The organism is Olsenella sp. Marseille-QA0557, assembly GCF_965119725.1.
Taxonomy (GTDB): Bacteria; Actinomycetota; Coriobacteriia; order Coriobacteriales; family Atopobiaceae; genus Coprovicinus; species Coprovicinus avistercoris.
The window spans coordinates 115344-173014 of sequence record NZ_CBCPMI010000001.1; the positions used below are offsets into that span (position 1 = coordinate 115344).

Sequence of the window (57671 nt, forward strand, 5' to 3'; positions counted from 1 at the left end):
ACGCTCCTTGAGCTTATCAACCGCAACAAACCACTGCTCAGAAAGCCAGGGCTCAAGCGCTGTATCGCAGCGATAACAATGCATGACCGAATGGTCAAGCTCTTCTATCTTCTCGAGTAGACCATGTTCCTCAAACCATGCGACAACAGCTTCACGACATTCATCGCGATTCATGCCGGAGAATTCGCCATAGCCAGGAACCACAACGGCATGCTCGTCGAATATATTGATTTGCTCAAGATTGTGAGCTTGCCCCATGGCGTAGTCGTTAGGATCGTGGGCCGGCGTAACCTTCACAAAGCCCGTTCCGAAGCCTGCATCAACATGCCAATCGGAGAAAATAGGAATCTCACGGTTAACAATAGGAAGCATGACCTTTGCGCCCACTAACGCAGCCTTTTCCGGATCGCTCGGAGAAACTGCCACGCCAGTATCGCCCAACATGGTCTCGGGGCGAGTGGTAGCAACTGTTATGTATTCGATTCCATTTACTGGCTCAACAAGCGGGTACCGCAGATACCAGAGATGACCCTTCTCATCTTTATATTCTGCTTCATCATCTGAAATAGCGGTGCAGCAGGAAGGGCACCAGTTAACAATGCGCTTACCACGATAGATCAAGCCATCGTGATACCAGTCACAAAAGACCTTACGCACAGCCCGGCTAAATTCGGGTGACATGGTGAATTTTTCATCTTCGAAATCGATTGAGCAGCCCATGCGCTTGATCTGCTCAACAATGATTCCACCGTATTCTTTACGCCAATCCCAGCAAGCATCAAGAAAACGCTCGCGTCCGATTTCTAGCCGCGAGATACCCTGTTCTTTAAGCTGCTTATCAACCTTGGTTTGCGTGGCAATACCGGCATGGTCGGTTCCTAGAATCCAGCGAGTAGAACGACCACGCATACGGTTATATCGAATAAAGGTATCCTGAATGGTGTCATCCATTGCATGACCCATGTGGAGTACACCGGTAACGTTTGGAGGTGGAATAACGACGGTGCAATCTTCTGAGCCTGCACTCCGGCGATAGCACCCCGCATCCATCCATTTTTGTACAAGTTCAGGTTCTGAAGTCTTAGGATCGTAAGTCTTGGGTATCTCTTTCACGAAAGTCCAACCTTCCAATGACTTTTGCGGACTTGCTTAAAACAAGCTGCCGGCATTGTATCTCACGAGCATAGCACGCCGGTTGCATCTACGACTCTCTATGGCAGAATCGTGAAACTGCATTTTACAGCGCGACGAGTAACAGGAGGAAAGCATGTTTACAGCACTTGCGTCGCTGCTCATACTTTTTGTACTGATTCGTCTCGCTATAAGTGCATGGCGATACTTTACCGCATGGCTTGGCCGTGGAAAACTCTTGCGGTGGGCAACAGATGAAATAGAAGAGCAATACGCCCTTGGCATTCGCACTTACATTTCAAATATGGAAGCATGGCGTGCAGAAGCCGACCATTTTTGGCAGCGCTCCAAACGACCGCGTCTCACGCGAGATCAGCGTGATGCTATCCATGATGCCATTTCGCAGGCTCGTTCACGCTACCTCGATCTTCTCAAGCTTTCTTGGTACCAGATTGTCATTATTTTTCTTATTGCCAGTGTTATTGGATTGGTTATTGAACAGATTTGGATGCTTATAACTGCCGGTTTACTTGAATCACGTCCAGGGCTTGTATGGGGGCCGTTCTCCCCTCTCTATGGTCTAGGAGCAGTACTCCTCACCGTTATTTGTTGGGAGTTACGCAAACATCACGTAGGAGACATGACCATCTTTTTAGTATCTGCGGTAGTTGGTGGGCTGCTTGAACAATTTGCCGGCTGGACGATGGAGACGCTATTTAACGCTCAATCATGGACCTATATATACCTACCCGACCACATTACCCAATGGGTTGCGTGGCGTTTTCTCTTTTTCTGGGGTCTTATTGGTCTTGTCTGGGCTCGTTATGTTATGCTTGAGCTGCTCTATCGCATTGGCATGCCAACCACAAATAGACAGGTCATATTTGTTGGACTTTTAACTGTCTATCTTGTAGTGGATATCTTTATGACCTTTGCTTGTTTTACACGAAAAACTGCTCGCGATGAAGGCATTCCTCCATCAACTCCCTTTGAAGAGTGGGTGGATGAAAACTTTACTGACAGTTTTATAGCTGGACGTTTTCAAAATCTTGCTGTAGGAGAAGAACAACAAGAGGCGCGTGGCTACAATGGGAAAAACTGATCCTCATACTGCTCAAGAAAATCGTTTTACACGACTTATTCCTCTTATTGGAGAAGATGGACTTAAACGGCTTACACAAGCACGCGTCATGGTGCTTGGCCTTGGCGGCGTTGGATCAAGTTGCTGTGAAGCACTCGCACGGGGTGGCGTAGGCAAACTCACACTCGTCGATGGAGACGTCGTGGCGCCTTCAAATCTCAATCGCCAGGTCATTGCCTATGAGTCCACACTGGGACAACCCAAAACAGAAGTTGCTTCACATATGGTGCGTGCAATCAATCCCGCTTGCAACGTAACAGTTCTTCAGGCTTTTCTTGAGCGCGGCAGCCTTGAAGAGCAACTGAATGCATTACCACGTCCCGACTATGTTATCGATGCCATTGACACCGTTTCCCAGAAGCTCGCCATCGCACAATGGGCACAATCTCACAACATCCCTTTATTGGCAAGCATGGGAGGAGCAGGCAAGCTTTACCCGCAGCTTCTACGATTTTCTGACATCTCAGAAACGTATGGAGATGCGCTTGCACGAGTCATACGCAAAGAATGTCGCAAGCGCCACATTACTAAACTTGAAGTTCTTTGGTCGCCTGAAGCGGCACACGCCTCACACACAACCAATGAGCAAGGTCAAGCAATACTTGCCACCTCATCATATTTGCCACCCATAATGGGTCTTATGCTTGCAGGAAGAGTACTTTGTGAGCTCTCTGGTTTGGGATGGGAATTGGACCAATGAAAACACCAGATTTTAAAGATTCCTATCCCCTTCTTGATGCCCACTGCCATCTAGATCTCATGCCTAATGGCGAAGAAGTCGCCCGCAGCTGCGCGGATCTTAATACATCTTTTCTCGCAACCACAGTTACTCCTCAAGGCTACCAGCAAGCGTGTGAACGATTTTCTTCATACCAAAATGTACGCGTGGCGCTTGGTGCGCATCCCTGGTGGATCGCAGATGGACGCCTTTCCTCTCAGGACATTCATCTCTTTTGTGAGCTTGCTGAACATGAGCGTTACTTAGGAGAGGTCGGCATAGATTTGTCGCCTCATCATGTAGATCCGCTCTCTCAAAAGGTTCAGAGTGAAGCTTTTGGAATTATTGCTCAAGCTGCAGCGCGCCTTACGCAACAGACAGGTCTCGTGCGTATATTGTCCATTCATTCCGTGCGTTCAAGCGAGATTATTCTTGATATTTTGGAGAGAACTGGCTGTGTGGTTTCTAGTCCCTCATCGAGCAAAGGCACTCGTGATGCCGGGCTTTGTCGTTGCATTTTTCATTGGTTCACGGGAAGTTGTGAGGAGCTCTGGCGGGCTATTCGTTCAGGATGCCGTTTTTCCATAAATGAGCGTATGCTCGCAACCAAACGTGGACGGGAATATTGCCGTCTTATACCTGATGATCGCCTTCTTTTAGAAACGGATCTTCCTGAAACATATGAAGCACCAACTGATCCCAAAGCTCTTATCACCTCGCTTTACCGCACGCTCGAAGGTCTTGCGCAGATACGAAATTGCCCTACTGATGAGCTGGCTTGTCGTATAGATAACAACGTGCAAAGTCTCTTTGTGTAATAAGAATATGTGCAGTCTATTTCTACAAAACGAAAAGGTTTGCACCGTATGAGCTAAAGACTATGCTTGTGTGAACCTTGACCGGTAAAGGCATTCCTACAACATGAGTTGAGGAAGGATTGGTATGACAAACATGGAAGAAACCCCTCTTTACAAGCGAGAGGGCGACTATATCCCTCGCGTAGCCGCCGTGCATGACCTCTGCGGATACGGTAAATGCTCTCTTGGTATCGCAATTCCAGTGCTCTCTGCAGCCGGCATTGACGTGTGCCCCGTGCCTACATCTCTTTTTTCTGCTCACACAAAGTTCCCCACGTTTTACATGCACGACACGACTTCAATGCTGACTGACTACCTCAATGCATGGCGTGAAGAGGGTATCGATCTCGACGGTATCTATTCTGGCTTCCTGGGTTCTGCCGAGCAGGTTGGAGCAATTCTTCGCCTCTATGAAGAGTATCCAAAAGCCCTGCGTATAGTTGATCCTGTCATGGGCGACGGTGGATCAAAATATCCTACCTACACCGATGAGATGTGCGAAGCAACACGAGGATTGGTCGACGGTGCCGATGTTTTGCTTCCCAACCTCACCGAGGCTTCCATTCTTACGGGCATTCCATATGAAGGACAAGATGTCGACATGGCATTTGTCAGCCGTATGTGTGACGCACTGCTCTCCATGGGTGCAAAAGCTGTCGTACTCAAGGGCGTTGTGCATGAGGGAGAGCCGATCATTCGCAACTATGTGGCTTATGCCAACAATGCAGATAAACCCCTCGAAATTGCTGGTGAACTCCTCCCCTACATGCTCCATGGCACCGGCGATCTGTTTGCAAGCGGCGTAGTTGCAGCATTGTATACAGGACGTACACTCTGTGAATCAGTAGATTTTGCAAGCCGTCTTGTACGCGATGCCATGCGTGTTACCCCTGCTCAGCCCGACTTTGAAACACGTGGCGTGAGCTTTGAGCCTGTTTTGGGCGATGTAACCGCTCTTCTTGCATAAACTAATTAATTTATAGAATCTTTTGCAATAACTTCTGGGATAATGGTTTGGCAGTAATCTAAAAAGAGCGTCGCAGCTGGGCCTAATTCCTCAGAAGGCCAGAGCAATGCAATTTCACGATAAATGGGCTCTTCTAAAGGAATGGCAATAACTGAAGTGCCTTTCCTAAGGGAGAGCTCAAGTTCTGGAATAAGACTAAGTCCCATCCCTGCCTCTACCATATCAATTGCAGTCCAATTATCTACTGCTGAAAAACTTGAGTGAACCTCAACTTGTGCATCTCTTAAAGCTCGCAGAGTTGTACTCATTGAACCGAGAATAAAATTATAGTTCGAAAACTCTTCTATAGGAAAACGCTGAAGGCATGCAAGCTGATGATTCGGTGGCACGACCGCTAGATATGGATCGTTTTTTAAAACCTGTTTTTGTAGTTTTGTCCTAGGAGACGGCACAAAAATACCCAAATCAATTCTTCTATCAAGTAACATGCGTTCCATCTCATCGCTTGTTCCATCAACAAGTCGAATCTCTATATTTGGATATTGCTCATGAAATTCCCGAACAACCGGCAAAATCCATGTTGATGCAACACTTTGAAAAGCTGCAATCCTAACAGATCCAATTTGAATTCCAGACACATTTGCAACACTTTGTCTAAGAGAATCGCTGGCTTCAACAAGAGCGCGTATCCTAGGCATAATCTCTATGCCCTCCCGGGTAAGAGTCACACCTTTCTTACTTCTTATAAATAATTTGAAGCCAAACTCTTCCTCAATATCTTTAACCATATGGCTAATCCCAGACTGCGTGTAATTTAATTCAAGAGCAGCTTGGGTCATATTGCCCAGATCAACAACTCTTAATAAGACTTCATATTTATTCAGATCCATTTTTACCCTTGCAGCTAATGTAACAAAGCTATCATGAGATTTTCTCATCTTTATAATAGATATTATTCGCTTTTCCTCATGATAAACGTCTCGTATCTTTGTAGTTGAAGGTTATCGGCTCGAGCGATAAGTCTCCTCTGTCATCCATTGCGTCATGTTAAGGAGGCATTATGAAACCCAATGACCCTCGCCCTATGTTTGAAGAAATTTGCCAACAGGCAGAAATAATTCGAGAATTAATCTCAAACCGCAAAGCAATAACTCAAGATTTTGTTTCACTGATGAAGCAGAAAGATATCCGCAAAATATATCTCACTGGAGCTGGATCACCATTATATGCTGCTGAAGTTATGAGAATTGCAGCGATAAAATTACTGAATGTCGATGCAACAGCGTATCCTCCTTCGCTTTTTAATTCACACATAGGATTTGATACAAGGCATTTATCTCCAGATCAAATGCTTCTTATTTGTCCAGCCGAATCAGGCCATTCAAAAGGTCAGGTAGATGCGGCAAGAGCTGCTCACCAATTAAATATTCCCGTAGTATGTACAACTTTAAATCCAACAGGAGTTCTTGCTCGCGAATGTGACGTGGTCTTAGCCAAGCCAGGCGGACATGAAAAAGCTTATGTCACAACAAAAGGCCAGACCATTGCACTCTTACTTGTATTGATGTGTTTGATTGATGCTGCATTAGCACTTAATCAGATAACGGAAAAGGAATATTCAAAGTACTTATCTGCTCTTAATGCACTGCCAGATAACATTGAACAGACAATAAATAATGCCCTCTCTTGGTTTTATCAGCATGAAGAGATGGTCATGTCGGCGGACACATATAGATTCATTGGATACGGCGCCAACTTTGGAACTGTCAATGAGTGTGCTTTAAAGATTGCAGAATCGGTTCGTAAACCTTCATTCTGTTATGAACTTGAAGAAACACTTCATGGACCTATGATTTCCATGAGTGAAAAGGATCTGCTATTTCTTCTTGCTACAGAACCCGGCTATGAACGAGATAGAACAATTAAGTTGGCCCAGATACTAGCTGAAATAACTTCAAATGTTGTAGTTATCCAAAGCTCCAATAAGAAGACTTTTAACAACAATGATCTTTTAATTCAGACCGGTGATATTGAGTTTATTGATGCCATTGAGTACATGATCCCGGCTCAAGTTATTGCATTTAAAGTCTCAGACAATCTTGGGATTGATACAACTATTGATCCCTATGACGATCTTCACAAAGCAATGGAAACTAAGTATTCGGATTAAAACCCGACCTGACATCTTTTTGTAAGCCTCACAAACGCTGTCCAACAAAATCATCAAAAGGAGGGCGACATGTCGGTGAGCTATAAATGCAAAAATGATGACTCATGCATCATTCTTGCAATTGATGTTGGTGGATCAAAATTTGTAATTGGATATGTTGAAACCAACGGCACGATTTTATGCCAAAAAAGATATACATGGGAGTCCGATTCAAGGACGCCAACAATTGTTGTTGAGGAAATTTGCAGTCGCATAGATCAACTAAAGGCAATCTATCCTGAATGGGCTTCTCGCACTATTGCTGCAGGTATGACACTTCCTGGCTTCGTAAATACTAATGATGGCATTTGGGTTGAATCAGATTTTATGGGTGCTCATAATTATCCAATCTCCGAACAAATGTCAAAACGTATTGGCATCCCTGTATATGCTGATAATGACTGCAAAGCATGCGCTCTGGCAGAACGTCTTTATGGCGCAGGCGGCGCTAGCGATGATTTTCTTTATATGACGGTAAGCAACGGTATCGGTGGAAGTATTTACATTGATGGACTGCCCTATGGAGGGGCTTTCGGCCATGCTGGCGAACTTGGTCTCTTTGTAATGCAAGAAAATGGAAGGGATTCTGAAACAGATTGTTCTGGAGTCTTGGAAACATATGCTTCTGGCAGAGGTTTTCATCAAACATATGTCGAAGCAGGAGGTAATGAAACTGATTCAGAAGGTAATATCACCGGTGGTCTCTATATATCGGAAAAAGCAGCAGCAGGAGAACAAGCAGCATTAACGACCTTTTCTAAACAAGGATACTGGCTTGGTAGAGGTTTAGCTTCAGCATTAAGCCTACTTGATCCTGGACGAGTAATTGTTGGCGGCGGATTATCAATGGTATTCGAAAGGTATCGATATCAATTACTCACTACATTACGTCGCTGTAATCCGTTGTACGCAATAGATCCAATCCCCATAGAGCCAACTATGTTAGGTTACTTAGGAGCATTTCTGGGTGCTGCCGCACTTGCTCTTCGAGGTTTAGGTTTATGCGATCCTGCTCCTAACCCACAAATAGAAAAAAATGATGAACTTGTAGTAAGCATAAATTCTACTGTTAGTTCTTTTCTCACAATCAGAGGGCAAAAACACCATGGAATCCATGGGCATGGAGGAGATCTAGCAGGACTTATAGTGGACGATTCTTCCACTCTTACACTCGGTGAAGCAATTTCAACTCGTGGAATGATTAGACACTGGAAAGAAACAGGCGGAACCTCCGTTTCCGCAAATTCAACGCTATCAGATCTAATAGCTGCCGCAGATAGTAATGATGAGAAAGCTCAGGCAACATTAGCTAAGGCGGGACATTATCTTGGAAAAGCTGTAGCTATTGAATGCGTTCTTATGGATCCTCAGCGCGTCAGAATTCAAGGCGAGTTTGTTAGAGCTCGTCACTGGTTCGAATCATCATTTATGCAAACACTGCAAACGGAAACCTACTATCGCGGAAAACTACCTTTCTCAATTTTATTTGAATAAATGTCACCTCATTTTGCTATGAGCACCTGTCATGCAATTAAACTTATGAACTGATATGGGTGATTCAGCTATGACTAATAACAAACCCTCTATTAAGAAAGTTGTAAAAGCGCTTTTAAAGCTTCAAGACATAGGAGAATCAGGGACTTTACTAGGCATAGGCCCGATGTCATCAAATCTTCTTCAAGCCTCTTTTGAGCTAGGCCGTGACCTAGATTTTCCTCTTATGTTTATAGCTTCACGCAATCAAGTTGACTTAGATGAACTCGGTGGTGGCTATGTAAATAATTGGAATCAGCAGCAATTTGCACAAGATATTTGTCAAATAGCAACATCTACCGGATTTAACGGAATTTATTATCTTTGTCGCGATCATGGTGGCCCTTGGCAAAGAGATGCAGAGAGAAACATGCATCTATCAGAAGATGAGGCTATGGCGTTAGCTCGTCAATCATATCTTGCCGATATGATTGCGGGCTTTGATTTACTTATGATTGACCCAACAAAAGATCCTTATCAGGTTGGAAAAGAAATTCCTTTAGATATTGTCCTTCACAGAACGGTCGATTTAATCGAGTGGTGCGAAACAGAACGTAGAAAACGTGGATTACCTGAAATTGGCTATGAGGTGGGAACTGAAGAAACAAATGGAGGATTAACTTCACCTGAGAAGTATCAAACTTTTATTGATCAACTTGCTATTGAGTTGGATAGACGTCAACTACCTATGCCAACATTTATTGTTGGACAAACAGGAACACTCATTCGTCAGGCAAAACAAGTAGGACACTTTGATTTTAAGGCTGCTTCAGAGCTGTCAAAATTAGCGCGTCAATATGGAGTGGGACTAAAAGAACATAACGGAGACTATCTTGACGATATAGTATTAATGGAGCATATACCTTCACATGTTCTAGCTTCAAATGTAGCCCCAATGTATGGAACTGAAGAAACCAAAGCCTATATTTCTCTATGCAAATTTGAAGAAAAGCTCATCAAAGACCAGCTAATTGCTCCAACCGAAAAAAGTAATTTAATCCATACACTCCTTATTAAAGCTCTTGAAACTGGGCGTTGGCGCAAATGGACAATAGGAAATGATTCGTTATTAACCAATGAAGAAGTATTAGCTAACAAACAGTTGTCAAAGCAAGTTTTAGCAACTTCGGGACATTACGTCTTTAATGACGATGAAGTAAGAAGAGAGATAACACGCCTATATTCAAATTTAAGTAAGGTTGGCATCAACGGAAAACGTTTTGTTATAAATCGTATTAAACGATCTTTGCAACAGTATGTTGAAGCATACTGCCTCGAAGGTATTACTACCCGTATCAATAATGTAATCAATTGACAGAACTGCTAGTACTCAATTCATTTTTATAAGAAATCTGTCTTTCAAACTCTCATACATAAGCGCCTGCCACACAAGTGACAGGCGCTTTTCTTACCAATGCTATCTACGCAATGTTTATCGTCTGTGCGCTGCATGACGAGGCTTTGACCCAATAATTCGTTGGGGCTCCTCTTCGCCATCTACAGCCGCAGGAGTAACTATCACGCGCGTAACAGCGTCATCACTCGGCAGATCAAACATCGTATCCTGAAGCGTTGCTTCGCAAATAGCACGCAAACCACGCGCACCAGTTCCGCGCTTCAAAGCCAGGCGTGCAATCTCTACCAGCGCATCTGGCTCGAATTCGAGATCAACATCTTCAAGCTCAAACATACGACGATACTGCTTCACAATAGCGTTCTTTGGCTGTGTAAGAATCTGAACGAGGTCATCTTCTCTCAGCTCACGCGTAGAGCAAATAACTGGAATACGGCCGACAAATTCGGGAATCATGCCAAACTTGTGCAGATCCATCGGCGTAACCGCAGCCATCAGCTCATCGGTAGAATCCTCAACGCGCTCTGCGAGCTCTGCGTTAAAGCCTACCCCCTTCTTACCAATACGCTCTGCGATAATCTTATCCAGTCCGACAAAAGCGCCGCCGCAGATGAACAAGATATTCGTTGTATTGATATGGATAAGCTCCTGTTGCGGATGTTTACGGCCACCCTGAGGTGGAACGCTTGCCTCAGTTCCTTCCAGAATCTTGAGAAGTGCCTGCTGTACACCTTCGCCAGATACATCACGAGTTATCGAAAGATTCTCCGCCTTGCGCGCAATCTTATCGATCTCGTCGATATAAACAATTCCTACCTCAGCACGGCGCACATCACCATCAGCAGCGGTAATAAGCTTAAGCAGGATATTCTCAACATCCTCGCCTACATAACCAGCCTCGGTAAGGGTTGTAGCATCGGCAATCGCAAAAGGAACTTCCAGGAAGCGAGCGAGTGTCTGTGCAAGCAATGTCTTACCCGTGCCCGTAGGACCTAAGAGCAAAATATTGCTTTTAGCAAGCTCCACCTCTTCATCTTCAGAATCGGATGAAGTCTCGTCAGCACCAGCAAGCACACGACGATAGTGGTTATAAACCGCCACACTCATGGCGCGCTTTGCATCCTCTTGACCCATAACATATTGAGAAAGCTCGTCATATATCTCATGGGGCGTAGGAAGATATTTAATGGGTGGCTCTTGTTCTTGAGCAACCTCTTCGAGAGCTGCTTCAGGCTGCTCGTCGAGCATGGGGCCAAAGATAATATCGTTGCATGCCCGCACACATTCATCACAGATAAAAACGCCATCAGGCCCTTGTACCAGCTTGCTTACCTGATCGCGACTTTTCCCGCAGAACGAGCATCGCACCTCATCGTCATGTCCGTTGGAGCCATAGTCGGCCATGTAGTCCTCCTACTCTATTCAGAGACGACGTCTTCGGTACGAGAGGTGATCACACGATCGACCAGACCGTAATCACGTGCTTCTAAGGCACGCATATAGTGATCGCGCTCGGTATCCGCATTGATCTGCTCAACGCTCTGTCCTGTGCAGTCAGCAAGAATCTCGTTCAGATGCTGACGAATCCACTTGGTCTCATCGGCCACAATTTGGATATCGGTCTGCTGACCCTGTGCTCCACTAGAAGGCTGATGAATAAGAATCATGGAGTTCGGCAACGCAAGGCGCTTACCCTTTGCACCAGCAGCAAGCAGTACTGCCGCCATAGAAGCAGCCATACCAACACAAATGGTAGAAACATCCGGCTTAATAAAATTCATCGTATCGAGAATACCCAAGCCGGCATACACGTCACCACCGGGAGAGTCGATGTAAAGCGAGATGTCTTTATCAGGATCTTGACTCTCGAGATGCAGCAACTGAGCAATTACCAGGTTAGCCGAATCACGTGTAACTTCTTCACCGAGAAAAACAATGCGATCGTTAAGCAGACGAGAATAAATGTCATAGCTACGCTCTCCACGTGGTGTTTGTTCAACCACGTACGGAATAAGCGGAATGTTTGTTGGGTTATGCATATAAGCTCCCTTGTTGTTTATACAGCGCCCGGGCTCCCGCATGACGGGGCCCGGGCCATCTATCCAGCAGTACTACTTCATAACAGAGAAGCTTGGCATAAAAGGTGTTGTTCCACCTTCTTTATTCGCCGGACTCCTCCGTAGATTCAGAAGCCTCTTCGCGCTCAGCACGACGACGAGCAACCTCATCAACCTCGGTTACAGCGGCATTGTCAACAAGCCAGTTCAGTGCCTTGGTGCGCTTTACCGACTCACGGACGGCAGGAAGACGACCAGCATCACGCCACTGCTTCATCAAATCCTCTGGATTCTCTGCACCGGACTTCTCGAACTCAGCCTTGACGTCATCCTCGGTTGCCTCAAAGCCCAGGTGCTCGGCAAGAGCATCGAGTGCCAGAGACTGACGGGCACGCTCAGCGGACTGCTCGCGGAGATCGTTAATGAAGTCCTGCGGCTGAATGCCACGCATCTGCAGGAAGGTATCAAGGGTCAGGCCCTGAGCCTGCAGCTGGGACAGGAAGTTCTGAGCAGTCTCATTAAAGACCTGCTCAACATAGTTCTCGGGAACCTCTTCAAGCGTGAGGTGCTCAGCAAGAGCAGTTACCAGACGATCTTCCTTGAGACCTGGGAGCGAAGTGCGCTTATCGTTTTCAATCTCGTTCTTCATGGCCTCGCGAAGCTCATCAACCGTATCGTAGCCAAAGCTCTCTTTTGCTACCTCATCAGTAAGCTCGGGAGTAACAGCCTGCTTAATAGCATTCAGGGTTACCTTGACAGTAATGTTGGTGGCGTTGTCGCCTTCACCGGAGGTCCAGCTTACATCCTTGGTCTCACCCTTGGACATGCCCACGACAGCCTCTTCAAAGTCTTTAGGAAGGCCATGTCCATCAAGTGAAAGGAGACGATTCTTGCCGGCAAGGCCCTCGCCGCCCTCAATGCTCTCAACATCTACAGAGACAATATCTCCGGCAGCGGCAGGACGATCCTCTTCAATGTCTTCATAGGTGGTGCGATAGCTCATGAGCTGATCGAGCTGCTCAGCAATTTCAGCCTCGGTAGCCTCTGCAGGAGGCATTTCAATGGCAGGAGCATCGTAAGAATCAAGCTCGCAAGCCGGACGGACCGGAAGGGTAACTTCGGTCTCATAATCAGAGCCCTCAACAACGAGTGCAGGCTCGTCGCCAAAGCTCACCTCTCCAACCGGAACAATATCGAGCTCTTCAAGCAGAAGCGGCTCAGCATCGTTAAGAAGCTCATTGGTAGCCTGTGCCAACACAGCGTCGCGACCCATAACTGCATCAATCATGGGACGAGGAGCATGACCCTTACGGAAGCCCTGGAAGCGATACTTCTGAGCAATGTCAGAGTAGGCATGCTTAATAGCGCGATCTACATCGGCGCTATCAACGGTGAGCTTCGCAACAAGCTGGTTGTCCTGAGGCTTATCGGCGGTGACGGTGATCTTCAACGTTCCTCCAGTGTGTTCTCGTGCTCGGCGCAGCAAGGATTGCTACGCGTATACGTTTGTGCCTTGTGCGCATGGTGCGGGCGAAAGGATTTGAACCTTCACGGGGAGTACCCACTGGAACCTAAATCCAGCGCGTCTACCAATTCCGCCACGCCCGCGTTTAGCGCATGCAGAGCCTTCTTATAGTAGCAAACACTGAGAGTATACCCGCGTGAAACTCTAGCAATTCACGCGCTCGGCATGAGGAATGGGCTTTTCGTCCAATCCAAACTCCACAATTGCCTAGTCTAAATCTTGTAAGGCTACTGGAGCAAGCTCTGCGCCAGCTTTTAAAGCAGCGAGTGCTTGCACGAGCGCTGTTGTTGCCGAAAGTGCTGTTACCAGGCAAATTCCTCGGTTCACCGCCTCATTGCGCATAATAAAACCATCTCCGCGTGACGAATGACCGTGCGGCGTATTTATGATGAATGCCACATTCCCAGCTTCCATTTCATCAACGACATTGGGATGCCCCGATGAAATAGGCTGAATAACACGACAAGAAATTCCGGCGGCGCGCAGCGTTTTTGCCGTACCTTTTGTTGCCATGATGTCGTATCCCAAAGCTGAGAGCATCAGGCCAACAGGACCAACCGAGCGTTTATCGCGATCACACACTGAAATAAAGACACTGCCCGATCCTGGCATTTCATATTCAATAGCCTGACGCGTTTTTGCATATGCCTCTGGGAAATTTGGCGCAATGCCCATCACTTCACCCGTCGACTTCATTTCAGGACCCAACACATTGTCGGCCCCCGGGAATCGGGCCCAGGGCATAACTGCTTCTTTAACGGCATAATACCCACGCCACACGCATTCTTCAGGCAAATTCAAATCGTCAAGCATCTCGCCTACCATAAGGCGCGCAGCCATTTTTGCCAAGGAAATACCGGTAGCCTTTGACGAGAACGGAACCGTACGACTTGCTCGGGGATTCATTTCAATAACAAAGATCTGCTCATCCTTAACGGCATATTGAATATTGAGAAGACCCACCACACCCACTGCGAGTGCAAGCTTGTGGGTAAGCTCACGCACCTTTTCTACCAATGCATCTGAAAGTGAGAAAGGCGGATAGCAACAAGCTGAGTCGCCCGAATGAATGCCGCACTCCTCAATATGCTCCAAGACTGAAGCAACGTAGCATCGCTTTCCATCGCAGAGTGCGTCCACATCAAGCTCTATTGCGTCTTCCAAAAAAGCATCCAAATACACAGGGCGCTCAGGAGAAACACGTGTTGCAGCCGACATATAACGATCAAGATCCGAATCGTTATATACAATAGCCATGCCGCGTCCACCCAATACGTAGCTCGGTCTCACCAGAAGCGGATAGCCCACCTTACGCGCTGCTTCATGAGATTCATCCAGCGTTTTTGCAACGGCTGAAGGCGGGTAGACTATATTCAGCGTATCGAGAAGCTCGGCAAAGCTATCACGGTCTTCCGCAAGATCAATCGCATCAGGCTGCGTTCCCATGAGAGGAACACCCGCCTCAGCAAGTCTCCGCGCTAGGTTAATAGGGGTTTGACCGCCCAGCGTCACAATAACGCCTACCGGGCGCTCAAGTGCCACAACATCTAACACGTCTTCAAAGGTAAGCGGCTGGAAATAGAGACGGTCGCTCGTATCATAATCGGTCGAGACGGTTTCTGGATTGCAGTTCACCATAACCGTTTCAAAGCCACGCTCTTTTAGTGCATAGGCAGCATGAACACAGCAATAGTCGAATTCGATACCCTGTCCTATGCGGTTTGGACCTGCTGAGAGAATCATGACACGCGGGCGAGACGCTTCCTTCTGCTCGCTTGCTGCTTGTGGCACATAAGAGAGATAGTAGTAACTCGTCGTAGCACTAAACTCACCCGCACAGGTATCCACCGTCCTCACGCAGGGCCGTACGCCAAGTATTTCTCGGACAGCTCGAACAACATCTTCTGTGCGACCGGTTAAGCGAGCGATTTGAGCATCTGAAAAACCAAGCTGTTTTGCCGCCAACATGTGCTCACTTTTCAGGCCCACCAAACCAAGTCCTGCAATAGCACCCTCAGCTGTCACAATATCGGCAATGCGATGCAAAAACCAAGGATCGATGTGAGTAAGCTCGTACAGCTGCTCAACAGTCCAACCACGCCTTAGCGCTTCAGCGACATAGAAGATTCTTTCTGGTGTAGGAGTAGCCACGCGACGTGTAAACGTTTCTATATCGAGTTCGGCCATGCAAAACTTATCGCCAGCATATCCAAGACCATCAAAGCCCTCCTCAAGTGAGCGCAGAGCTTTCTGGAGTGCTTCTTCAAAGGTGGCACCAATGGCCATAACCTCGCCGACAGACTTCATGCGCGTTGTGAGGGTTTCATCCGCGCCCTGGAATTTCTCAAAAGCAAATCGAGGGATCTTTACGACGCAATAATCCAGCGAAGGTTCAAAACAGGCAGGAGTTTCTCCCGTAATGTCATTTTCAATCTCATCAAGGGTGTAGCCCACCGCAAGTAAGGCAGCGATCTTAGCAATCGGAAAGCCCGTTGCTTTAGAAGCAAGTGCAGAAGAACGGCTCACACGCGGGTTCATTTCGATAACTATGACGCGCCCATCCTGTGGATTAACCGCAAATTGAACGTTTGAGCCTCCACAGGCAACACCAACCCGCTCAAGAATGGCAAGCGAGTAGTTGCGAAGGCGCTGGAGCTCGGTATCTGTAAGGGTTTGCACGGGTGCCACCGTAATGGAATCGCCCGTATGAACACCCATGGGATCGAGATTTTCGATGGAGCACACCACAACACCGTTACCAGCGCTGTCGCGCATTACCTCCATCTCAATCTCTTTCCAGCCCTCCAAGCTTTGCTCGACAAGAACTTCTGAGACGGGTGAAAGAGCCAACCCTTGCTCGGCGATGGCGATAAGCTCTTCGTGTGTGCGTGCAATACCTCCACCGGATCCACCAAGGGTAAAAGCAGGCCGCAGCACAACGGGATAGCCAATCTCAGAAGCCACGCACTCACACTCGTCAATAGTATGCGCAACACGGGAGCGAGCTACCTCAAGACCAATATCGCGCATGGCATTGGCTGAGAGCTAATTTGGAGGCGCACCCCAGTTCGGAACAACGGGTAACAGAATGCAACATTCTCGCAGGTAGTTATAGGTGTCGTATTGAAGTCCGAATAACACTCCGCAACGGCTTGAAACGCTTCGAGCGGGTTTATTCGTACCGCAATTCGTACCACCCCAGATAAGGGGAAAACTCACTACATGAGAGAAATGGAGCACAGATATGACCGACTGGAAGGCACTCGAGGAAGCCGAGGACCACGCCTACTTCATGGCGGAGCTCATGGACATCTCGCCCGAGAGCTTCACCCTCGAGGAGAAAAAGCAGATCCTGCGCGACATGATCGAGAGCTCCACCGCCATCGAGAACGCGATGCGCGACGAGTTCGCGGAGCTCGACGAGGTCATCCAGGCCCGCCTGATCGACGACCTCGCGGCGGACGGCCCGAGGAGCAGGGAGTGGTGGTACGAGGTGCTCGTGGACGGCCCCAGGCACCGAGACTTCCCGACGCTCTCCGACGGCCCGCACCGGAGGCAGTAGCGACGGAGGCCCTCGCCCCGACGAAGGGACGAGGGCCTCTCCTTGTGTACTCCTTAGTGAAGCGACGGAACGCTACGGATCGAGCCTCCCGGCCACCCAGAGCAGCGGAACGAAGGGCAGCACACCCAGGCACAGCAGCACGGCGAGCGCCGTGGCCACGCCCCAGGCAGCGTCCTCGCGCGTCACGACAGGATCTCGTTCACGCGCGCCTGCACGGCGCCGTAGAGCGACCCCAGGCGGCGCTTGCGCTCGGCCCCGATGCCGTAGTCGCCGCGGATGACGCGCCGCGCGAGCTCCGCGACCGTTCCCTCCGGGGCGCCTGCAGTCGTCCCGCCGGACGCCCCTCCGCCCGTGATCGCCGCCTTCAGCGCCGCCCACTTGGACGCCGCCACGTAGGGCGCGGGGCAGAGCTTGCCCGTCACGTCGTAGTGGCGGATGACCCCGGAGGCGCCGATGCCGTACTTGGCCATGAGCTTCCTCACGAGCCAGCCCAGCTTCTCGACCTCGGTCGCGCTGAAGTCCTCGCCGGCCGACACGACCTCGATGCCGATCGCGCGGCAGTTCATCTGCCAGTCGCCGGCGTGCCAGGCGGTGTCGCCCTCGGCCACGCTCTGGTAGATCTCGGGCGTGATGTCGTCGACGAAGTAGTGCGCGCTCGCGCCCTGGCCCTCGTTCCGGGCGAAGTACGTCGCGTTGTTGCGCGCGGAGGCGAGCGTCGCCGTGAAGTGGACCACGATGCGGTCGATCGCGCGGGAGCGCCCGCGCGTCATGTGGTCAGAGCCGCACTGCTTGAAGAGGATGCTACACGCCATCGGGCACCTCCTCGAAGCCGCCGTCCTCGCCCTCGCCGGGCTCCCAGCCGTCCGGCGCGGCCGCCTCGACGCCCTCGCCGCGCAGCGCCTCCCAGCGCTCCTCCTCGCTCGCGAACTCGCGCTCGTCACTCATCGCAACCACCGCCCGACGGCAGCGCCGCGCCGAGCTCCGCCATCACGGGCGACAGCACGGCCATCACGAGCGCCACCACGATCGCTCGCCACTCGGGCTCCAGCACCGCGCAGCCCACGAGCATGTCCACATTCGCCACGACCACGCCGAGCACGCCCTGCACGATGGTTCGCGCCAGGCGCCACGGCCACTCGTTGGATGTCAGGAAAGCCTCCATCATTGCCCCTTCCTCAGGTTGTCGATCTCCGCCTTCACGACGGCGACGTCCTGCTCCAGGGCGTAGGTGCGCTCGATGAGGCAGTTGTGCCTCTCGACCTGCCGCGTCAGGTTGTCGATCTTGACCTCCATGACCGCGCGGCTGCGCGAGTTGGACACGAGCACCCCGGCGAGGGTGAGCACCCCCGTCACGAGCGCCGCGACGACCGACTCCATGCGCGCCTCCTCCCCGGACGGGGACGCCCCGCCCTCTGGGAGAAGTGTCCGATGCGGTCACAAACGGGCATGTCTAGCTGCGGATATGTTGCGAAGCGTCACCTTCCGTCGCTTCACAGAACAACTCACAAGATTTGGCTCAACAAAGGAGAGCAATCCATGAAATAAAATATGCCTTGTAGATCGGAGGCAAAATGGACGCGATGATAAGAGATGCCATCCGGAAGCTCCCCGCATCCCCGACGGCTCTATCGGAAAAGAACGTCAAGAAGGTAAGGAAGAAGATTCCTGTCCCCAATGACTTCACGATTCTATGGGCATCCATTGAGCGTTTCGGAGCGGATCCGAAGGGCGTCGTTATCACCGAGGAAGCTCTGATCGTTAAGGGCGGGATTGAGGATTGCCACCAGAAGCAGGAGGAAGAAGGCAAAAAGGGCCGTCTCAAAAGAGAGAAGCCGATTGCTCCCTACTACATCATCCCCTGGGAGCTCTACACTCCCGACCTCATCAAATTCGATAAGGCTGATAGCGAAAAAGACGCGAAAGACTGCGTCTTCGTATCATCCGGAGAGGTTGTGGCGCATTTCGACGTCCCAGAGCTCTACGAGGCATTCAAGGGAATCGAGCTCGCGGAGGACGCCCTCCGCGCCGCAGTAGATAGTCTCGTAGAGCAGTCGAGCTTCGGCGCGTTCGGCACCTATGGTGTGGAGCCGGTGATGTTCAACGCGGCATACGGAGCCGACCAGACCAAAACCGGCCACGGAATCTATGCGGAGGAGGGCGGCGCCCTCCTAGACAGGATCAACGGCGAGCGCTCCACCGTCGTGGGCAGGGACAACGCGAAAAACGGGCCTGACAAGATCGTCAATGCCAAGCCCGTTCAGTGCAAGTATTACTCCGATGCCTCCCACTCGATTTCCGCCTGCTTCGAAACCAATCCCTCAACGGGGGCCAGGGAGTTCAGATACCTCGACCTGAATGGCAAACCCATGAAGATAGAGGTCCCCTTCGACCAGTACGCCGACGCGCTGAAGAGCATGGAGAGGCACATCGAGAGGGGCGAGGTCCCAGGGGTTACGAATCCCAAGGACGCCGGCAAGATTGTCCGACAGGGAAGGTACACGTATCAGCAAGTCAGGAACCTTGCGCGTGCGGGAAACATAGACTCGCTCACGTTCGACCTCACAACGGGAGCGATTACCTTCCTTCCCGGGATAGGAATCACCTCAGCGATTGCCTTCGCCCAGGCGATGTGGAGAGGAGAGGACGCGAGAGATGCGGCGCTTGAGGCGCTTGGGGCGGGGGTCCGGGTCTACGGCATATCCGTCCTTGGCAACGTCGCGGCGTCCCAGATTGCGCGCACTGGAATAGCCAACGTGTTCTCGGGTGCGGCAGAAACGATTGGGAAAAGGCTGGGGCCAAAGGCAACCCAGGGATTCGTGAACTCAATGAGGGCCCTCGCTGGAAAGAGGGCGATATACGGAAGCGCGGCGCAGAAGAGCTTCGCTAAGTTCGTGGGCACGAATGTCATCGTAGAAGGGGTGATGTTCGTAGCGTTCTCTATACCGGACACGTATAGGCTCGCGAGGGGGCGTGTTTCCGGAGCGCAATACGCCCTGAACCTCACGACCCAGTTTGCATCGGTGCTGGGCACAATCGGAGGCAGCGCAGCGGCGGGCGCGGCGTTAGGAAAGATCGGCGGAGAGAAGATTGACAAGAAGGTTGGTGCGGCAGTCGGAATGGTCGGAGGTCTGATTGGGGGTACCGCGGCGGGGTTGGTGGTATCCACGGTCGGAAAGAAGCTCAGGGAAGACGACGGAACGATTGCGCTTCGCATGTTCAACGCTGTCGTAGCAAACTGCGCGATGGAAAACCTCCTGAACGAGAGAGAAACCGAGGACCTGATAGGCCTTCTGAACAAAGACGAAGAAGGCATAAAAAAGCTGCTCCAAGGCCTAATGGGAAGCACGGATCAATCACGTTGCATTGGCGAGTACCTCGAAGTAAAGGCAGAGGCGATAACGAAAAAGAGAAGAAAGATCTCCAAAAGCGACGAAAGAAAGATCGCAGAAGAAGCGGTAAGGATTCTGGAGGAAGTGACAGAAGATGATGAGGTGTGACTGCTGCGGAAAAAGAAGGGGCCCGTTCCAGTCTTTCGCGGCAATAGAGACCAAATCGGGCCAGATCAACCTATGCTCCGATTGCAACGACTTGGCATACAAGATGAGGGACGCCATAAGGTATGGGGAAGAGGACGCATATAGGGAGAGCGGAGAAGCCCTCGCCAGAAGAGAAAAGAACCCAACCGAACACTATCTTGAATGGAAAGCCGAGTTTGTGAGCTCGCTCGAAAAGAAGCTAGCTGCAAACCCCGATAATGAGGCTCCCGAGGACTGAGTAACGTCCCGCCCCTCGCGCCGCCCGCACGTCGGGCCCGTCCCGAGCTCCCTCCGGCGGCGCGCCCACCCCTCCGGCACATGCGGCGCAGGCGCCGCACGCGCCGGAGGGGTGCCCTTTATGAGCCCTTCGCCGTGAGATACCCGGCACCGCCCACGCCGTCGATGCGCATGTACTGGTAGCCCGCGCGCGAACTTGCGTAGGTCGTTCCCGCCCCTCCTACGAGCGAGGTGCACTGGTAGAACGTCTGGAAGCCGGAGACGCCGGACGTCGGCAGCGCCCAGTCGGCGTCCGCCCAGATCGTAACGAGCGACCCGCACCCGCCGAAGGTGTAGGCGAGATCCTCGAGCGAGGACGGGTCGAGCCCCGAGAGGTCGATCTCCGTGAGTCCCGTGCAGCTGTTGAAGGTGTGCTGCATCTCGCGCACGCCGCGGAGGTTTCCCATGCCGCTCACCTCGGTGATGGCCTGGTGCCCGTAGAGCCAGTAGTTCGTGTTCACGTGGTCGTAAGCGGCCATGTCGGCGGCGATCGTCACCGTCTCCACGTCGTGCCGGTGGTCGTACCAGGGCTGGTAGCCGACGGAGTTGTAGCGCGCGTTCGCGCACAGGTGCCCGGAGGACACGAGCCCCCGCCCCGCCTCGGGCTCGGTGGCCGCCGTCAGCACGAGCTCCCCGTCGTCGTAGAGGAAGCATCGGAACCACTCGCGGTTGTCGTAGCCAGGGGCGGTCAGCACGCCGGACTCGCCGAAGTTCAGCTCGTCGTGGTCGTCCATCTGCTCGGGCACGTACCCCTCGCCCCCGACGAGCCTCCTGCAGCCGCTGAACATGAGGGAGCCGGAGGTCACGCTCCCCATGAACACGTCCGCCCAGATCGTCTCCAGCGAGGCGCAGCTCACGAACATCTGGTTCATGTTGGTCACGTCGGACAGCTCCTCGAAGCCCTCCACCTCCACGAGGTTCTCGAAGCCGTGGAAGAAGTAGGCCGCGCTCGAGAGCCCGCCCTCGGAGAAATCGCTGTCGAACACTGCCCGCGTGACGGAGAGCTTGTCGTCATCCCACGGTCTCGCGCCCGCCGAGGGGTAGCCCGCCGGGTCGACCTCCCACGCCTTGAGGATGGCGGCCCCCGGCATATCGGATGAGCGCCCGTCGCGGTAGTTGAACTCGAGCGTGCCGTCCGCGAGCAGGAGCGCCCGGATCTTCACGCCTGCGTCCCACGTGAGCGCCAGGATCGCCGGCGCCATCTCCGCCGGCCTGTAGGTCTCCGTGAGCCCGTTCTGCGCGCGGATCGCGTCGGCGATGCCGTCGAAGACGGAGCCCGAGATCACGCCCGCGCCCGACGTCGCGGGCGCCTGGTAGGGCGCCCCCGCCCTCGTGCCGTCGAGCGCCAGCACAGCCGCCGCCATCTCGGAGGGAAGGTAGGTCTCCGTGCTCCCGTTCTGGGCGCGGATCGCGTTGGCGATGTCGGTGAGCACGCCCTTCTGTATCGTCCCCACAGCCATCAGAACTCCACCTCGCTCAGGTCGTCGAGCGCGGCGATCTGCTGCGCCACGTACTCCTTGGTCGCGTATGCCGAGAGGTCGGGCGTCGACCCGGGCGCGCCGTCGTCGCCCGGGTCGCCCTTCTCGCCCTTGAGGCCGGAGAAGTGGAAGTCGAGCCTGCGCTCGAGGAGCGTGCCGCCTAGAACCACGGAGACCGAGGGCGTGCCCTGGGTGCCGTCTACCGTGGCGCCCGCGCTTGCCACGTAGCCGCTCAGGCCGTTCTCACCGCCTGCGCCCGGAGGCCCCTGGACGCCCTGGGGCCCGCGCAGGGCCTCGAGCTGCTCGGCCGAGAAGTCCGCGTAGGTGAAGGGGTCTCCCTTCTCGCCCCGCTCGCCCCTGAGGTCGGCCGAGCTCGTGCCGCTCGCGCTCGTCACGGTGAGCACCGTGCCCGCCCACGAGTGCGTGACGCTCACGCCGTCTGCCCCGTCCTCTCCCGGATCGCCCTTCGCACCCTTGAGGGAGGCCAGCTGCTCGGGGGTGAAGTCGGTGTAGAGGAAGGGGTCTCCCTTGTCGCCCTTCTCTCCGCGCAGGGACTCGACCTCCTCATCGGTGAGGTCGTCGAGCGTCATCTTGTCTCCCTTGGGGCCGCGCAGCGCCTCGAGCTGTTCGGCGGTGAAGTCCTCGTAGGCGAACGCCTCGCCGGGGTCGCCCTGCGGGCCGGGCGGGCCCTGGACGCCCTGCGGCCCCCTCAGCGCCTCCAGCTGGTCGGGCGTGAAGTCCGAATACAGGAACGGGTCGCCCCTGTCTCCTTTCTCGCCGTCGTCCCCCTTGTCGCCCTTGGGCCCGTACGTAAGCGTCGCCGTGGTGGTGCCAGCGGCGTCCGTGATGGTCACCACCGCTCCCGCCCCGGTCTGATCGACCCTCGCCGTGGGGCTCACGCCGTCCTCGCCGTCCCTGCCGGGCGCGCCGTCGGTGCCGTCCCGACCGTCCGCGCCGGGGGCGCCGTCCTCGCCGTCGGCCCCGGGGAGCCCGTCCGCACCGTCGAAGTCCCCTCGCTCGGCCGCCGCCAGCAGCTCGTCCTTCGCCTGATTCGCTGCGGCAGCGGCGGCGTTCGCGGCGGCGACCGCGCCGGAGGCGCCCTGGGCAGCCTCGACCGCCTGCTCGGCCGTGGCCACAGCGCCCTGGGCTGTCGCCACCGCCTCCTGCGCCTTGGACACCGCCTCGGAGATGAGGGCGTCGGCGTTCTCGTACTTCTCGATTGCCTCGAGGAACATCGAGTAGCCGTCGGAGCCGCCGCCCTCGCCGCCGCCGAGCGCCGCGACGACGCGCACGGTGAACGGCAGCGAGGAGATCGCCTCGCCGTCGCGCGAGACCATCACCTGCGCGTCGACCGTGCCCTCGGCGCACGCCATGGCGGCGGGCCAGAACACCCGGAAGCGTCCGGTCGATGCGTCCAGCGCCTCGAAGGGCTCGCAGCCGCGCACGCGCCGCTCGCGGTGCCGCCACAGCAGGTAGACGCCCGCGCCGGTGAGGTTGACCGCCTCGCCGCCGCGCGTCACCGTGAGCGCGATCCCGCGCCCCTCGGCGTCGGCGGGCGACGCCAGGAAGCAGCCCCCGAGCGGCGCGTCGCACTTGTCCCACGTCACCGCCCGCAGGCCGTCGCCCGCGAGCGCGAAGGTGTCGTCAGCCATGTCAGAACTCCTCGCTCCCCAGGTCCTCGTAGGACGCCACCGTGTCGGATGCGGTCGCCGCCGTCTCCTCGACCGCCGTCACGCGCGCGGCCACGTCGGCAGAGGCCGCCCACGTCGTTCGCTCGACCGTCCCCAGCGTGAGCCGCACCGAGGGCGCGCCCTCGCCGAGCTCGCGCACGCGCCGCACGCAGCGCGCCCGCAGGTGCCACTCGGGCGTCCGTGACGAGTCGATGACCGCAACGTCGTCGCCCAGCCGCACGCCCGAGCCGCCCTTGACGGCGGCGACGTCCACCTCGTAGGAGACGCGCGGCTCGCGCGCCGAGGCGAGCGCCGCGCGCGTGAGGTTGCGCAGCTCGTAGGGGTCCTCGCACTCGGGGAACACCACGTGCCCGAAGCGGTGGGCCTTGCCGCCGGACCCGTCCGGCCGCCCCCACGTCAGGCGCGCGGACTCGTCGCCCACCCAGTTAGCACCGCCGTTGATCGAGCCGAACGTGAGCCGCCTCGTGTAGCCGCCCGTGGCCACACCCTGCTCGTCGTAGATGGGGAGGCCCTTCCCGTAGCCGTAGAGCGCCGTGAAGACCTCGTCCTCGAGCACCGTGCGCGTGCACGCCGCGAGCGTCTTGCCATAGCTGAAGCGCGCCCCGCGCCACGCTCCGCGCCGCGCGGGCAGCCTCACCGTCCGCGCGGTCACGCGGCCGCCCGCCACGGAGATCACGGTCTCGGCCTCACCGCCCCAGACCTCCTCGACGCGCCGGAGCGCCGCAAGCGCGTTCACGTGGTAGAGCAGGCAGCCGCGCTCGGCGTCGCCCACGCCCACGTCGCCCACGGCCCAGCGCGTGGGCGCGAGCGCCGCCGCCAGCGCCTCGGCGCCGGTCTTGGCAACGAGCTGCGCCTCCTCCACGAAGTCGCCCAGGAGCTCGCAGAGCGAGGACTCGGCGTACACGTGCGCCGGAGAACCCATCGGCTCGTCGGTGCGCACCACCACGTGCTCGCGCCAGACGCCGTCCGTCGGGTCGCGCCACAGCAGCCGCTCGCCCTTCTCGGGCGCGGCCAGGCAGTCGAACTTGATCGTGTCCTCGCCGCCCAGCTCCTCGGTGTGCGTCACCGCGCCCACGGCGGGAAGGATCCCCAGACGCCCGTCGAACCGGTCGAAGAGGTAGAGCGTCGGCACCATCAGAGCCACCTCTCCGTCCACGCCACCGTGTGCGCGGAACAGCCCGTGAACGTCAGCGTGTGCTCCCCGGGAACAAGCGAGAAGAACGTGCTCTCCACGGCCACGTCGGCGGAGGCGTCCTCTCCCTCCACCGTCACGGCCTCGCGCCGGAAGTCGAGAAGGACCTCGTCCCCGGCGGCGAACTCGCGCTCCACGAGCACGTAGCGCCCCAGACCGTCGGCCACCCTCACCGAGGGACCCGCGAGCGCCGTCAGCGTCACGACCGGCCACGTCGCCCACGTGCCGCCGACCGTCAGCGTGCCCGCCGCGCTCGACCTCCCCTCCCCGTAAGGCCACCGGGTCGAAGCACGTGAACGCCAGCTCGCAGCTGCCGTCCTCGAAGAGCGAGTCCCAGTCGGAGGCGTCCGTCACCACCGCGTCGCGCCAGGAGAGCCCCGGCTCCCCGGGCAGCTCGAGCTCGGCGCCCGAGGGCGCCACGAGCCACCCGTACAGCGCGTGCCGGACCTCGGAGCGCTCCTCGGGCGTCATCGACGCGCCCGCGTCGAGGAACAGCCGCACCCTAAGCACCCTCGGCGGCAGCTCGCAGCCCAGCAGCGCCGCGCCCGGCCGCCCCGGCACCGCGAGCGACCGCGGCGAGCAGAACACGTTCGCGTACCCCAGCGCCCTCAGCAGCGTGGCCACGACGTCGGCGACCCCGCCGCCCTCGGAGTCCCAGTCGCCCGGCACGTACGCGCCGAGCGGGTCGAAGAGGGACATCAGACCACCTCCAGCTCCCAGTGGTGCACCTGGCCGCGCACCACGCAGCACCGCCTGCACGCCCTGACCAGCATCGATGGCCCGGCGCCCACGAGCACGCGCGAGCCGGCGGGCACCTCGAAGGCGCCCTCGCTGTTTACCGCATCCACGTAGACGGTGCCGTGCCCCGCGTCGGCCGAGCGGTGCGCGTCCGCGACGACCTCCTCGGCGCGCTCGAACCTCACGTGCCGCACGAGCCGGCTCTCTCCGCGTCCGCCGCCCTCGCCCTCGAGATGCACGATCATGTCGTCGGGCAGAAGGCGCTTCGGGATGGGCCTCAGGTAGCGCACCTACCTCACCCCCGAGAAGCAGAGGCCCGTCCCCGCGAGCTCGGCGAGCGCGGCCCCCCGCGCCACCTCCGAGCCGGTCGTGCCCTCGTCGCGGTAGTTCGTCACCGAGAAGGACCCTATCGAGAAGCCGCCCACGCGCCCCTCGCCGTACTCGGCGAATGCGTCGGCAGCGGCGCACACCGCACGCCGCCACGCGTCGGCGACGCCCCCGCCCCACTCCTCGCGGGCCTCGCGCGCCCCCGTGAGCGCGCCCACGCACCGCATCGCCGCCGGCAGCGCCTCCGCGAACGCCTCGGCGGCGAGCGCCCCGCCGTAGCCGTCCTGGTAGAACTCATAGGAGACGGGCGCGGGGCCGCAGCCGGCCGCGCCCGTCAGCCCCTCGCTCACGCCAGCGGCGCGCAGGAGACGTGCACGCCGTCCAGCTTGTTGTCCAGCAGCTCCACGATGCCGTACTTGCGGTACTTCATCATGTAGCTGTCCAGGTTCTCCAGCTCGTCCGGGCTGAACACGCGGCTCGCCACGTGCTTGTCGAACTTGATCACCGCCGAGCGCTCCACCACCATGAAGTTGATCGGCGCGCCCGCGCCCACGAGCTCGTAGTAGCTCGAGAGGCTGCCCGAGGCCGGGCTCGAGACGGGCGTGTACTGCTCGCCGCTCTTCGTGTAGTAGGTCTTGCCCGAGACCACGGAGGTGTCCTCGGTGAGCTGGTAGGTCCCCGCGGCGCGCGCGTACCCGAACTGGTCGGCGTCGCCCGAGTTCAGCGCGATCGCGCTGTAGAAGCGCGTCTGCGGCACCTCAACGACGCGGCTGAAGCGCTCGAGCACGCGGTTGCTTCGCGCTGGGTTCGCGAGCGAGAAGTCGTCCAGCACGCCCTTCAAGGTCGGCGTGATGAAGAGGATGCGCGAGCCCGTCGTCACCTCCGCCTCGTCCATCGCGTTCGTCGCGGCGCGCAGACTCGCCAGCACGTCCTCGGCCTCGGCGTCCGCGAAGTCCTCCGTCTGGGGCGTCACGCCCGCGTGCCCCGCGATCTCGGAGAAGGTGAAGGCGTCGGCCTCCGGCGCCACCTGCGTGCGCTGCAGCTCGGAGCCCGCCGCCACGAAGCAGTCGAGCACGCCCGCCTCCTCCACGTCCATGACGTCCGCGAGCAGCTTGATGCCCCGGTCGTAGTTGAACGTCTTGGTCTCGAACTCGTAGGTGATCGACCCCGTCTTGTACCCCACGTTGCGCGTGTAGTCGCCGAGCCCCGTCACCTCGATCTTCGGGACCATGATCTCCTTGGCGTTGCGCCCCGCGCGCGCCATGCGGCGCGGCGAGTTCAGGCACGTCGAGCACGCGGCCCTCTTGTAGACCTCGTCCAGGATGCTCGTGTAGTTCTTGGTGGATGCGATGGAGTTCGCCATGTCCTATTCCTCCTCGTCGTCGATGCCGGCGATCTTGCGCCAGCGCCTCATCTGCGCGCCCTCGTCGGTGGCCGCGCCCGCGTTCGGCAGCCCCGTCGCGCCCGCCTGCGCAGAGGCGGCAGCCCCCGCGCCGAAGAGCCACGGCTCCGCCGCCTTGAGCTTGTCGATGTCGTTCTCGTAGTCGGGGAGTAATGCCCGCGCCGCCTTGACGTTGCGCGCGCCCGCGAGCTGGAGCTCGAAGCCGACGCGCTCCTCGTCGCCCTTCCGGCGCAGCTCGTCCATCTCGGTGCGCAGCTTCTCTGCGCCCTCTGCGGTCTTGGCCGCCTCGGCGATCTCGCCCTCGAGCTCCGCGATGAGCGCGTCGCGCTCCTTCAGGGCGGCCTCGTAGTCCGCGCGAGCTCTCTCGGCCACGTCACCGCCGTCGCCAACACCGCCAGCGCCCTGGAGCCCGGCCGTCACCGTCGCCTGCGCCGTCTGGTCGACCTGCGCCTGCGGCTCACCCGTGACCTGCGCCTGCGCGGCCGCGCCATCGTTCCCGTCACCCATGAAAAGGCCCGCCTTTCTCCTCGGGCGGGCAAAGAAAAAGCCCGCACCCTAACGTCTCGGTCAGGGTACGGGTGTGTCACAACAATGACTTAAAAGCCTGCTAGGAGGAGAATCCGTACTTCTTCCTGCGCTGCTCGAGTGCCTCTCTTCCACCTTCGAGAGTTCTACAGATGTGGTCCTGTATGCTGAAGCGGCTGAGATAGGGCTCTGAAGCGGCGTCATCCGACCTGTTTACCACATTGTTCTCTATTGACCCCGAGCGATATTCGAACTTTCTGCTGCGGTTTCTCGCCTCGGCACCATTTTGGTTGGCGACGATGACCTCCTCGGCGTCAGCTCCCAGTACGATGTTCGCGTTGTGGGTCACAACGATAATCTGCCGTCGCTTCTTGCTGTCCTTAATGAACTTTCTGAGCTCTGAGTATATGGAGCGATTGTCCAGGTCATCTTCGGGCTGGTCAATCAGGATGGGGCAATTCCCCCTCTCCAGTTCGATTATGAGCTCAAGGAGAACGAGCCCCTTCTTCCCGGGGGACATGTGCGCAAGCTGATCGCCGTCGCTTGTCACGATGTAATGGACGTTGTACCAGTCGGAGAATAGGCTCCTGACGAAATCCTCTTCGGAGATGCCCGACTTCAGTTGAAGGACGGAACCGTCATTCGCCATACTTTCGAGGCCGAGCCAGATGTCGGAAAGGAGCTCGTCGGTATAGTCTCCGTACGAAAGATCCGAAAGGTTATGCCCGTAAACTCGATCAAACTGGCTAAATCTTCTGCTGTTTAGGTTGTTCAGCACGCTCCCAGCAAAGTCACTGAACCGCCAAGCCGGCTCAGCAGAAAAGGAGAGGTTTGTGGAGAACGAGCCGGACAAATCCCCAATGGACTTGCAATAGGTCAAATAGGCATCGTGGTATTGCGATCTCGAAGAGAGAATGATGCCCCTCAGCCGATTAAGCTCGGACTGAAGTTTCCGAAGCCCCTCCTCGCGTTCCTTTGCCTCAAGAAGAAGGCGCCTTTCGTCGGACAGCCTTGCCATTATCTTTGCCAGCTGGACGCTCTGCTCCACTTTTGGCTTAAGTGCACAGAGATCATTCTCGATGCTTTGCAGTTCCTCAACAAGCTTCTCTCTTTGAGCGGATAGGTCTTCCACGAGACGACGGGCCTCATTCTCCCAGAGACCGGAGAGCGCTGTTTCAAGCGAATTCATGACTTTTCGCAGGGCGTCGGCAGTTGCTGGCGCGAGGGTGAGGGAGAGGTCCATTCCCCGAAGCTGAGGTTCAGAAAGTGTCGGGGAAGTCGAGGAAGCAATCGCCGATGAATCGTTTTCGAGTTCGACAATCTTTGCTTCGATCTCCGTCTTTCGCTCCGTCAGGTGCCCGTACTTCTCAAGTTCCTCTTTCGTGGCGCTGGCAGATTCCGCAAGCCTGCTGCTTTCGTTCTCCAGCTCCTGTATTACGCTCTCGAATAGTTCGTGCCCGCCGTTCTCGATGATGATTCGGCGCAGGCCATCAAAATCGCGTCTTGTCCGAAAGTAGTCTTCGATACGGGCGTTCGTCTGAGTCCTTATGCGATTGCGCTCGGATTCCAGGACCTGAAAGGATTCCAACACAGCTTCGTCCTGCATGAGGACATCGCCGATTAGACCACTTGTGCCATCTTCCGATTCAGGGTCGTCTACGGTTCGATTGAGAAATGTTTGCGGAAGATAGATGATCTTCCTCTGTTCACTGGGGACATGGTCCCGCCACGTCACCTTAACGCCGGCGGCAGGCTTAAACTCGACTGACCCACTGCGACGTTCTTGCTTCTTGGCATATTCGGGCGCTATTGCCCAGGCGAGGTTGCGCAGGAGCATCGATTTTCCTGTTGACCTACCTCCGATGATGCACGTGAGGGCGTCGCTGAAAACGATGGGCTCTTCTTGGAACAGCTGGTCGCCGAAAGCCAAAGACTCGATGGACCTGTGGGGGTCCAAGCTCTCGGGACGGTCCTTTTGGACAGCAACTCTGTCAACAGGCTCGCAAAGGACCTGAAGCAGACCCTCGAAGGTGGGATCGGCCTTTATCCAACAGTATTTTCCGCATTCGGGTTCAAAGAGATGATCAAAGTCGTGGGCGTCGGAGGCGACGATGCACGGACGAGGAGCCCCAAGCTCCTCTTCGTTCCAGCTTCTTCCACCTGATGCCCACTCCCTTGTCTTCTCTGATGAAGAGAAGAATACATTCGCACGTCGGGTAATGGAGCATCTGAGCGTGTAACCCCTTCCTTTCCAGTCGATTTTCGGAAGGGTCTCGTCCGCCGGAATGGCGATGAGATAGCTTCCTGAGAATGCGCTGCAGGATGATAGGATCTCAGTGGCATCTTCAAAGCTAATGGTTATGTTTTCGAGTCCCGTCCTGTACGGCTCATATCTGCCCCCATTGAGGGCTCGAATTTGTTTGCCAAACGCGATGATGTTATCCCTGTTGAGGCTTAGCTTTTCGTCAGGATTTACCGTTGTAAAGCTAAGCCTATTGAGAAAGTTTCTTTCGATTATTTCCGGATCGATTTGGTCAGAGAAAATGACGTGATAGTCCAAAAAGTCATCAGTGCGCGCATCTCCTCTGTTAACGGAGATGATATTCGTAGCTCGCAGCTCGACATTTGGAAAAACCGTTATGCTGCGCACCTTGTTTCGAAGACCCTCATCGGGGAAAAGGCGCTTCATCGCCTCTGGGTTGCCGAGGTAGTCTTTGCGGATTCTGGCATAGCCCTCGACGGAAAAGTAGTCCGTTATCCCGATGGCACAGACGCCCTTCTCTACGGCAGAGGAGAAAAGCCTGGTTACGTACTCGTCGAAGTCACTGGCGTTCTCCGGATGTAGGTGGAACTGATTGTTGAGGACCGAATAAGGTGTGTGGACATGAAGGTCCCACTTACGCCACTCGGAGCCATACTTACTGTTCAAAGCGGACTCCCTTCACCAACGCAGACTTGTGACACGCGTCTGGATTACCTCCGTCAAAACTTGAGTTACTCAAGTTTTTCTGTATGATAAGGCAGAAATCCGAGTAGCTCAAGTTTTGGAGGACAGATGAACAATCCCGAGCATGTCGAGGTAAGGCTCCCAATCCTGCAGAAGCTCCTCGCCCTCGGATGGAGCAGGGGACAGATCATCTGCCCGTCCCCGGACTCCGACGACTCGGAGTGGAGGGTGCCCAATCCTCCGAGTGAGCACTCCAAGCGAGACGCAGGTCATGCCTTCAAGGGAGACCCTGTCGACCTCGCAATCTTTGACTCGGACGAGCATGTCGGCGACCCGGACCACATTATCGCGATTTTTGAGTTCAAGGCGCCGAGCATCAACGTTGGCAAGACACAGCTGAAGGCTTACCTTGGCAACGAGCCTGCCGCGCGCTACGGGTACTGGACGAACGGCACTGCATCCACCGCCGTATTCAAGCTTGCGGACGGGTCCTACGAGACGAGGGAGAACGCCGAACTCCCGTCGCCGCACGACAACCTCGTCCTCGCCGGAAAGGAGCCTCTGACATACAGGGATCTCAAGCACCCCACCGACAGGGACCTGAAGGCCTCGTTCGCGAAGATCCTCGGAACCATAGCCGCAACCGACTCCATCTCGACTCGTCCCGAGCAGAGGCTCAATGAGATGGCGAACCTGCTCATCGTGAAGATGGAAAGCGACAAGGTGGGGGCGAACCACGAGGACAGGACGCTCACGTTCCAGGTCAGGGACACTCCCGCCGAGACGAGGGAAATCATCAACTCCCTGTACCGCGAGACCAAGAAGACCAGAACTGAGCTCTTCCTCGAAAGCGACCCCGACACGATTCAGCTGACTGACGACTCCATCCAGATGGCGGTCGCGGAGCTTCAGGGCTACACCCTCAAGGCCGTATCGCCTCGTGCGCTCTCGACGGCGTTCCAGATATTCCGAACGAACAACCTGAAGATTGGAGACGGCCAGTACTTCACGCCGGCGAGGGTCATAGAGGCTGGCATACCCCTGCTCGACATCACCGACGAGGACAAGGTGATCGACCCGGCGGGAGGAACCGGCGGGTTCGTGTTCGAGGCGTATGTCTCGGTGAGCAAGACGTACGAGGGAGATCTGGGAAAGCAGGCTGACGCGAGGACCTGGGCCCATGACAAGCTCTTCATGGTTGACCGCGACTCGATCAACGTTAAGCTCGCCAGGGCGCTCATGGTGGGTGTCGGAGACGGCTCTGCCCACGTCTACCTCGGCGACAGCATCCGCTCCCAGAAGTGGGAGGACGAGTTCCCGATTCTAAAGCACGAGTGCATGCGAGACGACAGCTATACCGTGGTCGTGACGAACCCCCCGTTCGGCAAGGACCTCCGGGTGTCGGCCCGCGACGGCCGCATCGGGGGCTACACGGTGTGCAGGCACACTCCCGGCGGCATGAAGTCCGACAAGTACTGCAGCACGGAGCTGGGAATCGTTTTCGTCGAGAGGGCGTACCGACTCCTCAAGGACGGCGGGAGGCTGGGGATCGTCCTGCCTGAGACGTACTTCTTCTCGAAGTCGTACGAGTGGTTCAGGGAGTGGCTCGAGGAGAGGTTCATCTTGCGCGGCGTTCTTAACATCCCCATGGAGGCGTTTCAGGGGTTCTGCCGGGCGAAGACCAACTTCTACGTGCTGCAGAAGCGCGGGAAGCCGTCGCTGCTCACCCATGTCCCCGAATGGTTCCGCGACGGAGAGGTGTGGGTTTCGAACGCCCCGACGATTGGAATCAACAAGGACGGCGTGGAGCTTCATCGCGTCGACGAGGCAGGAAATAGGCTGAGTGAGATTGACGACGTTGCCATCAAGGACGTGAACTCTCTCCTCGATGGCGAGGAGACTCCGACCGCCCATTTCGTGAGCCTCGGGATCACCGAGCTGGCAGGTGTGCCGAAGTATTCCGACTATGGAGCGCGCGACCGTTTCAGAAGGTGCGTCGAGGCGTCGCTCGCGGGATTCTCGTGGGCAACGATCGGCGAGCTGGTCGAGTCGGGAGCTCTTATGGTGAGAAATGGCCACGGAAGCCCCTCGATAGACCTGAGGTTCGGTGACGTTCCCTACATCAAGGTATCGGACCTCAGGGCGGGGCTCGTCAACGTCAACAGCACCAACATGGTTCCGCGCGCTGTTGCGGAGAGACATTGGCGCTCAAAGAGCAGCGGACTTAATGCCTATGACGTCATCACGCCCTCGAGAGCATGCAAGAACATCGGGGAACCGGTGGTCCTGCTCCCGGATCAGACCGATGTCGTGCTCACAAAAGAGGTCGTCGTCTTCAGGCCGGATGAATCCGCCAACTTCGATTCCTTCTATCTCGCATGGGCCCTAGATCTCCAAATAGTCAAGGACCAGTGGGACAGGGTCATCTTCATGCAGACGAACCGGGAGGATGTCGGAAACCGCTATCTCGAGATAGAGATTCCTATTGCGCCCACAAGAGAGAAGGCGGACGAAGCGAGCGCTCACTATAAGAGGTATTTTACGAAGCTTTCGACGATTCGCTCGGAGTTCGAGTCGGCAAAGAGCTCCCAGACGAAAAAGATGCTGGAAAACTCATAACGGAACGAAACTAGAGCGCGAAGGGCTTTAGCTCTCCGACGGGGAGAAAGTGCCCCTGTCGGAGAGCTCCTCCATCCTCCCGAGCACCCTGACGATCCACCCGACGCTCTCGTGCTCCAGCGAGCACGCCCAGTGCGTGATGTAGCGGCACTGCGAGAAAGCGGCGTCCCCGAGGAGCCTCACGTCGTCAATGCTCTCCAGCACACGGTCGAGTCCTCGCTCGTCGCCGAGCAGGAGTCCGGTTCTCTCGTTGAACGAATGGCCGCAGTCCATCTCGAAGCCGAGCGTCCAGAAGCGCTCAGCCCAGTCGTAGTCCAGCAGCCCGTAGACGCCCCTGCGCTCTAGGTGTCGCCCGAACTCGCGCGCGAATCTCGCGACGGGCTCACCCCCGGCGACTCTTCCTCTTCAATCGGCGAGCAGGCCCACCGCGCCGAGGTAGTCCACGAAAGAGTCGATGATCTCGGCGGTGCGCGCCTCGATGTCCGCCTCGCTGAAGTCCTCGCGCGAGCGCGCCATCTCGGCGAGCTCGCGGATCTCGGTGCCCCGCCTCAGCTGGCCCTTGTCGTTGCGGTACCCGAGGTAGTACTTCTTCTTGTCCTCAAAGCGGAAGTCCGAGGCGCTGATGTTGACGGACTTCTCGAGCATCGCCTTGTTGCCGAGCGCCTCCAGGTTCTCCCTCCTCTTGAGGGGGAAGACCTCGTTGCGCCGCCTGGCGTAGATGTGCTCGACCTCGAACACGGTGTCGGGGTTCACGAGCGGCTGGTCCGGGTCGCTGAAGGCGCGCCACACGAGCATCGACCGCGTGATGGGTCGCTGGTTGGTGAACGTGTAGGAGAGGAGCCTCGAGCGGATGTCGCCCGAACCAAAGCGGTAATCGGAGAACGTGACCTCACGACCGTTGACGATGTTGATGAGCTCGGGGTAGACCGGCGAACGCAGGGCGTTCACGCCGGGGCGCTCGACCGCGTAGGCGTAGATGAAGCCCGTGATCCTGCGGAGGAACGCGAGGAACTCATCGTCGTCGAGCGCGCCCTCCTCGTCCCTCCTCGCGAGGAACCACACGGAGACGAGGTACGTCCACATTCCGTTCGGGGCGTAACGGAGGATGAAGAGCTGCCTGAGGACGTCGTCCGAGAAACCATCCTCCATGTCGACGCGGCTCCAGAAGCCGGCGAGAGCCTCCAGGTTCTCGAGGGTCTCCCCCCTCCTCAGCAGCGCGTACCCGCCGCGCCCGAAGTAGTCGCGGAGGCCCTGCGTCGTGGTGTTGCGGTTCCCCTCAAGGGCGCGCTCGTAGTACATGTAGCGGGTGAAGAGCTCGTCCATGGGTGTCCCGTGCTGAGGCGAGAAGATCTTGGCGCTCGTCTCCTCGAGCTGCTTCCAGCGGCGTATGAACTCGTCTTTCCGTCCCATGTCGGAGAAGAACTTGTAGAACTGGCTCTTGAAGATGTCGGCGTCCGAGAGCGGAAGCCCCCGGTCGTTGAGTGTCGAGAAGATCCTGAGTGCCGTGTCCTGGCTCTCCGCCTCGATGGGCAGCAGGATGACGTTGTTGAGGATGCGCGCTGCGAAGATCGCGACGTCGGGCGCGTAGTCGAAGATGAACTCCTCGATCGCCTTTTGGAAGTAGCGGAAGTTCTTGGCGTAGGCGCTCTGCCACTTCGGGTCGACCTCGCCGTTCTTGAGGATGAGGAGGAACTCCTCCTTATCGCTGTCGGAGGCGACCTCCGAGTCGATCTTGAGACGCTCGGTGTCCACGTGACCGATGACGGTTGTCCTCCACACGCAGCGAGCGATCATGTCGTGGAGCTCGACCGCGTCGGGGTTCTTCATCTTGCCGAACCGGTCGTAGAAGGCACGCAGGAGCAGCATGATGGTCGTGAGACGCTGCTGGCCGTCGATAATCTCGAGCTTGCCGTCGCCGTTCTTGTACGTGACGATGGGGCCGAGGAAGTACTCGTCGGCGTCGTCGTCGAAGGCGCGGGAGTTGCCCCCGGGGATGGCGAACTCGCGGAGGTCGTCCCATAGCGTCGCGCACTCGTCCTCGCCCCACGCGTACGGGCGCTGGTAGTCCGGGATGAGGAAGTCCGCCCGCTTGTCCGAAAGCAGTTCCCTGATTGACTTCTGGTCGACGGTGAGCTTCGACACGGCTTCCTCCCGAGAGGTAGACGACACGCTTTGCGACAGTATACCGCGCACCCGTCCCATGAGCCCTAGCGCTCAGCTCAAAGGAGGCAAACGGGGGGCTGCAACAATCAGCAACACAGTGTCTGACCTGCGTGTCGTTTTCGACAAAACGACAAGGGGATGCCGGCATAGCCGGGTCGAGAAGAACGAGAAGAACGAGAAGAACGAGAAGAACGAGAAGAACATCGAGCCCTCAACGACGATCCCGAGTGCCACACCCCACCACCACCCGCTGCCCGTCGAGGGTCGTCCGCAGCCCACCCGCCTCTGCTCCGTTGCGCGCACGGCTCGGAAACCGCCCCGCCCTGCGCGGAGAGCGCCACTCACGGCCATGCCCGCCGCTCCGGCTGTGTATTGCTCCGCGGCTCGGGCCAGCCAGCTCCGCCTACGTGTCGCTCCCGGCTCAGGCCAGCCGGCTGCGCCGTCTGCCCTTCGCGGCGGTCGCACACTCCGGCTACGCTGTCTGTCCCTCGCACCGCGCGCATACACAGCCTACGCTCTGGGCATGGCCTGCTGGGAGTTTGACGTGCGCAGGGCGGGTCGGTTCCTCGCGGCGGCGCGCACTCCGCTACGGCAGATGGGCTGCTGCTCTCTCGTACTCGTTCGCGGGTGGTGGTGGGGTGTGGGCTTCGCTCGCAGCCCAATGGGGCTGCCCTTAGCCGAGGAGCCCCTGCAGAAGCTGGACGCCGTAGCGGGCGCACAGGTAGCCGACCGCGGCGGCGAGGACCACCATGCCGACCGAGCGCACGGCGCGCATCCAGCCCGGAATCGCCCGTTCGCGGCGACCGCGCTCGGTGTCGCGGTTTGGCTCGGCGCCGTTCCAGAAGTCCAGCACCTCGCGATAGGTCGCGAGGTCGTGGTCGCGCTTGATCCTCTCCGCCCAGTGCGAGCAGAACATCAGGCACGCCCAGAGCACGAACGTGAGCAGGAGGGTGGGCACCACCTGGACGCCCTTCCACCCCCAGATCTCGACCTGCGCCACCGCCCATAGCGCGGAGGCGACCGTGCATGCCGCGAGGGCGATCATCGCCGCGCCCAGCCTCCTGATGATGACGACGTCCCTCTCGATGGTCTCGTTCATGGTCTCCACGTCTCCTTTGATGAGAGAGTCCACGGACGCGCCGAAGATCTCGGAGAGCAGGAGCAGGCTCTGGACGTCGGGGTAGGTCTTGCCGTTCTCCCACGAGCTGATCGTCTGGCGGCTCACGTACACGCGCGCCGCGAGGTCGTCCTGCGATATCCCGTGCGCCGCGCGCAGCTCGCGTATCCTCCCGCCGATCTCCATGCCCGCTCTCCCTCCGTCCTCCTCGGCGCGGCCCCTTACGGGCCAGACCATGGCACGTCTCGCGGAATCGTACCATCAAAGGGTCCCGACATCGGGCGTTGCGGGGCGAGAAACGCGCGTCAAGAGTTCTTTACACAGCATCTACCTGCGGCTTTCCGAAGCGCATGTGGGCCGGTCGACGGTCGCGGCATCGTCGTCACGGCGGACGAGAAGGACGAGAAGGACGAGAAGGATGTCGAGCCATCCGCCGCCACCCGGGGCGCCGCCACCGCCGTCCGCCGCGCATCGAGGGTTGTCCGCAGCCCGCCCGCCTCCGCTCCGTTGCGCGCACGGCTCGGGCCCGACCCGCCCCACGCTGCGGCGCGCACTCCGCTGCGGCAGCCGGGCTGCTGCATCTCTCGAGCCGTCCGCTTCCGGCGAAGGCGTCACCCCAGCCCGGCGGCGGATGGACCCGACCGGGCGGCGCCCCTGCGAGCGGTCGCCTCGTCCTCGCCGTACCATTTGCGGCGGTACTCCCACGGCTCCAGCAGGCCCGCCGCTACCTCGTCCATGTCCTGGCGCTTCTCGGCGGTCGTGTCCGTGATGATGCTGTCGTCGAACGTCACGCGCACGAGCCCCTCGTCGGGCAGCTCCACGCCCAGGCGGCGCTCCGCCGCCAGAAGCGCCCGGCAGATGCCCGCGATCGCGCCCTCGAGCGCGCGCTCGTGCCGGCGGATGTTGCGCATCAGCGCCGAGTTGTCCGCCGACACCTCCGTGGCCGTCTTCACGTAGCCGACGTTCTCGAGGTCGAAGTAGTTGATGCCGAAGCCGCAGAGGTCGCCGAGCGTCTGCAGCGCAACCCTGAACGCCCGCGCCTGAGCCTCGGTGCGCAGCGTCGGCGCGAACTCGTGGATCGTGTCCTCCGTGCTCATGACCTTGCGGAACACCGTGCAGTCCTGGCGCCCGAACGGAATCGACACGCGCCCGCCCTTCCCGTCGCGCTCCACGTCGAACATCACGTCCGAGAGGAACACGCGCATCTTGCCGTTGTCGATCTCGCTCATCATCGCGTCGTAGCACAGGTCCACCGCCTGAATGGCGTCCACCGCGTCCGCGAACACGCTCTGCCCGTACGGCGACATGTCCACCCGCGTGTTGTCGACGGCCGGCCTCACGATCGAGAAGGTCGGCCAGACGCTCCCAGTGTCGTACACCGGGCACACGCCCTCGGGCTCGACGCGGTTCCCGTCCCGGTCGAAGCAGGCCGTCACGATCCGGTACGTTCCTTCACCCGTGTCATCTGCTAGGCGAGAAGAACCAGCCGCGCTCGCTATAGCTTCAATAGATTCGCCAGGCGAGAAGGACGCCCCGCCCGAACCCTTCAGGTGCAGCTGCACTTGGTCGACCGCGCGCCCGCGCCAGAACGCCCGCGTCACGAACGCGCACTCGGTCACGCCCTCCTCGTCCCAGGTGAGGGGAACGACCATCCGCGCGTCATATCTCCGCACGCGCACCTCGCCCGCGCCGGCGTCCACCCAGAGCGCCCACGCCCCGGTCCCCAGGCCGAACGCCCGCACCACGCACTCCTGCGCCGAGGCGAGAAACCCGGTCCGCGCCATCCACGCCGCGAGCCAGTCCGTGCACGCCTGCTCCGCGCACGCGACCTGCGTCCGGTCGTTCAGCAGCAGCGACCCCCACTCACGGCACACCCGCATCGCCGGGTGGATCGAGCGCCGGTGCACCTCGTACACTCGCCCCACGCCGTCCGTGTCCCTATAGTCGTAGAAGTCCCCGAGCGCCCGCATCCACCTATCCCAGGCGCGAATGTGAGGCTCCATGTCCTCCAGCGGCAGCGAGAACCCGAGCGACCTCAGCCACTCCCTCACATGCTCCGGCACCCAGTACTCGTCCTCGTTCACGCCCATGGGCCCACCTCCCGCCTCGTCCGAACACGCCCATTGAACTCGCCCGTCACAAAGGACGAGAAGAACGCCCGCGATTCAGTAGCCAACTGAATTGCGCTCTAGGCGAGAAGAACGCCCGGGCACGCACTACCACCAGCGGTTTTGCACATTCCAACGAGAACTTGTCGATAACCTCCCGGCGCTCCGCGCGAAGCGTCGCCCCGTGTTCCAAAGCGTCTCATGCCGAGAAGAACGTGCCGAGAGCCCCTTGTGGAAAACTCCCGCGCGCCGCCCGTATAATGACGGCACGGGACGGCGCGCTGCCCTCTACCACTGAAGGTTTCCGGCGCCGTCCCGCCTCTCATGCCGAGAAGAACTCAGGCTAGTTGTCGTTGTATCCGTGCTCCCGCGTGTCGAGGCAGTCCTTCCACCACTTCTCGCGCTCCCGCACCTTCTGAGGGTCGTAGCTCATTCCGAAGTACTCCAGAAGCGTGAACTCGAAGTTCTCGCGGAAGTACTCTTCGCCCTTGTCATCGTGGAGTTTACGCAGCTCCTTGTTGCCTCCGTGGTTGGTGTCCAGGTAGCTGCCCCAGCGCGCCGCGACGCCTCCCTCGCCGGTCGCAGAGCCTATGTAGAGCTTTCCGGTCTTGGTGTCGGTGAGGCAGTAGACTCCAGTCACGCTCTCGAGAGCGTCGTGGTACGAGGGCATGATCTCGCGCCTGAAGATCCTGTCGAGCTTCGCGTAGGGCAGGTGCACGTCGTCATATCCGTGGAACCTCTCCCCGCTGTAGAGGGCGGGAAGAACCTCCTTGACCGTTGCCTTGCTCAAGAAAGTGTCGAGCTTGAAGGTGTAGCGAGAATTGGTATTCCCCTTATGGAGGTCGATCACCAGTCGCCCAAAGAAAGGCGCGTAGTCCGTTAGGACCTCGACGTCCGCCTGCCTCCCCTTGGGGACGGCCAGTACTTTCGCCGCCGACACAAAGAGCCAGTCATCTCCGCCCTCTCCAAGGCGGAGAAAGCTGAACACCCACTCGCCCTCGAAAAAGTTATGGTTCGGGCCGAGCCATCCCCAATAGGACGTGACGCACGGAGCGCCGCTGCGACGGTCCTCCTCGGTCTGCTCGAACCAGAGGTCGATGAAGGGCACGCTGGTCGTACCTGTTTTCGTGTTCAGCTCAATCCTGCTGTTCTTAATTTGCTCCTCGGTCAGGTTGAGGATGCTGTTGAGTGGGATGCCCATGGCGCCGGCCTTTCCTCTGAACATGCTCTACACGTATTCTAGTTGAGCTTGGAGAATGCCTGCCACCATCCGCCCAGCGCTTCCGCAGGACGGGTTCAGCCTTGCATCATTATCAAGCTGCCGAGAAGAACGGGCGAGAAGAACTAGCCCCTCAGCACGTCGTCCATCATCGCGTAGCGCACCGCGTCGATGGAGTGGTCGTTGCCGTCCGGGATCTCGTCGACCCACGTGCCGTCGCGGTCGCGCTCGTACTCCTTGAGCCGGAACTCCTCGTAGGCGAGCGGCGCCCGCTCCGGGTCGATGCAGATCTCGCGCAGCCCCGCCAGCCACTCGTAGGAGAGCCGCCGCATGTTGCTCTTCCGCGCCGGCCGCACGCGCAGCCCCGCCTCCCGGCGCCACACCGCCATCGACTGCTTGCCGTCCGGCGTGTCGTCGCACCAGATCAGCTCGTCGTGGAGGTAGGCGTCCTCGCCGGGCTCGTCCGCGTAGGTGAGCGCCCCCACGACGAGCGCCGCCGTCTCGGAGGGTGTCTTCCTGTTCGCCGACAGCTCGCCGAAGATGGTGAGCCTCCGCTCCCCGGGCTCCCAGCCGCAGCGCACGAACCGCCACGGGTCCGGGAACCATCCCCAGTCCACGCCGCACCGCGTGCGCGAGAAGCCCTGGCACGCCGCGTCGGACAGGCGCACCGAGACCACGTTGTTGAACACGCTGCCGCCGGTCCCCGTGACCTCGCCCAGGTACTCCGAGCGCCACGCCTGCTCGTCCACCTCGCGCAGGTACTCCGCCTCCTCCACGAAGGGCCCGCCCAGCCACTCCGGGTGGCTCTCGATCACGTCGAGATACGAGCTCTGTCGCACGAGCGTGTCCGCCCGCCGCTCGCGCTCCAGCTTCTCGCGGTTCACCCAGCTCCAGAGCGTCCTCGGCGGGTTGTAGCTGTAGAAGATCCAGAAGTCCTCGCCGCCGCGCCTGAGCGAGTTCAGGATGGAGCGCACCGCGTCGATCCCGTCGAACTGGTCGAGCTCCTCGAACCACGTCACGGCGCAGTACCCGCGCGTGAACTTCACGCCCTTGAGCTTGAGCGGGTCGTCGGCGCCGCGGAACACGATGCGCTGCCCCGTGGGCAGGTACGTGATCTCCATCGGCGAGATGCGGGCGTGGAACCACCGCTCGAGCCCCAGCTCCGCGATCGCCCACGTCACCTGCTGGAACACCGAGTCGCGCAGCGTGTTCGAGAACCGCCGCACCACCACCGCGTTCGCCTCCGGATGAGCCAGGAGGAGAAGGACGACGCACAGCGATATGAACGAGCTCTTCGTGGAGCCGCGCCCGCCGTAGAGCCAGTAGTGCGTGTGGCCGTGGGCCATCACGTCGCCGAGCACGTCGTGGAAGCGCGGGATCACGAGCGCCGACGCGTCAACCATCAGCACCGCCCCCATCGAGGCCGGGCAGCCTCTCCTGCACCGGCTGCGCCACCACGCCGAGCACGATCCTGGGAGCCGCGTCCTCGCGGCCCTCGTCGCCCTTGCGCTCCGCCTTGCCGAACTCGTCGGGGTACTTGCGCTCCAACAGCCACGCCGCCGCCGTCCAGTACTGGTTGCGCGCGAGCGCGGCCGAGCGGATCGTGGTGAGCAGCGTCCGCTTGAACGCGCTCTCCTCCTTTTTTAGCCCCTCGCTTAACGCGCGCTGCAGCTTGTTCTTGGGGTCGCCGATCCAGCGGTAGAACGTCGACTCGTGGATGCCCAGCGCGCAGATGATGTCGCCGTTGGAGAGGCCGTCCGCCTTGAGCGCAATAGCCTCGTCCACCATCTCCTGCGTCAGCTTCGGACGCCTCGCCATGCGAATCACCCCCGTGAGCGTCGATAAACTTCCCCACGGTGGATTCTCATGGCACGTCACAATAAGAGAGAATTGGACCTCACTCTTCTGCCTCAGTGGCTATGGCACATGCCGAACGGGAGCGTGACTGATTCTGAGATAGCTGGGGAAATGCCCGTCTTTGGCAGTGAGAAAACCAAGTATCGTAAATGTATTATGCCCTTTGTATGTTTCACCGGCGTTTTGTTGCGCGACGACAAGGGTGTCGCGAGGACCTTCTGCTCTGATGATTTCGAAACGACCTTTTGACAAGTCGGAGAAGAAGTTCTCCAAGTGCTCTCTTCTATAGAGCTCCTCAGAGGTATCAAAGGTGAGCATTCCACTCGAATCTTTAAGCACGACGCGCTTATTTCCAGACAAGCTTTCGTAAAGCCGTATCGACTCATCAACCGCACCTCGGCACCAGGCGATGTTATCCTTTGCCTCAGTGAGTAGATTCTCCATAGCTTCAAGTTCATAACGCCTTTTAACAAGCCTTCGGCGCATCCACTTGAGGGATAGAGAGAATAATGTGCGATCTTCCACGAAGCTGGCATTTCGCAAAGTGTTGTCTGCGGACGCGATAAGCTCGTCTTTTTTTGAGGCGTTCTGGCTTACCTGATCCTCTTGCTCTTGAAGTGTTTTCCGTAGCTTTTTCAAGTTTTCAATGCCATTAACAGCATTCGATGGTGCATCCGAGGTTGTGCCAACAAAGTTTGTCTGGGGAGTTTCCAAGCTGACAGCAACCTTTTTGAAATATTCAGAGAGCTTACTCTGAGCATCGACGGATTGAGATAAATTCTGGCTCAGTTTTGTGAGCGCCCTTAGAGATGTTCTTGCCTCGTCGAGGATAAGAAGTAGCTGAGACTTAAGAGCCACGTAACGATACAGGTTTTTCAGCCCCGACATCAGACACCAGGCAGCAAGTATCAGCAGAAGGAAATACGCATACAAGTTGAGGGGGGAAAGGAAGTCAGCCACGTCCAGGAGCGAGGCGAGGCGGACGACTGCAAAGAACAGTACTCCTCCCAAAGCAAGGAATACAACCGCCCTCGGTAGGCATGTCCAGCGTGCCTTACCACCTGTAAGCATACCCAGCTCCCTCTCAATGTGTTCGGAAAGCATATTGAGAGAGCTGGACATTTTCTGATTGCCATCTAGCTTTGAGGCGAGATTCTGATATATCTCAATGTCATTTTTAATGCGCCCGCGTTGACTGACCTCTGAAAAGAGAGATCCGACTAAGGAGAGCACTGCGGCAAGGAACGGGACAATCACAGTAGCAATCAATTCGATCGTCACATCCAACCCCCCTTAAACCTCCAAGAGAACTTTATTTGGTTCAGTTTATATCGAGGCAGGAACTCTGATGTTTTGGCATCGCCCCACACGGGTTCTATGGATTAGAGAAGCCGCTAGATTAATTCCGCTTCCGACGCCCCTTGAGCCCGTACTTCCTGCACAGGCGGCTGTTCCGCTGCCGCATCATGTCCCGCTCGCGCCGAACCGCCTCCAGTTCTGCGGACTCCTCCGCGTGCGCCCTCTCACGCTCGAGCTGCTCGTTGAAGGCGCGCTCCTGCTCCAGGTGGTAGCGCTCGGTGCAGAGCGGGCACATCCCCGTCTGCCGGTTGATCTTCACGCCCACCGCGCCGCACTCCGAGCACACCGTCTGCACGGCGAGCGAGCAGTGGATCCGCGACGCGCGCATCTCCACCGCCCGCACGGAGTGGGCAACGCCGCACCTGCGCTCGATCTCGGCGGCCGCGTAGGCCGCGCCCCGGAAGCTCACCTCGCGCAGGACGTCGTCCTGCTCCTCCGTCCACCAGCTCATCCGTGCCCCCTCCCTCCGCGTCTCATGCCGCTACCCGGGCGCGTCTCGTCCCCGCTCAAGACGGCGAACAGCCCGCCTATCAGCGAGGACGCCGCCCGTCTCAACGTCTCGACCGAAACCGCGCCCAAGGCCCCCGCCCGCGCGTGCGCGCGCCCGCGCCCGCCCGCGCGCGACGTCCCCCCATGTCTCGTCCCCGTCAAGACGTTGAGACAGGAGGAGGGGACGCGCACCCTCACCAGCCGCCAGGGGCGTCTCGACCCGTGTCTCAGCATGGCCCGCCCCCTTGAGACGGCGCCACCGTAGGCGGCGCGCCCGCCGAGCGCTCGAGCATGGCCTCCAGCGCCGCGTTGTCCACGCACACGCAGTACACCCGCGAGTCGCCGAAGCGCTTCTGCCGCGTGAACCCGCGCCCGGAGCCGGGCAGCAGCACGCCCTCGTCGGCCATGCGCCTGAGCGTCTTCTGCCGGTCGAAGTTGGCGCCCGCGAGCGCCTGGTCGAGCACGGACGAGAAGACCCACCAGCAGAAGCCGGGGCGGTCCCGGTACTGCTCCACCGACCCCCAGCGCTCGAGCCGGTCCATCTCCGCCGAGCTCTCGAAGTGCAGGCGGTTGCGCACCAGCCACTCGGCCACGAACTGGATCGCCTTCACGTCGGTGTCGCCGCCGTCCGCGCCCGTGGCGTTCACGAGCGCCCAGCGCGCCATCAGCATCGCGCCCTCCAAGCACGCCTCCCAGTCGCTGCCCGGCGCGAACACGTAGAACTGCGCGAGGGCGTCGGCGAGCGCGAGCAGCGCCACGTTGTCCGCCTGCGGGTGCCCGCCGGCGGCGGCGCACACGGCGTCGCGCACGGAGGAGAACTGCCCCGCGTAGAAGGCCGCGTCGTTGCGGCGCAGCGCCGCCACGTAGGCGCGCCCGGCGGTGCCGTGCTGCGCGGAGACGAGGTGGTGCATAGCCTGGGCCGCTCGCACGTCCTCGAAGGGCTCCGCGCAGAGCTCGAGGGTGCGGTTCGCCGCGCCCTGCTGCGTGGAGGAGCCCACGATGGGGATCTCGCCGGTGGCGATCGTGAGGCAGCGCCACGAGCCCGCCCTCATCATCGTCCGGTCGGAGTTCAGCGCGCCGCGCTCGTGGCCGAGCGAGAGCGAGTAGAGCAGGTCCTCCACGACCTGCCGCTTTCCCGCCTGGCCGCCCACGGCGCCCTTGCTCTGCAGCTCGTCGATGATCACGGGTATGTCGTGCAAAAGGGCCGCCGCGCGCACGATGCTCTTGGGCGTGTCGGCGAAGGTGCGGAAGTAGCTGTCCGCGCCCTCGGTGGGGTCGCCCCACACCGAGCCCGCCGCCTTGAGCGTCGGCGTCTTGCCGGAGCGCGAGCGCCCCCAGAGGTAGACGATGAAGGTCTGCACGCCCAGGAGCGACACCAGGGGCGAGGCGAAGCTCGCCGCCAGCACGCAGCGGAACGCCATGGAGGCCGCCCGCGCCGGCGCCACGCCCTCGACCCACTCCGCGAGCGTGCCCGCCGGCTCCATGAAGGGTCGCGCCTTCACCGCCTCGTCCGGGCTGGGGTCGAAGCGCACGCCGCCCTCGCCCAGGTCGTAGGGCATGAAGGCGGATAGAGGGCCGTCCGCCCACCCCAGGTGCACGACGCTCCTCGCGCGCGGCCGCGCCCAGCCGAAGCGGCGCTCCACGTCGGTCAGGTAGCGCACGACGTCCTTCGCATTCGCGGACGAGACGTTGGCCCCGAGCGGCGCAAGCGCGCCGATCACCTTGCTCTGGTTGAGAAGAACCTCGCGGTCGAGCGCCCGCTCGCGCACGCCGCCGGGCACCGTCACGCGCACGAGGGCGCGCACGTCGCCGGTGTCCACGTCCACGAGGTCGGCCGCCACCCAGGGCGCCGTCGAGGTGACCGAGCGCGCCAGCTCCCCGTCGCGCCCGCGTACCCAAAGGCGCCCGCGGGCGTCGACGAACCAGCCCTCCACCGACGGCGCCGTCTCGAAGTCCGGCGCCTCCTCGTCAGGGGAGCCCCCTCCATCCGTGTCCGGCGCAACAGCCGAACATACGTTCTTATCCTTAGCACGAGAAGGGCGTGCCTGGCGAGAAGGACGGCCTGCCCGTCGCTCCCTCGGCCGGTAGAACTCCGTGCAGCCCTCTATGGCCCTCTCGATCGTCTGCGCCCCGTAGGTGGTGCCGCCCCGGCGGCTGTCCCACTTGTCGCGCATGAGGCCGGAGCGCCGGAAGATCCGGTCCATGCGGGCGGCGGTGCCCGCGCACCAGAACGCGAGGTGCGAGCACAGCGCCATGTCCGCCGCCGAGCGATCGCCGCCCTGCGCCGAGCAGTCGCCGGCCATGAGGGCGCGGATCGCGTCGCCGCTGCGGGAGGCGTACATGCGCTCGAGCAGCGTCTCGTCGTCCACGTCGGCGCCCGCGCCCGATGCCGCCGAAAGCGTCGGCTGCGCGGCTGCCCGCCCCGGCTCGATCCACGTCCGGTACGCCTTCTCGACGACCTCGGGGTTGGACCCCAGCGTCCCGCGCCCCTCGAACACGTTCCCCGTCACCGTGAAGTAGCGGTCGTGGTCGTACATCTCCACCACGCGCCCGCCGGGCTGGCCCTTGCGCGAGCGCTGGGCCCAGTCGGGCTTCGCGCCCCGGAAGATCAGGTGCAAGCCGTCGCCCGAGGGCGAGACCTCCGTGTAGGTGCCCGCCTCCTCGACCACCCAGCGGTACGCGGGGTCGAGCACACCATCCGAAATCACGTGGTCGAGGTCGAGCCCCGTGAAGGCGCGGTCCGGCCCGAAGACGAACCCCACGCCGTCGCAGCGCCAGCGGCCCACGGCCGCCACGGCCTCCTCGAAGGTCGCCCACGTCGCGGGGTCGGTCGACTTGGCCATGCGCCCGGTGTGGGCATCGACCGGCAGCTTCGTAGACTTGCCGTTCCTCGTCTCGCGCCGCCAGCACACCCATCTCGGCTCGCGGCGCAGCTCCTCAGGTACGCGTGCCAGCGCGCCCCCGGCCCCGCCCGGACTACTCGCTGTCCTTCCTGTCATCTGAGGCCCCCTTCTTCGCGTTCGGGAACACCACGTCGCGACAGATGCGCCACCGGCCGTTCACCTTGTCGGCAGGGATCCGGCCCTCGCGGATCCCCCTCGTGATGGATCCCTCGTGCTCGCCGGTCACGTCGGCGAGCTGCTTGGGGGTCATGAAGTAGGGCAGCTCCTCGAAACTCATCACGCTTCCTCCTCATCCGATCTGCCTCTGGACCGCACGCCGGCGAACCGACTGTCACGAAGTGGCACCTTCCGTCGCCGTGCAGCCGTAGAATATCACAGGAAATGTCATAGAGTGAGATTCTTTGCAAGATTTGAGGTAAGATAACTCTTGAGCATTGAATGGCTTGTCAGTGAGTGATAGAATCTGTTGCGAAGCGTAACAAGTCAACGGAGGGCGCCTGCAGTCTCCCTCCACAGGACGAACACATTCGAGAAAGGCGGACGCCATGGCGAGCAACCTCCAAGAGCTCCGCAAGGCAGCGGGCTACAAGAACGCCAACGACTTCGCCGAGGCGCACGAGATCCCCTCGTCGACCTACGCGCGCTACGAGTCCAACCCCGACAAGATCCCCATGGAGCGGGCCTGGCAGCTCGCGGACATCCTGGGCACCACCATCGACGCAATCGTCGGCCGCGAGACCCCGGCGCCGGGCACCGCGCGCGGCGAGGTGCAGCTGGAGTACGACGGCCTCACGCCCGAGGCCCGCGCGCTCGCGGACGAGATGCGCGAGTTCGTGCTCATGAAGGACGCCAAGATCCGGGAGCGCAAGCGCCGCGAGGAGGAGCGTCCCTGGGATGCGCTCTGCTACCAGTACGAGCGCCAGATGCTCGCCGAGATGGGCGAGGGCGCCGCGTTCGGCGAGCTCGTCACGTTCGAGAGCGCCGATGAGGCCCGCTCGGCCTTCGAGTCCTACCTCCGGAAGCTCGCGGCCAAGAAGCGCGGCAGGTTCCCCATCAAGGCGCTCGAAATTGCCGACGACAAGACCATCGAGAGGATCATGGAGGCATACGACCGCACCCACGGCGAGTTCGAGCACGAGGGGATGCAGGTCATGTGGAGCTCCGTCGACGCCCGCGTGGCGGTCGAGTTCGACTCCGGCACAGGGCAGAGGGGAGGTGGCGCGAAGGCGTAGACAACGAAACAGGTGGGCCCGCGGGAGCTGGCACTCCCACGGGCCCGGCGTCCGGTCCAGAGGCAAATCCAGAAGGGACGGTGACAAGTATATGTCACTAACCGCAACCTCCCAAACCCCCTACAAGGCCATAAGCGGCAAAAGAACACTCCAGAGGCTCCGCCGCCAGGCGGGCTACCGCTCCGCGAAGGACTTCGCCGAGGCGCTCGGCATCCCCGGCTCCACCTACGCCCGCTACGAGCGCGCGGGCGACGGCGCCGGCTGCGGCATCCCGCTCCCGGCGGCGTGGCAGATCGCGGATGCGCTGGGCTGCTCCATCGACCTCGTGGTCGGCCGCGAGGACATCGACGCGCCGGAGCCCGAGGGCATCCAGCCCCGCTACGACGCGCTCAGCCCCGAGGGGCGCAACCTCGTGGACAGCTACCTCTCCTACGTGGAGCTCGGCGAGCGCGCCGCACGCTCCCAGGGCAGGCGGTGAGCGCCATGACCGAGAGCGAGAAGAACCTTCGCGTCGTGTCCTACTCCATCACGGACGACGCCGGAAACGAGGTCCCCGTCGTCGCCCTCGTCGCCGCGCCCGGCGAGGCCCTGCGCCTCGACGAGCCCTGGCAGCGCGAGCTCGCCCGCGACCTCGAGTGGCACTACCGCCCGTCCTACGTCGTAGTCGGGGACGGTGAGTAGCATGGCCAAGGTCACCGGTGAGGGCTCCATCATCCAGATGGAGAAGGACAAACCCAAGAGCAAGTGCCGCAAGTGGCAGCTGCGTGTCCCCGTGGGCCTCGACCCGCGCACGGGCAAGTACAAGACCCGCACGAGGCGCTTCAACGGCACCTACACCGAGGCGAAGAAGGCCCTGCGCGAGTTCATCAAGGAGATCGAGAACGACGAGGTGCACAAGAGGTCGGGCACGACCATCAAGGAGTGCGCGGAGGACTTCATGACAAGGCGCCGTGCGTCCGGCGAGTTCACTGAGAACACCAACGTGACCTACGAGCGCTTCTTCAAGGCGATCAACCGTCACATCGGCTACGCCGACGCCTCGAAGGTCACCCGAGAGACGCTTGAGAAGATGTACGCCGCCATGCGCTCCGGCGACACCCTCTCCGGCAAACCCGCCAGCGGCACCTATCTCAACCAGATCCACAAGACGCTCAAGCTGTTGTTCGACGACCTCGTGAAGGACGGTGTCGTCGCCAAGAACCCCTGCACCGAGATGGACACGCCACGCAGGGACACCCAGCCCCGCCGCGCCCTCAAGCCGGAGGCCATTCGGGAGTTCATAGCGCAGCTCGACTTCACTCGGGAGGCCGACATCGCGTACTTCCTCGCGGTCAGCACCGGGATGCGTCGCGGGGAGGTCTGCGGCCTCTCGTGGCGCGACGTCGACCTCGAGAGCCAGGTCATATCGATCCGCAAGTCCTACGACTGCTTCGGGAACCTCAAGGACCCCAAGACGAAGGCCGGCGTGCGACGCCTCCCCATGCCCGACTCCGTCCGAGACGCCCTCGCCATGCACAAGGAGGCGCAGAAGGCCCGCATCGACGAGTACGCGGCGGAGCAGGAGAGGCTGGCGATGAAGAACGGCGAGAAACCCGGAAAGCGCCTGGAGCAGAGCGAGAGCACCCCGGTCGTTCTCAGCACGACCATGGGCAGGCTCAGCCCAAACGTGCTCGAGGCGTGGTGGCTGCGCGACCGCGAGACGCTCGGCCTCGACGGCTGGGCGTTCCACGAGCTGCGTCACTCCTACCTCTCCACGCTCGCCCTGAGGGGCGTACATCCCAAGGTGATGCAGGAGCTGGCCGGCCACGCCTCGAGCGAGATCACGATGGAGATCTACACCCACGTGAACATGGAAGCCAAGCGCGCGGCGGCAGACGTCGTGAGCGACCTCTTCTCGGAGCCCGTTGAGGCCGCCCCCGCCATCACTCCGATCGTCCAAGTCGAGCCCCGCGTCATCAACGGCGGGCGCCGACTCACCCTCGTAAGCTCACCTCGTGAGCGCGTTGAAAACGCCCCTGAAAGTGCCTCAGAGCAACCCCGAGAACGATTCGTACCGGATTCGTACCAGGCGGCAACCCGCTGAAAGGAGGTCAAAAGAAACGATACCTTCTACCTGCGCATTTATTCGCCCTTTCGGACCCACCGCCCTCCTGCGTCATTAGCAAAGAGCTCACGGTCCTCTCCCGTTCGAATAGAGGCAATGTCACAACCAATAACCTCCACATCATACTTTTTAAGCACACCGGACTCCGCAAGCTCTACTGCACAGTTCAACCCTGTCTGTCCGCCCATATTTGCAAGCAATGCATCAGGACGTTCGCGAGCGATGATTTTTTCTACCGATTGCGCAGTAACTGGCTCAATGTAGGTTCGGTCGGCCATCGCAGGATCGGTCATGATGGTTGCGGGATTGGAATTAACCAGCACCACCTCATAGCCTTGTTCACGCAAGGCCTTACATGCCTGAGTTCCGGAATAATCAAACTCGCACGCCTGACCAATAACAATTGGACCAGAGCCAATAATCAAAATCTTTTTAATATCAGTCCTCTTGGGCATCCTACTTACACCTCTCCCCGCATGCGAGATAATTCTCTTCTCCTCTCATAAGCGCCTTAAATGCATCGAACGCATAGAGCGCATCGTGAGGACCAGGTGCAGCCTCTGGATGGTATTGCAGAGAAAAGGCCGGCTGATCAAGGAACTGCACGCCTTCAAGGCTACCGTCATTGAGATTGATATGAGTGAGACGAACACGCCCAAATTCTTTTGTTTGCACCACCGGCGCGATATGTCTTTTGCACCAAAAGCGCAAATCACCATCGGAGGGATGCTCTGAAATCCCGCCGGAGAGTTCTGGGATGAGTTGTCCAAATGAAGAAAAAATCGGCACATAATTGTGATTTTGCGCGGTTATCTCCACGCGATTGGTAAGCATATTCATGACGGGTTCATTGCCGCCATGATGACCAAAAGGAAGCTTGTCGATATGTGCGCCAGCAGCGAGTGAAAGTGCTTGGTTTCCTAAACAAATGCCAAAAAGCGGAATAGTGCCGATAAGAGCATGGGCTATTTCAGCAAGTTCAGGCACACTCCTCGGATCGCCCGGTCCATTGGAAAGCATGACACCATCGGGTCTAGAAGCCAGCACATCCTCTGGTGCAGTGTCCCAAGGAACTACCTGAACCTCGCAGCCAACCGACTGCAAGCTCTTAAGAATAGATTTCTTAACACCAAAGTTATAGACCACCACGGTATGGCGTTCATCAGACTGAACACTCTCCTTGCTGCTTGCAGGAAGCGTGGTGATATGGTCGCGCGAGACGTCAGCTACATAGTTATGATCTGAAATAAAACTCGATTCACGCACGCGTGCCAAAAGACTCTTAGGGTCAAGGTCTTGAGTTGATATGGCTCCACGCATTGCACCTGCGCTGCGAACTGCCAACGTTATGGTTCGTGTATCAACACCTTCTATTGCGACAATCCCCTGTTTTTTAAGCCACGTTGGCAAAGCATAATCACTCTGCCAATTGCTCGGTGTATAGCACATATCATGGACGATAAGCCCTTTGAGTGCAGGAGTATCAGACTGTAAATCCGCCTCACAAACACCGTAATTTCCCACCTGAGGATAGGTAAGTGCCACAATTTGACCTGCATAAGATGGGTCGCTTATTACTTCGGGATAGCCCGTCATGGAAGTATTAAATACTACTTCGCCAAAGGTTTCTCCATCCGCACCCGCAGAGAACCCTTGCAACACAAGGCCATTCTCTAGCGCAAGCAATGCCCGAGGTCGTTTTCCGGCATCTACCAATAGGTTCATACACTGCCCCTCTCAGCCGCGCGTTATGCCGCATATCTCAAGCATTTAGCGAACAGCATGGGGCAGAACAAACGTCCGCCACTCATGCGGCAGACACTAAAGGATGCTTGCAACTATGTGCAGCTCAACGCCCTTTTCGGTATCTCGTACCGCATTAAAGGTTTTGAACAGTATAGAGGTTAGTGGTATGAATACAATCGTTGATTTAAAACCAGTTGTAAAAAGTTGATCTCAGCGTTTTGGCTCAATATCAAAGATTTGCGCACCACAGGCATTGATAATGCGTGTACCTGAAGGATGATTGCGCTCACGCTCAATACGACCGTAATTCATATGAACATGACCGTGCACCATAATGGTGGGATGCACGATCTCCAAACAAGTATTAAATGCTTCAAAACCTTGGTGAGGAAGATCGTCGAGGTCTCCATAACCGCGTATGGGAGCATGCGTCACCAATAAATCAATCTCGCCCGATAGTCTCGCCAGCAGAGATTGCTTGAATACCTTCCAATACATCTCTTGTTCGGAATAACCGACAATGCGGTCGTTGTAGCGAACAGATCCGCCGAAGCCCATAATGCGCAACCCCTGGCACTCTATCGTGCGGTTATCAATAGGAATGCATCCCTGGGGAGGATGGTTATCATAATCGCGATCATGATTGCCTGGAACATACAATAACGGAACATTGGCAAGAGTCACGATGTGTTCGAGATAGGTTGCGGGCAAATCACCACAGGATATTATCAGCTCAACATCTGCCATACGATCACGATCATAGTAAGTCGTAAGCCAGGCCTCTTCCACATCTGATATAGCAAGTACTTTCATGAGTAACAATTCTTTTCAACATAGTGCAAACATATGCATTTATTTGTAGATATGCCTAAGGCGAATACGCTGCCATTACGTGAGGATGTCTTTATAGGGCAGCGTGGCAGGATCAAGTGGAATAAGCCCGCTTACCTCAACCTGTTTCAAACTGTCAAAAGAAAGCTCACGCTGCTCAGGAAGTCTGCCAATAACATTTTCATTGAGCCAGCTCATATGAACAATCTCTTCGCTTGTAAGATGCCCTGCTTTGCCGCTTTGGACAATGCCTCCTTGGCTATGCAATTCACCTGCAAAGGGATTTGCTCGCCCGGTAAGCATGGATTGCCTCAGGCCTTCCACAAGGACCCGTTGACCATAAGCCACGACATCTTCCAGATGAACATCAAGAATGCCTGCCGACATGCCCCACCAATAATTCAAGGCCTCCCCTACACGCCTTGAGCCTTCTTTTCGCCAAGTTTCATTGCGAATAGAGCGCACAATCAACTCGTAATAACGTGCCCATTTCCAAATGGGATTGCCGAGGCGCACGCATGTATCATCATCCTCGATACGATAAAGACCCCAAGGCTCATCTGGATTGAGTGGGTCAGCATAGTCCCGCGCCGAAATTACGCGCACATCACTCTCGGCAAGCTCACGCTTCCAGTCGTAATCCTTTGCAGAAAACCACTTTAGAAACACAACGGCATGCGGATCTACCATCTGCGCCCCGAGCGCAAAAGCGTTAATTTCGGCGACGCTGCCATATACCGGAGAGTCTGCAACATAGCCAATCCGATGATTTACTGCCTGCGTTGCCGCCAATGCACCAAGAAGATATTTAGCTTCATAGAGTCGCCCACTAAACGTTCTTACGGCACTGTGCGACAAACTCACAGAACAGTTGATAAAGGCACATTGAGGATGTGCAAGCGCCTGACGCAAACAGGCACGCATTTGCGTGGGTGAAATAGTAACGATAAGATCCACACCTTGCTTAAGCGCATCCTCTACCGCAAGCTTAAAGTCGTCATAATCGAGACAGTCGTCATAGGCTCGTGTGGAAATAGTTGGGCCCAATCGCTTTTCAAGTTTTTTGCGACCGCGCTCATGAAGAAGACACCAACCATCTGTTTGGGGGCTATGCTCATACATAAAGGCCATACGAAAAGGTTTTGCAAGCACAGCATCTTTATAGAGGTTTTTAAGCTCAGGAATGATGTTGCCTCTAAACTCAGCAGGATCCTCTAAATAGGCTACCTTTCCACCATCACGAACGACTTCAAACTCTTCCCAAAGACGTCCAACCCGTTCATCTATTTCCTTGGGTAATAGTTTTGAGGTGGTCTCAAAACCATAAACCTTCAGAAAGGTAAGAAATGCATCGCCCACAGAAAGGCCAAGCATATCTCCACCCCGGCGGTTAAAAGATTGTGCAAATGCATCAAAGGAGTTTTTGAGCATTTGCACTTTCTCGGCAGGCCATTTCTGATCGAGATTCTCGCCGAGAAGCGCTGCAAGTTGCAGGTAATCGCCTTCATTGGAAAATACGATACCGTAGATGGGAGCAACCTGATAAAACCTCGTGAACTCTTGGTACACACGATACGCCGGGCTGTCCGAAGGCATCGGCAAAACACGTGTAATCGTCGCAAGTATTGTCGGTTGTTTTAAATAGCGCAGCACTGAAACGCGTTTATTGCCCTCTTGCACATAGAAGCGCTGCATAAACTCAAAGACTACGATCGGCTCACGAATACCCTCTGCGCGCTGCGAATCAATGAGATCGCTCCACTTCATCGCAAACTCCGAGGACGACTCAGGAAGCGGCATGAAATTCGATGAGAAACTATTTTGCCTGCCGCGTGTTTTTGTCCCAGCAATGAGGGAGATGTCGATTTCCGACAAGCCGATAGGTACCTCAGCCTGATAACCTTCGCCTTTTAAAATATCGTCAAGCGCTGGCGGATAAGGATATTGTCCCGCAGCAACATCTTTTTGGACACGCGCATATGCGAGCTTACGAGCCTTGCGATAGTCTTCGAGCATTCTTTACTCACGCCCCTGCGTTCAGACATGCAGCGCCAACCTGACGTATGTTGGTACGATAGATATTCTCAATACCCACATAGGGAGCCATATATTCAACGTAGTCTTGCGTATGTTCTGATGGAACAACGCACATAATTACCCCTGCAAAGCCGCCGCCATGCAGACGACAAACACCACGTCCAAGACGACGTAAATATATTTCTGTAAGAGCGAGTGCTAGAGGAATGGACTGCTCTGCAGGATCTGAAGATACATAAGCATTTTGCAGCCACTTCCAAGAAGAATTGCCTGAAGCTTCAATCAGATTGAGTACCTCGGAACGATTCCCCTCATGAAGCGCCTGAACCGCCTTATCAACTCGGCCGCACTCCTCAAAGAAATGAAGCGCACGTAAAACGGCACGATCCGATCCCACACACTCACGAACTTCAGGAAGACGGCGCAGTAGATCATCCTCACTTATTTGGCTGAGCTGCTCCACGCCAAATACGTTGGCAATGGCATGCATTTCTTGAGGGACAGAAGAATACTCCTCAGAAAGATCCGCGTGGCCTTTACCGGTATTAACAATCACCAAATCGCACCCGAGCGAATCAAATGAAAAATCAACCTTTTCGTACTTCACTCCGTCCGAGAAATCGAGCACGATTGTGCCACCCACAGCACACGCCATTTGGTCCATAAGGCCAGATGCCTTTTTCCAATAGACATTTTCCGCATACTGTCCGATATAGGCGTAGTCTGCACGCTCAATAGAATCGTGATTAAAGAGATGATCAATTACTTGAATAATGAGCATCTCAAAAGAAGCAGACGAGCTCACACCTGCCGATGGAATTACTTCGGAAGACACTGTTGCATTAAAACCTGCAACACGATACTTGCGATCACGGAGCGCTCGAACCATACCCGCTACGAGCGAAAGGCTCCCTTGGCATGGCGGAATGGTCTCAACTGCATCAACATCAAAAACGATAGGCTGAGAATAACCTTCACTCACAATTTCAATGGTATTGGTACCATTTGGAGCCGCAGCCGCAATAGTGTCCATCGTTATGCTTGCAGCTAAAATCTTGCCACCATTGTGGTCGGTATGATTGCCAATTATTTCTGTACGGCCAGGCGCTGAGAAAAACTCGAGGTCAGACTGGCCAAAGCGATCAATATAGCGGTTTTCAAGCACCTTGAGGCGCTCAGCAGTCTTCTCAGCCGCAACACCATAAACTTGTTTGAGCTGATCAATGGTTGGAACTGCCATGATGTCTCCTTTTGTTCTATTGCACACTCGCAATAAACCTATCGAGTGCCTCGTGCCCTTCGTCGTTATCGGCAAAAACAGCACACTGTTCAAGCACGCGGGCAAATACCGCGCCTATTTCCTGTTCAATAATGTGATCAAGCTCTGCTGCCGCTGCTGCACTATCGAGGTTCTGGATATTTTCGGGTGCATACGCGGGATGGCGCTGTAAGACTTCAGCCGCCCATGGAGCGTGAGCAGCACACACCGGATTTGTTGCTGGATCTTCTCCCGCAAGAATCATACGTTTGAGTTCGTCCATCTCACCCACCAGGCGTGCGGGCAGCACAGCAAGACCCATCACTTCAATCAAGCCGATATTCTCTTTTTTGATGTGATGAAGCTCCTGATGGGGATGGAAAATGCCGAGTGGATACTCTTCAGTTGTCCGATTATTTCGAAGTACGAGATCAAGCTCATACATTTGTCCACGGCGTCGTGCAATAGGCGTAATCGTGTTATGAGGCACGCCATCTGTTTCAGCCAAAATATCCACGGATGCATCGGAGTAACTGCGCCATGTTGTAAGAATTTTGTTGGCAAGCTCCACAAGACGGGCAGGCTCAGAGCAATCAAGTCGGATAACCGACATAGGCCAGTCAACAATGCCAGCCTCTACATCCTCAAAACCAGGGAAAACTATTCGTTTACGCATGCCGGCTCGAGCCATAGCAAACGTATACCGCCCTCCCTGATAATGCTCATGCGTAAGAATTGAGCCACCCACAATAGGAAGGTCGGCGTTTGAGCCAAGCGTGTAGTGCGGAAATATAGTGACAAACTCGAGAAGGCGTTCAAACGTTACGCGATCAATACGCATTGGAACGTGCTGGCGCGAGAGCACAATGCAGTGCTCGTTGTAATACACATACGGGCTGTACTGCAAATACCATGGCTCATCTGCCAAGGTAAGTGGAATCAGCCGAATTGTTTGGCGAGCCGGATGATCAAGTCTGCCTGCATAGCCCTCGTTTTCACAACACAACTGACAACGAGGATAGCTTCCCTTATTGCCTTTATTTTTGAGGGCGGCTGCTATAGCCTTTGGATCTTTCTCAGGCTTCGAGAGGTTGATAGTGATATCCAAATCGCCATACCGAGTAGCAACCACCCATTTTTTATCTCGTGCAATTCGATATGAGCGAATATAGTCGGAATCGAGCGCAAGTTTGTAGAGATAGTCCGTAGCACTCTCACAAGAATCGTGATAGCGCTTCCAGAACGTATGAACCACCTGGCTTGGACGCGGCGTAACACAGCCCATAAGCCGTGTATCAAAAAGATCACGACTGGCTATGCCGTCTTCAATAACTCCTCGAGCAACAGCATCGTCGAGCAAGCATGCCAAAAGCTCCTCTAGCGGAGGCTTTGCCGCCTGTGCTGTGGCCTGAATTGGCTCAAAGGTGGCTTGAGGCTCGTAGTGCAACGCATCGAAAAGTTGG

At 57.7% G+C, this 57671-nt stretch carries 50 protein-coding genes, 1 tRNA gene and 1 pseudogene (2 of these 52 cut by a window edge); 15 read left to right on the plus strand and 37 right to left on the minus strand.

Annotation, left to right across the window (positions count from 1 at the left end; translation table 11 throughout):
* A protein-coding gene (locus tag ACQY6Y_RS00535; protein ID WP_428378360.1) for a valine--tRNA ligase crosses the window boundary here: on the minus strand, positions 1-1113 show its 5' portion. Its footprint begins 1575 nt before the window's first position; only the first 1113 of its 2688 coding nucleotides appear in the window; the start codon lies at positions 1111-1113; its stop codon lies beyond the left edge, outside the window.
* A 154-nt stretch (positions 1114-1267) separates the two neighbouring features.
* Here ACQY6Y_RS00535 and ACQY6Y_RS00540 point away from each other — a divergent pair, with 154 nt between their 5' ends.
* From ACQY6Y_RS00540 to ACQY6Y_RS00555, 4 genes are all read left to right on the plus strand, one after another.
* On the plus strand, positions 1268-2233 hold the full coding sequence (locus ACQY6Y_RS00540) for a putative ABC transporter permease (protein ID WP_428378361.1): 966 nt from the start codon (positions 1268-1270) through the stop codon (positions 2231-2233).
* Positions 2220-2972: a tRNA threonylcarbamoyladenosine dehydratase gene (locus ACQY6Y_RS00545; protein ID WP_428379928.1), complete on the plus strand. Its 753-nt coding sequence runs from the start codon at positions 2220-2222 to the stop codon at positions 2970-2972. The genes ACQY6Y_RS00540 and ACQY6Y_RS00545 overlap by 14 nt, the downstream gene beginning before the upstream one ends.
* Positions 2969-3808 (plus strand): TatD family hydrolase, encoded by an 840-nt coding sequence (locus ACQY6Y_RS00550; protein ID WP_428378362.1) that lies wholly within the window; start codon positions 2969-2971, stop codon positions 3806-3808. Before ACQY6Y_RS00545 ends, ACQY6Y_RS00550 begins: the two co-directional genes overlap by 4 nt.
* Positions 3809-3932: 124 nt before the next feature.
* Positions 3933-4814: a pyridoxamine kinase gene (locus ACQY6Y_RS00555; protein ID WP_428378363.1), complete on the plus strand. Its 882-nt coding sequence runs from the start codon at positions 3933-3935 to the stop codon at positions 4812-4814.
* Positions 4815-4819: 5 nt separating this feature from the next.
* Here ACQY6Y_RS00555 and ACQY6Y_RS00560 read toward each other — a convergent pair whose 3' ends face one another.
* A complete protein-coding gene (locus tag ACQY6Y_RS00560; RefSeq protein WP_428378364.1) occupies positions 4820-5704 on the minus strand; it encodes a LysR family transcriptional regulator in 885 nt (294 codons plus the stop codon).
* A 170-nt stretch (positions 5705-5874) separates the two neighbouring features.
* Between ACQY6Y_RS00560 and ACQY6Y_RS00565 the strand changes: the two genes are divergently transcribed.
* The 3 genes from ACQY6Y_RS00565 (at position 5875) to ACQY6Y_RS00575 (ending at position 9871) form a co-directional block, all read left to right on the plus strand.
* On the plus strand, positions 5875-6984 hold the full coding sequence (locus tag ACQY6Y_RS00565; protein ID WP_428378365.1) for an SIS domain-containing protein: 1110 nt from the start codon (positions 5875-5877) through the stop codon (positions 6982-6984).
* A gap of 69 nt (positions 6985-7053) precedes the next feature.
* A complete protein-coding gene (locus ACQY6Y_RS00570) occupies positions 7054-8517 on the plus strand; it encodes an ROK family protein (protein ID WP_428378366.1) in 1464 nt (487 codons plus the stop codon).
* A gap of 55 nt (positions 8518-8572) precedes the next feature.
* A complete protein-coding gene (locus ACQY6Y_RS00575) occupies positions 8573-9871 on the plus strand; it encodes a class II D-tagatose-bisphosphate aldolase non-catalytic subunit (protein ID WP_428378367.1) in 1299 nt (432 codons plus the stop codon).
* Between the two features lie 117 nt (positions 9872-9988).
* Here ACQY6Y_RS00575 and clpX read toward each other — a convergent pair whose 3' ends face one another.
* The 5 genes from clpX to carB (ACQY6Y_RS00600) form a co-directional block, all read right to left on the minus strand.
* Complete coding sequence (gene clpX / locus ACQY6Y_RS00580) at positions 9989-11314, minus strand: ATP-dependent Clp protease ATP-binding subunit ClpX (RefSeq protein WP_428378368.1); 1326 nt, start codon at positions 11312-11314, stop codon at positions 9989-9991.
* A 14-nt stretch (positions 11315-11328) separates the two neighbouring features.
* On the minus strand, positions 11329-11949 hold the full coding sequence (locus ACQY6Y_RS00585) for an ATP-dependent Clp protease proteolytic subunit (RefSeq protein WP_428378369.1): 621 nt from the start codon (positions 11947-11949) through the stop codon (positions 11329-11331).
* Between the two features lie 121 nt (positions 11950-12070).
* On the minus strand, positions 12071-13417 hold the full coding sequence (gene tig, locus ACQY6Y_RS00590) for a trigger factor (protein WP_428378370.1): 1347 nt from the start codon (positions 13415-13417) through the stop codon (positions 12071-12073).
* A gap of 72 nt (positions 13418-13489) precedes the next feature.
* Positions 13490-13575: transfer RNA gene (locus tag ACQY6Y_RS00595), tRNA-Leu, on the minus strand.
* A 124-nt stretch (positions 13576-13699) separates the two neighbouring features.
* Positions 13700-16522 carry a carbamoyl-phosphate synthase large subunit gene (gene carB, locus ACQY6Y_RS00600; RefSeq protein WP_428378371.1) on the minus strand — a complete coding sequence of 941 codons (2823 nt, stop codon included), beginning with the start codon at positions 16520-16522 and terminating at the stop codon, positions 13700-13702.
* Between the two features lie 214 nt (positions 16523-16736).
* Between carB (ACQY6Y_RS00600) and ACQY6Y_RS00605 the strand changes: the two genes are divergently transcribed.
* On the plus strand, positions 16737-17054 hold the full coding sequence (locus tag ACQY6Y_RS00605; RefSeq protein WP_428378372.1) for a hypothetical protein: 318 nt from the start codon (positions 16737-16739) through the stop codon (positions 17052-17054).
* Between the two features lie 182 nt (positions 17055-17236).
* On the opposite strand, the gene ACQY6Y_RS00610 is transcribed toward ACQY6Y_RS00605, so the two are convergent.
* From ACQY6Y_RS00610 to ACQY6Y_RS00625, 4 genes are read right to left on the minus strand one after another with little or no spacing between them, the layout of a single operon-like run.
* Positions 17237-17866 (minus strand): N-acetylmuramoyl-L-alanine amidase, encoded by a 630-nt coding sequence (locus ACQY6Y_RS00610; RefSeq protein ID WP_428378373.1) that lies wholly within the window; start codon positions 17864-17866, stop codon positions 17237-17239.
* A complete protein-coding gene (locus tag ACQY6Y_RS00615; protein ID WP_428378374.1) occupies positions 17856-17999 on the minus strand; it encodes a hypothetical protein in 144 nt (47 codons plus the stop codon). The genes ACQY6Y_RS00610 and ACQY6Y_RS00615 overlap by 11 nt, the downstream gene beginning before the upstream one ends.
* Positions 17992-18219 carry a hypothetical protein gene (locus ACQY6Y_RS00620; RefSeq protein ID WP_428378375.1) on the minus strand — a complete coding sequence of 76 codons (228 nt, stop codon included), beginning with the start codon at positions 18217-18219 and terminating at the stop codon, positions 17992-17994. The genes ACQY6Y_RS00615 and ACQY6Y_RS00620 overlap by 8 nt, the downstream gene beginning before the upstream one ends.
* Positions 18216-18431, minus strand: coding sequence for a hypothetical protein (locus ACQY6Y_RS00625; RefSeq protein WP_411331386.1), 216 nt, complete (start codon positions 18429-18431; stop codon positions 18216-18218). Before ACQY6Y_RS00625 ends, ACQY6Y_RS00620 begins: the two co-directional genes overlap by 4 nt.
* Before the next feature lie 194 nt (positions 18432-18625).
* On the opposite strand from ACQY6Y_RS00625, the gene ACQY6Y_RS00630 reads away from it, so the two are divergent.
* Positions 18626-20551 (plus strand): hypothetical protein, encoded by a 1926-nt coding sequence (locus ACQY6Y_RS00630; RefSeq protein ID WP_428378376.1) that lies wholly within the window; start codon positions 18626-18628, stop codon positions 20549-20551.
* Complete coding sequence (locus ACQY6Y_RS00635) at positions 20538-20828, plus strand: hypothetical protein (RefSeq protein ID WP_428378377.1); 291 nt, start codon at positions 20538-20540, stop codon at positions 20826-20828. Before ACQY6Y_RS00630 ends, ACQY6Y_RS00635 begins: the two co-directional genes overlap by 14 nt.
* A gap of 118 nt (positions 20829-20946) precedes the next feature.
* Here ACQY6Y_RS00635 and ACQY6Y_RS00640 read toward each other — a convergent pair whose 3' ends face one another.
* From ACQY6Y_RS00640 to ACQY6Y_RS00680, 9 genes are all read right to left on the minus strand, one after another.
* Entirely contained in the window at positions 20947-22326 is a 1380-nt protein-coding gene (locus ACQY6Y_RS00640) for a hypothetical protein (protein WP_428378378.1), read from the minus strand.
* Entirely contained in the window at positions 22326-23996 is a 1671-nt protein-coding gene (locus ACQY6Y_RS00645; protein WP_428378379.1) for a collagen-like protein, read from the minus strand. The genes ACQY6Y_RS00640 and ACQY6Y_RS00645 overlap by 1 nt, the downstream gene beginning before the upstream one ends.
* 1 nt (position 23997) lies before the next feature.
* The gene (locus ACQY6Y_RS00650) at positions 23998-25170 is read right to left on the minus strand and encodes a phage tail spike protein (protein WP_428378380.1); all 1173 of its coding nucleotides are present in this window, start codon (positions 25168-25170) and stop codon (positions 23998-24000) included.
* A complete protein-coding gene (locus tag ACQY6Y_RS00655) occupies positions 25170-25400 on the minus strand; it encodes a phage distal tail protein (protein WP_428378381.1) in 231 nt (76 codons plus the stop codon). Before ACQY6Y_RS00655 ends, ACQY6Y_RS00650 begins: the two co-directional genes overlap by 1 nt.
* Before the next feature lie 525 nt (positions 25401-25925).
* A complete protein-coding gene (locus ACQY6Y_RS00660) occupies positions 25926-26255 on the minus strand; it encodes a putative minor capsid protein (RefSeq protein ID WP_428378382.1) in 330 nt (109 codons plus the stop codon).
* Positions 26256-26642, minus strand: a complete 387-nt coding sequence (locus ACQY6Y_RS00665) for a hypothetical protein (protein ID WP_428378383.1) — start codon at positions 26640-26642, stop codon at positions 26256-26258.
* Complete coding sequence (locus ACQY6Y_RS00670) at positions 26639-27655, minus strand: hypothetical protein (RefSeq protein ID WP_428378384.1); 1017 nt, start codon at positions 27653-27655, stop codon at positions 26639-26641. The genes ACQY6Y_RS00665 and ACQY6Y_RS00670 overlap by 4 nt, the downstream gene beginning before the upstream one ends.
* Positions 27656-27658: 3 nt before the next feature.
* On the minus strand, positions 27659-28201 hold the full coding sequence (locus ACQY6Y_RS00675) for a hypothetical protein (RefSeq protein ID WP_428378385.1): 543 nt from the start codon (positions 28199-28201) through the stop codon (positions 27659-27661).
* Positions 28202-28301: 100 nt separating this feature from the next.
* Complete coding sequence (locus ACQY6Y_RS00680; protein ID WP_428378386.1) at positions 28302-31148, minus strand: TrlF family AAA-like ATPase; 2847 nt, start codon at positions 31146-31148, stop codon at positions 28302-28304.
* 126 nt (positions 31149-31274) lie between these two features.
* Between ACQY6Y_RS00680 and ACQY6Y_RS00685 the strand changes: the two genes are divergently transcribed.
* Positions 31275-33785: an HsdM family class I SAM-dependent methyltransferase gene (locus tag ACQY6Y_RS00685; protein WP_428378387.1), complete on the plus strand. Its 2511-nt coding sequence runs from the start codon at positions 31275-31277 to the stop codon at positions 33783-33785.
* Between the two features lie 27 nt (positions 33786-33812).
* On the opposite strand, the gene ACQY6Y_RS00690 is transcribed toward ACQY6Y_RS00685, so the two are convergent.
* From ACQY6Y_RS00690 to ACQY6Y_RS00740, 11 genes are all read right to left on the minus strand, one after another.
* Positions 33813-34058, minus strand: a complete 246-nt coding sequence (locus tag ACQY6Y_RS00690) for a hypothetical protein (protein WP_428378388.1) — start codon at positions 34056-34058, stop codon at positions 33813-33815.
* Positions 34059-34190: 132 nt separating this feature from the next.
* On the minus strand, positions 34191-35927 hold the full coding sequence (locus tag ACQY6Y_RS00695; RefSeq protein ID WP_428378389.1) for a DUF262 domain-containing protein: 1737 nt from the start codon (positions 35925-35927) through the stop codon (positions 34191-34193).
* Positions 35928-36621: 694 nt separating this feature from the next.
* Positions 36622-37251, minus strand: a complete 630-nt coding sequence (locus ACQY6Y_RS00700; protein WP_428378390.1) for a helix-turn-helix transcriptional regulator — start codon at positions 37249-37251, stop codon at positions 36622-36624.
* Between the two features lie 425 nt (positions 37252-37676).
* Positions 37677-39155, minus strand: coding sequence for a hypothetical protein (locus ACQY6Y_RS00705; RefSeq protein WP_428378391.1), 1479 nt, complete (start codon positions 39153-39155; stop codon positions 37677-37679).
* Positions 39156-39516: 361 nt separating this feature from the next.
* On the minus strand, positions 39517-40374 hold the full coding sequence (locus ACQY6Y_RS00710; protein ID WP_428378392.1) for a GIY-YIG nuclease family protein: 858 nt from the start codon (positions 40372-40374) through the stop codon (positions 39517-39519).
* 143 nt (positions 40375-40517) lie between these two features.
* Positions 40518-41810, minus strand: coding sequence for a PBSX family phage terminase large subunit (locus ACQY6Y_RS00715; protein ID WP_428378393.1), 1293 nt, complete (start codon positions 41808-41810; stop codon positions 40518-40520).
* Entirely contained in the window at positions 41788-42210 is a 423-nt protein-coding gene (locus ACQY6Y_RS00720; protein ID WP_428378394.1) for a hypothetical protein, read from the minus strand. Before ACQY6Y_RS00720 ends, ACQY6Y_RS00715 begins: the two co-directional genes overlap by 23 nt.
* A gap of 99 nt (positions 42211-42309) precedes the next feature.
* Positions 42310-43536 carry a hypothetical protein gene (locus ACQY6Y_RS00725; protein ID WP_428378395.1) on the minus strand — a complete coding sequence of 409 codons (1227 nt, stop codon included), beginning with the start codon at positions 43534-43536 and terminating at the stop codon, positions 42310-42312.
* Positions 43537-43648: 112 nt separating this feature from the next.
* Complete coding sequence (locus ACQY6Y_RS00730; protein ID WP_428378396.1) at positions 43649-44059, minus strand: hypothetical protein; 411 nt, start codon at positions 44057-44059, stop codon at positions 43649-43651.
* Between the two features lie 265 nt (positions 44060-44324).
* Positions 44325-46940, minus strand: coding sequence for a DUF927 domain-containing protein (locus ACQY6Y_RS00735; RefSeq protein ID WP_428378397.1), 2616 nt, complete (start codon positions 46938-46940; stop codon positions 44325-44327).
* A gap of 133 nt (positions 46941-47073) precedes the next feature.
* Positions 47074-47277 carry a helix-turn-helix domain-containing protein gene (locus ACQY6Y_RS00740; RefSeq protein WP_428378398.1) on the minus strand — a complete coding sequence of 68 codons (204 nt, stop codon included), beginning with the start codon at positions 47275-47277 and terminating at the stop codon, positions 47074-47076.
* A 268-nt stretch (positions 47278-47545) separates the two neighbouring features.
* Here ACQY6Y_RS00740 and ACQY6Y_RS00745 point away from each other — a divergent pair, with 268 nt between their 5' ends.
* The 4 genes from ACQY6Y_RS00745 to ACQY6Y_RS00760 all read left to right on the plus strand — a co-directional run bounded on the left by ACQY6Y_RS00745 (position 47546) and on the right by ACQY6Y_RS00760 (position 50315).
* Entirely contained in the window at positions 47546-48232 is a 687-nt protein-coding gene (locus tag ACQY6Y_RS00745; protein ID WP_428378399.1) for a helix-turn-helix domain-containing protein, read from the plus strand.
* Between the two features lie 91 nt (positions 48233-48323).
* On the plus strand, positions 48324-48710 hold the full coding sequence (locus tag ACQY6Y_RS00750) for a helix-turn-helix domain-containing protein (protein ID WP_428378400.1): 387 nt from the start codon (positions 48324-48326) through the stop codon (positions 48708-48710).
* Between the two features lie 5 nt (positions 48711-48715).
* On the plus strand, positions 48716-48913 hold the full coding sequence (locus ACQY6Y_RS00755; RefSeq protein WP_428378401.1) for a hypothetical protein: 198 nt from the start codon (positions 48716-48718) through the stop codon (positions 48911-48913).
* 1 nt (position 48914) lies between these two features.
* Positions 48915-50315: a tyrosine-type recombinase/integrase gene (locus ACQY6Y_RS00760; protein WP_428378402.1), complete on the plus strand. Its 1401-nt coding sequence runs from the start codon at positions 48915-48917 to the stop codon at positions 50313-50315.
* A gap of 80 nt (positions 50316-50395) precedes the next feature.
* Here the strand turns inward: ACQY6Y_RS00760 and carB (ACQY6Y_RS00765) are convergent.
* The 6 genes and pseudogenes from carB (ACQY6Y_RS00765) to ACQY6Y_RS00790 form a co-directional block, all read right to left on the minus strand.
* Positions 50396-50791, minus strand: a pseudogene (carB, locus tag ACQY6Y_RS00765) (carbamoyl-phosphate synthase large subunit); the annotation flags it as partial.
* 1 nt (position 50792) lies between these two features.
* Positions 50793-52061, minus strand: coding sequence for a glutamine-hydrolyzing carbamoyl-phosphate synthase small subunit (carA, locus tag ACQY6Y_RS00770; protein WP_428378403.1), 1269 nt, complete (start codon positions 52059-52061; stop codon positions 50793-50795).
* A 231-nt stretch (positions 52062-52292) separates the two neighbouring features.
* On the minus strand, positions 52293-52895 hold the full coding sequence (locus tag ACQY6Y_RS00775) for a metallophosphoesterase family protein (protein WP_428378404.1): 603 nt from the start codon (positions 52893-52895) through the stop codon (positions 52293-52295).
* A 75-nt stretch (positions 52896-52970) separates the two neighbouring features.
* Positions 52971-54929, minus strand: a complete 1959-nt coding sequence (locus ACQY6Y_RS00780; RefSeq protein ID WP_428378405.1) for a BMP family ABC transporter substrate-binding protein — start codon at positions 54927-54929, stop codon at positions 52971-52973.
* Between the two features lie 7 nt (positions 54930-54936).
* Positions 54937-56190 (minus strand): galactokinase, encoded by a 1254-nt coding sequence (locus ACQY6Y_RS00785; RefSeq protein WP_428378406.1) that lies wholly within the window; start codon positions 56188-56190, stop codon positions 54937-54939.
* Positions 56191-56206: 16 nt separating this feature from the next.
* On the minus strand, positions 56207-57671 hold the 3' portion of the coding sequence (locus ACQY6Y_RS00790; protein WP_428378407.1) for a UDP-glucose--hexose-1-phosphate uridylyltransferase. The gene runs 107 nt beyond the window's last position; 1465 of the gene's 1572 nt are visible here — the last part of the coding sequence; its start codon lies off the right edge, out of view; it ends in the stop codon at positions 56207-56209.

Coding starts and splice junctions, on each gene's coding strand:
- ACQY6Y_RS00670 (WP_428378384.1), bottom strand. CDS start 27,655: ATGGCGAACTCCATCGCATCCACCAAGAACTACACGAGCATCCTGGAC.
- ACQY6Y_RS00640 (WP_428378378.1), bottom strand. CDS start 22,326: ATGGCTGTGGGGACGATACAGAAGGGCGTGCTCACCGACATCGCCAAC.
- ACQY6Y_RS00615 (WP_428378374.1), bottom strand. CDS start 17,999: ATGAGTGACGAGCGCGAGTTCGCGAGCGAGGAGGAGCGCTGGGAGGCG.
- ACQY6Y_RS00540 (WP_428378361.1), top strand. CDS start 1,268: ATGTTTACAGCACTTGCGTCGCTGCTCATACTTTTTGTACTGATTCGT.
- ACQY6Y_RS00745 (WP_428378399.1), top strand. CDS start 47,546: ATGGCGAGCAACCTCCAAGAGCTCCGCAAGGCAGCGGGCTACAAGAAC.
- ACQY6Y_RS00730 (WP_428378396.1), bottom strand. CDS start 44,059: ATGAGCTGGTGGACGGAGGAGCAGGACGACGTCCTGCGCGAGGTGAGC.
- ACQY6Y_RS00720 (WP_428378394.1), bottom strand. CDS start 42,210: ATGGCGAGGCGTCCGAAGCTGACGCAGGAGATGGTGGACGAGGCTATT.
- ACQY6Y_RS00685 (WP_428378387.1), top strand. CDS start 31,275: ATGAACAATCCCGAGCATGTCGAGGTAAGGCTCCCAATCCTGCAGAAG.
- carB (WP_428378371.1), bottom strand. CDS start 16,522: ATGCGCGATATTGGTCTTGAGGTAGCTCGCTCCCGTGTTGCGCATACT.
- ACQY6Y_RS00570 (WP_428378366.1), top strand. CDS start 7,054: ATGTCGGTGAGCTATAAATGCAAAAATGATGACTCATGCATCATTCTT.
- ACQY6Y_RS00715 (WP_428378393.1), bottom strand. CDS start 41,810: ATGGGGGCGGTGCTGATGGTTGACGCGTCGGCGCTCGTGATCCCGCGC.
- carA (WP_428378403.1), bottom strand. CDS start 52,061: ATGAACCTATTGGTAGATGCCGGAAAACGACCTCGGGCATTGCTTGCG.
- ACQY6Y_RS00650 (WP_428378380.1), bottom strand. CDS start 25,170: ATGGTGCCGACGCTCTACCTCTTCGACCGGTTCGACGGGCGTCTGGGG.
- ACQY6Y_RS00700 (WP_428378390.1), bottom strand. CDS start 37,251: ATGGAGATCGGCGGGAGGATACGCGAGCTGCGCGCGGCGCACGGGATA.
- ACQY6Y_RS00775 (WP_428378404.1), bottom strand. CDS start 52,895: ATGAAAGTACTTGCTATATCAGATGTGGAAGAGGCCTGGCTTACGACT.
- ACQY6Y_RS00705 (WP_428378391.1), bottom strand. CDS start 39,155: ATGGGCGTGAACGAGGACGAGTACTGGGTGCCGGAGCATGTGAGGGAG.
- ACQY6Y_RS00635 (WP_428378377.1), top strand. CDS start 20,538: ATGATGAGGTGTGACTGCTGCGGAAAAAGAAGGGGCCCGTTCCAGTCT.
- ACQY6Y_RS00550 (WP_428378362.1), top strand. CDS start 2,969: ATGAAAACACCAGATTTTAAAGATTCCTATCCCCTTCTTGATGCCCAC.
- ACQY6Y_RS00605 (WP_428378372.1), top strand. CDS start 16,737: ATGACCGACTGGAAGGCACTCGAGGAAGCCGAGGACCACGCCTACTTC.
- ACQY6Y_RS00630 (WP_428378376.1), top strand. CDS start 18,626: ATGGACGCGATGATAAGAGATGCCATCCGGAAGCTCCCCGCATCCCCG.
- clpX (WP_428378368.1), bottom strand. CDS start 11,314: ATGGCCGACTATGGCTCCAACGGACATGACGATGAGGTGCGATGCTCG.
- ACQY6Y_RS00545 (WP_428379928.1), top strand. CDS start 2,220: ATGGGAAAAACTGATCCTCATACTGCTCAAGAAAATCGTTTTACACGA.
- ACQY6Y_RS00710 (WP_428378392.1), bottom strand. CDS start 40,374: ATGGGCATCCCACTCAACAGCATCCTCAACCTGACCGAGGAGCAAATT.
- ACQY6Y_RS00785 (WP_428378406.1), bottom strand. CDS start 56,190: ATGGCAGTTCCAACCATTGATCAGCTCAAACAAGTTTATGGTGTTGCG.
- ACQY6Y_RS00675 (WP_428378385.1), bottom strand. CDS start 28,201: ATGGGTGACGGGAACGATGGCGCGGCCGCGCAGGCGCAGGTCACGGGT.
- ACQY6Y_RS00740 (WP_428378398.1), bottom strand. CDS start 47,277: ATGAGTTTCGAGGAGCTGCCCTACTTCATGACCCCCAAGCAGCTCGCC.
- ACQY6Y_RS00625 (WP_411331386.1), bottom strand. CDS start 18,431: ATGGAGTCGGTCGTCGCGGCGCTCGTGACGGGGGTGCTCACCCTCGCC.
- ACQY6Y_RS00780 (WP_428378405.1), bottom strand. CDS start 54,929: ATGCTCGAAGACTATCGCAAGGCTCGTAAGCTCGCATATGCGCGTGTC.
- ACQY6Y_RS00645 (WP_428378379.1), bottom strand. CDS start 23,996: ATGGCTGACGACACCTTCGCGCTCGCGGGCGACGGCCTGCGGGCGGTG.
- ACQY6Y_RS00750 (WP_428378400.1), top strand. CDS start 48,324: ATGTCACTAACCGCAACCTCCCAAACCCCCTACAAGGCCATAAGCGGC.
- ACQY6Y_RS00560 (WP_428378364.1), bottom strand. CDS start 5,704: ATGGATCTGAATAAATATGAAGTCTTATTAAGAGTTGTTGATCTGGGC.
- ACQY6Y_RS00610 (WP_428378373.1), bottom strand. CDS start 17,866: ATGGCGTGTAGCATCCTCTTCAAGCAGTGCGGCTCTGACCACATGACG.
- ACQY6Y_RS00760 (WP_428378402.1), top strand. CDS start 48,915: ATGGCCAAGGTCACCGGTGAGGGCTCCATCATCCAGATGGAGAAGGAC.
- ACQY6Y_RS00565 (WP_428378365.1), top strand. CDS start 5,875: ATGAAACCCAATGACCCTCGCCCTATGTTTGAAGAAATTTGCCAACAG.
- ACQY6Y_RS00585 (WP_428378369.1), bottom strand. CDS start 11,949: ATGCATAACCCAACAAACATTCCGCTTATTCCGTACGTGGTTGAACAA.
- ACQY6Y_RS00735 (WP_428378397.1), bottom strand. CDS start 46,940: ATGGCCAAGTCGACCGACCCCGCGACGTGGGCGACCTTCGAGGAGGCC.
- ACQY6Y_RS00755 (WP_428378401.1), top strand. CDS start 48,716: ATGACCGAGAGCGAGAAGAACCTTCGCGTCGTGTCCTACTCCATCACG.
- ACQY6Y_RS00690 (WP_428378388.1), bottom strand. CDS start 34,058: ATGGACTGCGGCCATTCGTTCAACGAGAGAACCGGACTCCTGCTCGGC.
- ACQY6Y_RS00555 (WP_428378363.1), top strand. CDS start 3,933: ATGACAAACATGGAAGAAACCCCTCTTTACAAGCGAGAGGGCGACTAT.
- ACQY6Y_RS00620 (WP_428378375.1), bottom strand. CDS start 18,219: ATGATGGAGGCTTTCCTGACATCCAACGAGTGGCCGTGGCGCCTGGCG.
- ACQY6Y_RS00575 (WP_428378367.1), top strand. CDS start 8,573: ATGGGTGATTCAGCTATGACTAATAACAAACCCTCTATTAAGAAAGTT.